Origin of the sequence: Hydrogenophaga flava NBRC 102514 (assembly GCF_001571145.1) — a bacterium.
Taxonomy (GTDB): domain Bacteria; phylum Pseudomonadota; class Gammaproteobacteria; order Burkholderiales; family Burkholderiaceae_C; genus Hydrogenophaga; species Hydrogenophaga flava.
This window is the reverse complement of record NZ_BCTF01000004.1, coordinates 55,955-108,714: the sequence shown is the minus strand read 5'-3', so window position 1 is coordinate 108,714 and position 52,760 is coordinate 55,955. Positions and strand designations below refer to the sequence as shown.

The 52,760-nt window shown below is 67.6% G+C and carries 60 protein-coding genes and 2 tRNA genes (2 of these 62 running past the window's edge); 33 read left to right on the top strand and 29 right to left on the bottom strand.

Annotated features, from left to right (window positions below; translation table 11 throughout):
* Positions 1–556 carry the 3' portion of a glycoside hydrolase family 24 protein gene (locus HFL01S_RS05410; protein ID WP_218008598.1) on the top strand. It extends 197 nt beyond the left edge of the window, so 556 of the gene's 753 nt are visible here — the last part of the coding sequence; the start codon falls outside the window, past its left edge; it ends in the stop codon at positions 554–556.
* Between the two features lie 4 nt (positions 557–560).
* On the opposite strand, the gene HFL01S_RS05405 is transcribed toward HFL01S_RS05410, so the two are convergent.
* Positions 561–647: transfer RNA gene (locus HFL01S_RS05405), tRNA-Leu, on the bottom strand.
* A 41-nt stretch (positions 648–688) separates the two neighbouring features.
* Between HFL01S_RS05405 and cysM the strand changes: the two genes are divergently transcribed.
* From cysM to HFL01S_RS05385, 4 genes are all read left to right on the top strand, one after another.
* A complete protein-coding gene (gene cysM, locus HFL01S_RS05400; protein ID WP_066255753.1) occupies positions 689–1,591 on the top strand; it encodes a cysteine synthase CysM in 903 nt (300 codons plus the stop codon).
* Positions 1,592–1,605: 14 nt separating this feature from the next.
* Complete coding sequence (locus tag HFL01S_RS05395; protein ID WP_066255750.1) at positions 1,606–2,133, top strand: NUDIX domain-containing protein; 528 nt, start codon at positions 1,606–1,608, stop codon at positions 2,131–2,133.
* A 79-nt stretch (positions 2,134–2,212) separates the two neighbouring features.
* Positions 2,213–2,440, top strand: coding sequence for a sulfurtransferase TusA family protein (locus HFL01S_RS05390; protein WP_066255748.1), 228 nt, complete (start codon positions 2,213–2,215; stop codon positions 2,438–2,440).
* A 48-nt stretch (positions 2,441–2,488) separates the two neighbouring features.
* Positions 2,489–3,541, top strand: a complete 1,053-nt coding sequence (locus tag HFL01S_RS05385; protein WP_066255746.1) for an NAD(P)-dependent oxidoreductase — start codon at positions 2,489–2,491, stop codon at positions 3,539–3,541.
* Between the two features lie 18 nt (positions 3,542–3,559).
* Here HFL01S_RS05385 and HFL01S_RS05380 read toward each other — a convergent pair whose 3' ends face one another.
* From HFL01S_RS05380 to HFL01S_RS05365, 4 genes are all read right to left on the bottom strand, one after another.
* Positions 3,560–6,472: a valine--tRNA ligase gene (locus HFL01S_RS05380; protein ID WP_066255743.1), complete on the bottom strand. Its 2,913-nt coding sequence runs from the start codon at positions 6,470–6,472 to the stop codon at positions 3,560–3,562.
* 73 nt (positions 6,473–6,545) lie between these two features.
* Positions 6,546–6,734, bottom strand: a complete 189-nt coding sequence (locus HFL01S_RS05375; RefSeq protein WP_066255740.1) for a DUF2783 domain-containing protein — start codon at positions 6,732–6,734, stop codon at positions 6,546–6,548.
* Positions 6,735–6,752: 18 nt separating this feature from the next.
* A complete protein-coding gene (locus HFL01S_RS05370; RefSeq protein WP_066255739.1) occupies positions 6,753–8,471 on the bottom strand; it encodes an FAD-dependent monooxygenase in 1,719 nt (572 codons plus the stop codon).
* 355 nt (positions 8,472–8,826) lie between these two features.
* The gene (locus tag HFL01S_RS05365; protein ID WP_066255735.1) at positions 8,827–9,432 is read right to left on the bottom strand and encodes a VOC family protein; all 606 of its coding nucleotides are present in this window, start codon (positions 9,430–9,432) and stop codon (positions 8,827–8,829) included.
* 290 nt (positions 9,433–9,722) lie between these two features.
* On the opposite strand from HFL01S_RS05365, the gene HFL01S_RS05360 reads away from it, so the two are divergent.
* From HFL01S_RS05360 to HFL01S_RS05350, 3 genes are all read left to right on the top strand, one after another.
* On the top strand, positions 9,723–10,145 hold the full coding sequence (locus HFL01S_RS05360) for a rubrerythrin family protein (RefSeq protein WP_066158576.1): 423 nt from the start codon (positions 9,723–9,725) through the stop codon (positions 10,143–10,145).
* Between the two features lie 102 nt (positions 10,146–10,247).
* Complete coding sequence (locus HFL01S_RS05355) at positions 10,248–11,597, top strand: (Fe-S)-binding protein (RefSeq protein ID WP_066255732.1); 1,350 nt, start codon at positions 10,248–10,250, stop codon at positions 11,595–11,597.
* Positions 11,598–11,607: 10 nt separating this feature from the next.
* Positions 11,608–12,198, top strand: coding sequence for a DUF3501 family protein (locus HFL01S_RS05350; protein ID WP_066255730.1), 591 nt, complete (start codon positions 11,608–11,610; stop codon positions 12,196–12,198).
* A 3-nt stretch (positions 12,199–12,201) separates the two neighbouring features.
* Here the strand turns inward: HFL01S_RS05350 and HFL01S_RS05345 are convergent, their stop codons facing one another.
* Positions 12,202–12,894, bottom strand: coding sequence for a pseudouridine synthase (locus HFL01S_RS05345; RefSeq protein WP_066255727.1), 693 nt, complete (start codon positions 12,892–12,894; stop codon positions 12,202–12,204).
* A 79-nt stretch (positions 12,895–12,973) separates the two neighbouring features.
* Between HFL01S_RS05345 and HFL01S_RS05340 the strand changes: the two genes are divergently transcribed.
* The 4 genes from HFL01S_RS05340 to queF are packed head-to-tail and all read left to right on the top strand — an operon-like array spanning position 12,974 to position 16,299.
* The gene (locus HFL01S_RS05340) at positions 12,974–13,774 is read left to right on the top strand and encodes a CsgG/HfaB family protein (protein WP_066255725.1); all 801 of its coding nucleotides are present in this window, start codon (positions 12,974–12,976) and stop codon (positions 13,772–13,774) included.
* A gap of 6 nt (positions 13,775–13,780) precedes the next feature.
* The gene (gene yaaA / locus HFL01S_RS05335) at positions 13,781–14,557 is read left to right on the top strand and encodes a peroxide stress protein YaaA (RefSeq protein ID WP_066255723.1); all 777 of its coding nucleotides are present in this window, start codon (positions 13,781–13,783) and stop codon (positions 14,555–14,557) included.
* Positions 14,558–14,578: 21 nt separating this feature from the next.
* Positions 14,579–15,460, top strand: coding sequence for a 2OG-Fe(II) oxygenase (locus tag HFL01S_RS05330; RefSeq protein WP_066255720.1), 882 nt, complete (start codon positions 14,579–14,581; stop codon positions 15,458–15,460).
* Complete coding sequence (gene queF, locus HFL01S_RS05325; protein WP_066255719.1) at positions 15,457–16,299, top strand: NADPH-dependent 7-cyano-7-deazaguanine reductase QueF; 843 nt, start codon at positions 15,457–15,459, stop codon at positions 16,297–16,299. The genes HFL01S_RS05330 and queF overlap by 4 nt, the downstream gene beginning before the upstream one ends.
* Here the strand turns inward: queF and HFL01S_RS05320 are convergent, their stop codons facing one another.
* From HFL01S_RS05320 to HFL01S_RS05300, 5 genes are read right to left on the bottom strand one after another with little or no spacing between them, the layout of a single operon-like run.
* Entirely contained in the window at positions 16,300–17,079 is a 780-nt protein-coding gene (locus HFL01S_RS05320; protein WP_066255718.1) for an anti-sigma factor, read from the bottom strand.
* A gap of 8 nt (positions 17,080–17,087) precedes the next feature.
* Entirely contained in the window at positions 17,088–17,657 is a 570-nt protein-coding gene (locus tag HFL01S_RS05315) for a sigma-70 family RNA polymerase sigma factor (RefSeq protein ID WP_066255717.1), read from the bottom strand.
* 13 nt (positions 17,658–17,670) lie between these two features.
* A complete protein-coding gene (locus HFL01S_RS05310) occupies positions 17,671–18,339 on the bottom strand; it encodes a cupredoxin domain-containing protein (protein ID WP_066255714.1) in 669 nt (222 codons plus the stop codon).
* Between the two features lie 13 nt (positions 18,340–18,352).
* Positions 18,353–18,835 (bottom strand): group I truncated hemoglobin, encoded by a 483-nt coding sequence (locus HFL01S_RS05305; RefSeq protein ID WP_066255711.1) that lies wholly within the window; start codon positions 18,833–18,835, stop codon positions 18,353–18,355.
* A gap of 21 nt (positions 18,836–18,856) precedes the next feature.
* A complete protein-coding gene (locus HFL01S_RS05300) occupies positions 18,857–19,810 on the bottom strand; it encodes a DUF3034 family protein (protein ID WP_066255709.1) in 954 nt (317 codons plus the stop codon).
* A 214-nt stretch (positions 19,811–20,024) separates the two neighbouring features.
* Here HFL01S_RS05300 and HFL01S_RS05295 point away from each other — a divergent pair, with 214 nt between their 5' ends.
* From HFL01S_RS05295 to HFL01S_RS05285, 3 genes are read left to right on the top strand one after another with little or no spacing between them, the layout of a single operon-like run.
* The gene (locus tag HFL01S_RS05295; RefSeq protein ID WP_066255707.1) at positions 20,025–20,624 is read left to right on the top strand and encodes a ferritin-like domain-containing protein; all 600 of its coding nucleotides are present in this window, start codon (positions 20,025–20,027) and stop codon (positions 20,622–20,624) included.
* A complete protein-coding gene (locus HFL01S_RS05290; RefSeq protein WP_169802311.1) occupies positions 20,624–21,016 on the top strand; it encodes a c-type cytochrome in 393 nt (130 codons plus the stop codon). Before HFL01S_RS05295 ends, HFL01S_RS05290 begins: the two co-directional genes overlap by 1 nt.
* Before the next feature lie 42 nt (positions 21,017–21,058).
* Positions 21,059–21,610 (top strand): DUF3455 domain-containing protein, encoded by a 552-nt coding sequence (locus HFL01S_RS05285; RefSeq protein ID WP_066255704.1) that lies wholly within the window; start codon positions 21,059–21,061, stop codon positions 21,608–21,610.
* Positions 21,611–21,617: 7 nt separating this feature from the next.
* On the opposite strand, the gene HFL01S_RS05280 is transcribed toward HFL01S_RS05285, so the two are convergent.
* Complete coding sequence (locus tag HFL01S_RS05280; protein WP_066255701.1) at positions 21,618–22,679, bottom strand: histone deacetylase family protein; 1,062 nt, start codon at positions 22,677–22,679, stop codon at positions 21,618–21,620.
* A 104-nt stretch (positions 22,680–22,783) separates the two neighbouring features.
* On the opposite strand from HFL01S_RS05280, the gene HFL01S_RS05275 reads away from it, so the two are divergent.
* The 4 genes from HFL01S_RS05275 to HFL01S_RS25510 all read left to right on the top strand — a co-directional run bounded on the left by HFL01S_RS05275 (position 22,784) and on the right by HFL01S_RS25510 (position 26,015).
* Positions 22,784–23,296, top strand: coding sequence for a TspO/MBR family protein (locus HFL01S_RS05275; protein ID WP_066255698.1), 513 nt, complete (start codon positions 22,784–22,786; stop codon positions 23,294–23,296).
* Between the two features lie 54 nt (positions 23,297–23,350).
* Complete coding sequence (locus HFL01S_RS05270; protein ID WP_066255696.1) at positions 23,351–24,565, top strand: 6-phosphofructokinase; 1,215 nt, start codon at positions 23,351–23,353, stop codon at positions 24,563–24,565.
* 137 nt (positions 24,566–24,702) lie between these two features.
* Positions 24,703–25,359: a YitT family protein gene (locus tag HFL01S_RS05265; RefSeq protein WP_084383103.1), complete on the top strand. Its 657-nt coding sequence runs from the start codon at positions 24,703–24,705 to the stop codon at positions 25,357–25,359.
* 80 nt (positions 25,360–25,439) lie between these two features.
* Positions 25,440–26,015, top strand: a complete 576-nt coding sequence (locus HFL01S_RS25510) for a thermonuclease family protein (RefSeq protein ID WP_174525225.1) — start codon at positions 25,440–25,442, stop codon at positions 26,013–26,015.
* On the opposite strand, the gene HFL01S_RS05255 is transcribed toward HFL01S_RS25510, so the two are convergent.
* The 3 genes from HFL01S_RS05255 to gpmA form a co-directional block, all read right to left on the bottom strand.
* Positions 26,000–26,755 (bottom strand): HesA/MoeB/ThiF family protein, encoded by a 756-nt coding sequence (locus HFL01S_RS05255; protein WP_066255690.1) that lies wholly within the window; start codon positions 26,753–26,755, stop codon positions 26,000–26,002. The two genes, HFL01S_RS25510 and HFL01S_RS05255, sit on opposite strands and share 16 nt — an antisense overlap.
* A gap of 34 nt (positions 26,756–26,789) precedes the next feature.
* Complete coding sequence (locus HFL01S_RS05250) at positions 26,790–28,265, bottom strand: S41 family peptidase (RefSeq protein ID WP_157538768.1); 1,476 nt, start codon at positions 28,263–28,265, stop codon at positions 26,790–26,792.
* Between the two features lie 117 nt (positions 28,266–28,382).
* A complete protein-coding gene (gene gpmA, locus HFL01S_RS05245; protein WP_066255685.1) occupies positions 28,383–29,126 on the bottom strand; it encodes a 2,3-diphosphoglycerate-dependent phosphoglycerate mutase in 744 nt (247 codons plus the stop codon).
* Between the two features lie 111 nt (positions 29,127–29,237).
* Between gpmA and HFL01S_RS05240 the strand changes: the two genes are divergently transcribed.
* The 4 genes from HFL01S_RS05240 (at position 29,238) to HFL01S_RS05225 (ending at position 31,504) form a co-directional block, all read left to right on the top strand.
* A complete protein-coding gene (locus HFL01S_RS05240) occupies positions 29,238–29,648 on the top strand; it encodes a rhodanese-like domain-containing protein (protein ID WP_066255682.1) in 411 nt (136 codons plus the stop codon).
* A gap of 13 nt (positions 29,649–29,661) precedes the next feature.
* Entirely contained in the window at positions 29,662–29,919 is a 258-nt protein-coding gene (gene grxC, locus HFL01S_RS05235) for a glutaredoxin 3 (protein ID WP_066255680.1), read from the top strand.
* 97 nt (positions 29,920–30,016) lie between these two features.
* Positions 30,017–30,460 carry a protein-export chaperone SecB gene (gene secB, locus HFL01S_RS05230; RefSeq protein WP_066255677.1) on the top strand — a complete coding sequence of 148 codons (444 nt, stop codon included), beginning with the start codon at positions 30,017–30,019 and terminating at the stop codon, positions 30,458–30,460.
* A 21-nt stretch (positions 30,461–30,481) separates the two neighbouring features.
* Positions 30,482–31,504 carry an NAD(P)H-dependent glycerol-3-phosphate dehydrogenase gene (locus HFL01S_RS05225; RefSeq protein WP_066255674.1) on the top strand — a complete coding sequence of 341 codons (1,023 nt, stop codon included), beginning with the start codon at positions 30,482–30,484 and terminating at the stop codon, positions 31,502–31,504.
* On the opposite strand, the gene panC is transcribed toward HFL01S_RS05225, so the two are convergent.
* Genes panC through panB form a run of 3 tightly spaced genes read right to left on the bottom strand, consistent with a single transcriptional unit; the run spans position 31,501 to position 34,111 of the window.
* On the bottom strand, positions 31,501–32,367 hold the full coding sequence (panC, locus tag HFL01S_RS05220) for a pantoate--beta-alanine ligase (protein ID WP_066255671.1): 867 nt from the start codon (positions 32,365–32,367) through the stop codon (positions 31,501–31,503). The two genes, HFL01S_RS05225 and panC, sit on opposite strands and share 4 nt — an antisense overlap.
* 47 nt (positions 32,368–32,414) lie before the next feature.
* Complete coding sequence (locus HFL01S_RS05215; RefSeq protein ID WP_066255668.1) at positions 32,415–33,224, bottom strand: hypothetical protein; 810 nt, start codon at positions 33,222–33,224, stop codon at positions 32,415–32,417.
* Entirely contained in the window at positions 33,221–34,111 is an 891-nt protein-coding gene (panB, locus tag HFL01S_RS05210; RefSeq protein ID WP_066255666.1) for a 3-methyl-2-oxobutanoate hydroxymethyltransferase, read from the bottom strand. The genes HFL01S_RS05215 and panB overlap by 4 nt, the downstream gene beginning before the upstream one ends.
* Before the next feature lie 81 nt (positions 34,112–34,192).
* Here panB and nadC point away from each other — a divergent pair, with 81 nt between their 5' ends.
* Positions 34,193–35,056, top strand: coding sequence for a carboxylating nicotinate-nucleotide diphosphorylase (gene nadC, locus HFL01S_RS05205; protein ID WP_066255663.1), 864 nt, complete (start codon positions 34,193–34,195; stop codon positions 35,054–35,056).
* A gap of 8 nt (positions 35,057–35,064) precedes the next feature.
* Positions 35,065–36,168, top strand: coding sequence for a quinolinate synthase NadA (gene nadA / locus HFL01S_RS05200; RefSeq protein ID WP_066256009.1), 1,104 nt, complete (start codon positions 35,065–35,067; stop codon positions 36,166–36,168).
* A 73-nt stretch (positions 36,169–36,241) separates the two neighbouring features.
* Here the strand turns inward: nadA and rpoZ are convergent, their stop codons facing one another.
* From rpoZ to HFL01S_RS05185, 3 genes are read right to left on the bottom strand one after another with little or no spacing between them, the layout of a single operon-like run.
* A complete protein-coding gene (gene rpoZ, locus HFL01S_RS05195) occupies positions 36,242–36,445 on the bottom strand; it encodes a DNA-directed RNA polymerase subunit omega (protein ID WP_066158523.1) in 204 nt (67 codons plus the stop codon).
* A gap of 29 nt (positions 36,446–36,474) precedes the next feature.
* On the bottom strand, positions 36,475–37,095 hold the full coding sequence (gmk, locus tag HFL01S_RS05190) for a guanylate kinase (RefSeq protein WP_066158521.1): 621 nt from the start codon (positions 37,093–37,095) through the stop codon (positions 36,475–36,477).
* Positions 37,096–37,099: 4 nt separating this feature from the next.
* Entirely contained in the window at positions 37,100–38,017 is a 918-nt protein-coding gene (locus HFL01S_RS05185) for a YicC/YloC family endoribonuclease (RefSeq protein ID WP_066255661.1), read from the bottom strand.
* A gap of 61 nt (positions 38,018–38,078) precedes the next feature.
* Here HFL01S_RS05185 and HFL01S_RS05180 point away from each other — a divergent pair, with 61 nt between their 5' ends.
* From HFL01S_RS05180 to hemW, 5 genes are read left to right on the top strand one after another with little or no spacing between them, the layout of a single operon-like run.
* Positions 38,079–39,086: a serine/threonine protein kinase gene (locus tag HFL01S_RS05180; protein ID WP_066255659.1), complete on the top strand. Its 1,008-nt coding sequence runs from the start codon at positions 38,079–38,081 to the stop codon at positions 39,084–39,086.
* Entirely contained in the window at positions 39,083–39,982 is a 900-nt protein-coding gene (locus tag HFL01S_RS05175) for a PP2C family protein-serine/threonine phosphatase (RefSeq protein ID WP_066255655.1), read from the top strand. The genes HFL01S_RS05180 and HFL01S_RS05175 overlap by 4 nt, the downstream gene beginning before the upstream one ends.
* Positions 39,983–39,991: 9 nt before the next feature.
* Positions 39,992–40,720 (top strand): ribonuclease PH, encoded by a 729-nt coding sequence (rph, locus tag HFL01S_RS05170; protein WP_066255652.1) that lies wholly within the window; start codon positions 39,992–39,994, stop codon positions 40,718–40,720.
* Positions 40,717–41,325 carry an RdgB/HAM1 family non-canonical purine NTP pyrophosphatase gene (gene rdgB, locus HFL01S_RS05165; protein ID WP_066255650.1) on the top strand — a complete coding sequence of 203 codons (609 nt, stop codon included), beginning with the start codon at positions 40,717–40,719 and terminating at the stop codon, positions 41,323–41,325. Before rph ends, rdgB begins: the two co-directional genes overlap by 4 nt.
* Entirely contained in the window at positions 41,322–42,542 is a 1,221-nt protein-coding gene (gene hemW / locus HFL01S_RS05160) for a radical SAM family heme chaperone HemW (protein WP_066255647.1), read from the top strand. The genes rdgB and hemW overlap by 4 nt, the downstream gene beginning before the upstream one ends.
* Before the next feature lie 11 nt (positions 42,543–42,553).
* Here hemW and HFL01S_RS05155 read toward each other — a convergent pair whose 3' ends face one another.
* The 5 genes from HFL01S_RS05155 to HFL01S_RS05135 form a co-directional block, all read right to left on the bottom strand.
* Positions 42,554–45,169 carry a sensor histidine kinase gene (locus HFL01S_RS05155; protein WP_084383101.1) on the bottom strand — a complete coding sequence of 872 codons (2,616 nt, stop codon included), beginning with the start codon at positions 45,167–45,169 and terminating at the stop codon, positions 42,554–42,556.
* A gap of 29 nt (positions 45,170–45,198) precedes the next feature.
* The gene (locus HFL01S_RS05150; protein ID WP_066255642.1) at positions 45,199–45,582 is read right to left on the bottom strand and encodes a response regulator transcription factor; all 384 of its coding nucleotides are present in this window, start codon (positions 45,580–45,582) and stop codon (positions 45,199–45,201) included.
* The gene (locus HFL01S_RS05145; RefSeq protein WP_066255641.1) at positions 45,579–46,727 is read right to left on the bottom strand and encodes an ATP-binding protein; all 1,149 of its coding nucleotides are present in this window, start codon (positions 46,725–46,727) and stop codon (positions 45,579–45,581) included. The genes HFL01S_RS05150 and HFL01S_RS05145 overlap by 4 nt, the downstream gene beginning before the upstream one ends.
* 53 nt (positions 46,728–46,780) lie before the next feature.
* Positions 46,781–48,397, bottom strand: a complete 1,617-nt coding sequence (locus tag HFL01S_RS05140; protein WP_066255639.1) for a glycosyltransferase family 39 protein — start codon at positions 48,395–48,397, stop codon at positions 46,781–46,783.
* A gap of 159 nt (positions 48,398–48,556) precedes the next feature.
* On the bottom strand, positions 48,557–49,450 hold the full coding sequence (locus HFL01S_RS05135; protein ID WP_066255636.1) for a LysR family transcriptional regulator: 894 nt from the start codon (positions 49,448–49,450) through the stop codon (positions 48,557–48,559).
* 123 nt (positions 49,451–49,573) lie between these two features.
* On the opposite strand from HFL01S_RS05135, the gene HFL01S_RS05130 reads away from it, so the two are divergent.
* The 3 genes from HFL01S_RS05130 to HFL01S_RS05120 are packed head-to-tail and all read left to right on the top strand — an operon-like array spanning position 49,574 to position 51,416.
* Positions 49,574–50,440, top strand: coding sequence for an MBL fold metallo-hydrolase (locus HFL01S_RS05130; RefSeq protein ID WP_066255633.1), 867 nt, complete (start codon positions 49,574–49,576; stop codon positions 50,438–50,440).
* 11 nt (positions 50,441–50,451) lie between these two features.
* Entirely contained in the window at positions 50,452–51,087 is a 636-nt protein-coding gene (locus HFL01S_RS05125) for a DsbA family protein (RefSeq protein ID WP_066255632.1), read from the top strand.
* A gap of 41 nt (positions 51,088–51,128) precedes the next feature.
* Positions 51,129–51,416, top strand: a complete 288-nt coding sequence (locus HFL01S_RS05120; protein ID WP_066256006.1) for a hypothetical protein — start codon at positions 51,129–51,131, stop codon at positions 51,414–51,416.
* A gap of 80 nt (positions 51,417–51,496) precedes the next feature.
* On the opposite strand, the gene HFL01S_RS05115 is transcribed toward HFL01S_RS05120, so the two are convergent.
* From HFL01S_RS05115 to HFL01S_RS05105, 3 genes are all read right to left on the bottom strand, one after another.
* A tRNA-Ser gene (locus HFL01S_RS05115) sits at positions 51,497–51,584 on the bottom strand.
* Positions 51,585–51,616: 32 nt separating this feature from the next.
* Positions 51,617–52,294, bottom strand: a complete 678-nt coding sequence (gene ureG, locus HFL01S_RS05110; protein ID WP_066255629.1) for an urease accessory protein UreG — start codon at positions 52,292–52,294, stop codon at positions 51,617–51,619.
* A gap of 11 nt (positions 52,295–52,305) precedes the next feature.
* Positions 52,306–52,760, bottom strand: partial view of an urease accessory protein UreF gene (locus HFL01S_RS05105; protein ID WP_157538767.1) — the 3' portion only. It continues 313 nt past the right edge of the window; 455 of the gene's 768 nt are visible here — the last part of the coding sequence; the start codon falls outside the window, past its right edge — the gene reads right to left on this strand; it ends in the stop codon at positions 52,306–52,308.

Genomic DNA, 52,760 nt, shown 5'->3' with positions numbered 1-52,760 from the left:
GGCCGGCGGCGACCCCTACCTGCGGGCGCTGATGCGCACCATCTCAGCCAGCGAGTCCAATGTCATGCGCCCCTACAACGTGCTGTACGGCGGCGACTACGTGGGCTCCCTGGAGCGGCATCCCAACCGCTGCGAGTCGATCGGCCAGGGGCCGAACCGGGGCAACTGCTCCACCGCGGCGGGCCGCTACCAGCTGCTCTACAGCACCTGGCTGGAGCTGGCCGCGCGCTACCACCCGGAGCGCACCGAGGATGCGCTGGACGCCACCGGCCTGAGCTTTGCGCCCGTGTACCAGGATGTGGTCGTGCACGCCTGGCTGCAGGAGGGGCGCTGGGGCAATGTCTCGGCCCAGTTGCGCCAGGGCCGCATCCAGCCGGTGTTGCGCCGGCTCTCGGGTACATGGACCAGCCTGGGCTATGGCATCGAGAACAACAGCATGTCCCGCGAGCTGCCTCGGGTGTACCGGCAGATGCTGGAAGAGGAGCTGGCCAGCGCCGAGGCGCCTGCTGAGAGCGCCAAAACAAAAGGCCGCCCGGCAAGTGCGGGGCGGCCCTGAAAGCTGGTGCCCGGGGTCGGACTCGAACCGACACACCATCTCTGGCGGGGGATTTTGAATCCCCTGCGTCTACCGATTTCGCCACCCGGGCGGGTGTCATGGAAAGCCTGAAATTATGGCACAGTGGGGTGCATGAACTACCCGACCATTGAAGACGCCATCGGCCGCACGCCGCTGGTCGCGCTGCAACGCATCGGCTCGGAGATGCTCCGCGCGCGGGGCAACGTGATCCTGGGCAAGCTCGAAGGCAACAACCCGGCCGGTTCGGTGAAGGACCGGCCCGCACTGTCGATGATCAAGCGCGCCGAGGAGCGCGGCGATATCAAGCCCGGCGACACGCTGATCGAGGCGACCTCGGGCAACACCGGCATCGCACTGGCCATGGCCGCGGCCATCAAGGGCTACCGCATGGTGCTGATCATGCCTGAGGACCTGTCCATCGAGCGCGCCCAGACCATGAAGGCCTTTGGTGCCGAGCTCATCCTCACGCCCAAGAGCGGCGGCATGGAGTACGCGCGCGACCTGGCCGACAAGATGGAGAAGGACGGCAAGGGCCGCGTGCTCGACCAGTTCGCCAACGCCGACAACCCGCGCATCCACTACGAGACCACCGGACCCGAACTGTGGGAGCAGACCGGCGGGCGCATCACGCACTTTGTCAGCGCCATGGGCACCACCGGGACCATCACCGGCGTCTCTCGCTTCCTGAAGGAAAAGAACCCGGCCGTCCGCATCATTGGCGCCCAGCCCAGCGAGGGCTCGCGCATCCCGGGCATCCGCAAGTGGCCGCAGGAGTACCTGCCCAAGATCTACGACCCGTCGGGCGTGGATGAACTTGTGCTGGTGGGGCAGTCGGACGCCGAGGAGATGTGCCGCCGCCTGGCGCGCGAAGAGGGTATCTTTGCGGGCATTTCGGCCGCCGGTGCGTGCTGGGTGGCGCAGCAGATCGCGGCGCAGGTCGAGAACGCCACCATCGCCTTCATCGTCTGCGACCGCGGCGACCGTTACCTCTCGACCGGCGTGTTCCCGGCCTGAGGCCGTTGCCCGCCATGACCGCCGAGTACCGGTTCTGTCCCTGCTGCGCCGCGCCGCTGGCGCTGACCGCGGCGCAGGAAGACGGCGGACTGAAGCACCGCCTGCGCTGCACGGCCTGCGACTTCACCCACTGGAACAACCCGACACCCGTGCTGGCCGCCATCGTGCAGGTGGGTGACAAGGTCCTGCTGGCTCGCAACGCCGCCTGGCAGCACCGCATGTTCGCGCTGATCACCGGCTTCATGGAGGTGGGCGAAACGCCGGAAGAGGGCATCCGGCGCGAGATCGCCGAAGAAACCGGGCTGACCGTGACGGCCTTGAAGCTGATCGGCGTGCACGATTTCCAGCGCATGAACCAGGTCATCATCACCTACCACGCGCTCGCTGAAGGCGAGATCGTGCTGTCCCCGGAGCTGGCCGAATACAAGCTGCTCGCGCCGGAACAGGTCCGGTGCTGGCCGGCCGGAACTGGCTTTGCCTTGGCCGACTGGCTGCGCTCGATAGGCATCGAGCCCCAGTTCATGGAGGTCCCGGCGGCGTGACTTTTCTTCGTACAAATTGATACATTTTTTGATTTCTGTCACCCTTCCTGTTTAAAATTCGCTCTCCGAGGATTCCTTCATGAACGCCACCAAAGAACTTGACGCCCGCGGCCTGAACTGCCCGCTGCCCATCCTGAAGGCCAAGAAGGCCTTGGCGGACATGACCAGTGGCCAGACGCTGAAGGTGATCGCCACCGACGCCGGATCGGTCCGCGACTTCCAGGCCTTTGCCAAGCAGACGGGCAACGAACTCGTGGAGCAGCAGACCGAAGGCTCCGACTTCATCACGGTGCTCAAACGCCGCTGATCTGGGCCACCATGGTTGCGGCACCCCGCAATCGACGGCCCGACGACCATGGAAGTCCTGCTCCTCGATCCCCTTGTTCCTGAAGCCCTGTCCTGGCTGCAGGAACGCCACGCCGTGACGCTGGCCCCGGAGCTGGCAGACGACCCCATGGCGCTGCGCAAGCAGGTCTACAAGACCAAGGCACTGGTGCTGCCCTCGCATGTGGTCGTCTCGCGCGAGTTTCTCGATTTCGCGCCCCTCATGAAGGTGGTGGCGCGCATGCAGATCTCCACCGAAAACACCGACCTGGAGGCCTGCGCGCAGCGCAACATCCGGGTGATCCAGGCGCGCAGCGCCACGGTGCGCTCGAACGCGGAGTACCTGCTCTATGGCCTGCTCATGCTCTACCGGCGTGGCATGGTCAGTGCCCTCCTGGGGCGCAAGCTGGCGCAGGTGCGCATGGGCCGGGAGCTCTATGGCAGCACCGTGGGTCTGCTGGGCCTGGCCCCCGTGGCCCACACCCTGGCACCCATGCTCAAGGGACTGGGCGTGCGTCTGCTCGGTTACGACCCGGCGGTGCACCAGGCCGCACCGATCTGGAACAAGCTGGGCATCGAATACATCCCGGTCAACGAGTTGCTGGCGCGCAGCGACGCCGTGTCGCTGCAGATGGTCTACGCCTCCCGGTTCAAGGGCTGGATCAACGAACGCCTGCTCAACCACTGCAAGCCCGGTCAGCTGTGGGTGGGGTTGAGCCGCAGTTCGCTGTTCGAGCCCGAGGCGCTGGCGCTGGCGCTGACGGATGGCCGGATCGACGCCTGCCTGCTGGACGGGGCGCACCCCCAGTTCGCCGGGCCCGGCACCCCGCTGCACAACATCCCCAACCTGCACCTCACACCCCGGCTGGGGTCGCACACCCGCGAAGCCAAGCTGCGCGCCAGCTGGTACGTGGCGCACCGCATCCACGAAACCCTGTCGCCAGCGGTGGGGCGGGGCCAGGCCCAGGTCAGCGACTTCTCCGTGCTCGACAGCCTGGACAGCTCGCAGGACCCGGAGTGGCCGCCGGTCGACTCGGGCTCCCAGTGGGCCGAGATCTCCCGGGGCGAGGAGCGACCGGGCTGAGACCCGGTCGCTGGTGCGTCAGAGCCGCGCCAGCTGCTCGCGCACCTTGGTCAGCGTGGCGCTGAAGTCGGCCACGCGCTTCTTCTCCTGCTCGATCACGGCCGGCGGTGCCTTGGCCACGAAGGCCTCGTTGCCCAGCTTGGCGTTCGCCTTGGCGATTTCGCCCTCCAGGCGCGCGACTTCCTTGGTCAGACGGGCCTTCTCGGCGGCCACGTCGATTTCCATGAACAGGCACAGGCGGGCCTCGCCGACCACGGCCACCGGTGCGGCCTGCGCGGCGGCGGCCCAGCTCGCCTCGTCGTCGAACACCTTGACCTCGGCCAGCTTGGCCAGACCCTGCAGAACCGCCGCGTTGGCGCGCATGAACTCGGCATCGCCGACCACGAACATCGGCAGGCGGGTGGCGGGCGACACGTTGAGCTCGCCGCGCAGCGTGCGGCAGGCATCCACCAGGCTCTTGAGCTTGGCGACCTGGGCTTCGGCCGCTTCGTCGATGCGCTCGGGCTGGCTCACCGGGTAGGCCGCCACGCTCACCGAGGCGCCCTCACGACCGGCCACGGGTGCGACCTTCTGCCACAGCTCTTCGGTGATGAACGGGATGATCGGGTGCGCCAGGCGCAGGATGGTCTCCAGCGTGCGGATCAGGGTGCGGCGGGTGGCGCGTTGCTGCGCTTCGTTGCCTGTCTGGATCTGCACCTTGGCGATTTCCAGGTACCAGTCGCAGAACTCGTTCCAGACGAAGTCGTAGATCGCGTTGGCCACGTTGTCCAGGCGGTACTCGGCAAAGCCCTGTGCGACCTCGGCCTCGACGCGCTGCAGGCGCGAGACGATCCAGCGGTCGGCGTGGCTGAAGCTCATGTAGCCGTGCGCCTTGCCGCCCACGTCGCAGTCGGCCTTGGTGTGCTCCATCAGGCCGCAGTCGTGGCCTTCGCAGTTCATCAGCACGAAGCGGGTGGCGTTCCAGAGCTTGTTGCAGAAGTTGCGGTAGCCCTCGCAGCGTTTGCTGTCGAAGTTGATGCTGCGGCCCAGCGAGGCCAGGGCGGCGAAGGTGAAGCGCAGCGCGTCGGCGCCATAGGCCGGGATGCCTTCGGGGAATTCCTTCTCGGTCTGCTTGCGCACCTTGGGCGCCGTCTCGGGCTTGCGCAGGCCGGTCGTGCGCTTGTCCAGCAGCGGGGCGAGCGAGATGCCGTCGATCAGGTCCACCGGGTCGAGCACGTTGCCTTCGGACTTGCTCATCTTCTGGCCCTGCGCGTCGCGCACCAGACCGTGGATGTAGACGTCCTTGAACGGCACGCGGCCGGTGAAGTGGGTCGTCATCATGATCATCCGGGCCACCCAGAAGAAGATGATGTCGTAGCCCGTCACCAGCACGCTGCTGGGCAGGTAGAGGTTGTAGTCGTCGATGGCGGCGTCGGTCTGGTTCGGCCAGCCCATGGTGCTGAACGGCACGAGGGCCGACGAGTACCAGGTGTCGAGCACGTCTTCGTCGCGCGTGAGCACCTTGCCCGCGCCGGCCTGGGCCTGGGCTTCTTCAAGGTTGCGCGCCACATAGACCTGGCCCTGCTCGTCGTACCAGGCCGGGATCTGGTGGCCCCACCAGAGCTGGCGCGAGATGCACCAGTCCTGGATGTTGTTCATCCACTGGTTGTAGGTGTTGACCCAGTTCTCGGGCACGAACTTCACCTGGCCCGAGGCCACGGCGTCGATGGCTTTCTGCGCGATGCTCTTGCCGGTCGGGTCCTGGTCGCTGACCTTGCTCATGGCCACGAACCACTGGTCGGTCAGCATGGGTTCGACCACCTGGCCGGTGCGGGCACAGCGCGGCACCATCAGCTTGTGCTTCTTCACCTCGACCAGCAGGCCCTCGGCCTCCAGCTGCGCGACGATCTGCTTGCGCGCAACGAAGCGGTCCAGGCCCACGTAGGCGGCGGGAATGTCCGCCGCTTCGTCGGCCGACACCTTGGCTTCCAGGCTGAAGATGGTCAGCATCGGCAGGCCGTGGCGCTGGCCGACCTGGTAGTCGTTCGGGTCGTGTGCGGGCGTGACCTTCACCACACCGGTGCCGAAGGCCTTGTCCACATAGGCGTCGGCAATCACCGGCACGAGGCGGCCGGTGATGGGCAGCTTCACCTGCTTGCCAATCAGATGCGTGTAGCGCTCGTCCTCCGGGTGCACCATCACGGCGGTGTCGCCCAGCATGGTTTCCGGCCGGGTGGTGGCCACCACCAGCGACTCATCGGAGCCGTCGATGGGGTAGCGGATGTGCCATAGCGAGCCGTCTTCCTCTTCGCTTTCCACCTCCAGGTCGGACACGGCCGACATCAGCACCGGGTCCCAGTTGACCAGGCGCTTGCCGCGGTAGATCAGGCCCTGCTGGTAGAGCTTGACGAAGGTCTCGGTCACCACGGTGGACAGCTTCTCGTCCATGGTGAAGTACTCGCGGCTCCAGTCCACGCTGTCGCCCATGCGGCGCATCTGCGTAGTGATGGTGTTGCCCGACTGCTCCTTCCACTCCCAGACCTTGGCGACGAAGTTCTTGCGGCCCAGGTCGTGGCGGCTGATCTTCTGTTCCTGCAGCTGGCGCTCCACCACGATCTGCGTGGCGATGCCGGCGTGGTCGGTGCCCGGAATCCACGCGGTGTTGAAGCCACTCATGCGGTGGTAGCGCGTGAGCGAGTCCATGATGGTCTGGTTGAACGCGTGGCCCATGTGCAGCGTGCCCGTCACGTTGGGCGGCGGCAGCTGGATGGCGAAGTTCTTGCCCGCGGCGGCGGCTTCGGCACTGGGCGCCGAGGTGCCGCGGAAGCCCGCCACGCCGTAGCCGCGCTGCTCCCATTCGGGGCCCCAGTGGGCTTCGAGCGCGGCGGGCTCGAAGGACTTGGACAGGCTGTTCAGACCGGGTTGCTGCAGGGTGTCGGGAGCGTCGGGCATGGGGTGGGGGCGCAGAAAGTGCAACGGCGCCCCGCAGGGCGCCGTCGGGTGGGTGTTCGGGAAGCCCCCGATTTTATTCGAGGGTGTCTCTTGCGGCGGCGACGCAGTCGGCCAGCACCTGGGCATTGCCGACCTGGTTGGCCAGCAGCAGGATCAGGCGCGCATTGAGCAGCTCGGACTGCTCGCGCGAGAGGCCCTGGTGGGCGTCGAGCAGGCGCTCGTAGAAGCCGTCTGCGTCCTGGAAGTTCGGGGCGGTGTTCATGCGGATCTCCAAGGGGTTTCAGCGCAGGCCGAGTGAGCGTTCGAGGGCGGCGACCAGGCGACCATCGATGCGCTCGCCGCTGGCGGCGAGGTAGCCGTCGGGCCGGACCAGCGCCCAGCCCGTGCCGGCCAGCTGGCAGGCGGCGCGCAGATGCCGTTCGGGGTCGCGCACCTGCTCCACCGCCTGGGCACGTTCGCGGCCGACCGGGACCTGCACCGCGCGCATCGGCGCGCCGGCCGTCAGCGTCTTGAGGCGCTGCAGGTCGGCGCGGCCGAGCGGGCCGAAGGCCAGCAGCAGCAGGTCGCCGCCGGCCCAGTTCAGCAGGTCGTTGACGCAGCCCGCCGAACCGTTGGCCCAGCGCAGCGCGACGTTCTGCACCGACTGCCCGGCCGCGCAACCCTCGGCGTAGGTGCAGGCGCGCGAGCGCGAATACGGGTTGGCGACCGCCATGCGGCCGGTGTTCATCAGCGTGCGGGCGAATGGGTGTTTCTTCGCCAGGCCGATGGCGGCGTTCCGGAACAGGCGCTCCACACCGTCGGCCGGGCGCAGGAAGCGCGCGGTGCGGTTGGTCACCAGCACGTTCTGCTGCGCGGCCTCCAGGCGTTCATCTCCGTAGCTCTCCAGCAGCGCGGGGTGGGCGCGGCCGCGCCACACCGCGGCGAGCTTCCAGGCCAGGTTGTCGGCATCGGCCACACCGGTGTTGCCGCCGCGTGCGCCAAAGGGGCTGACCACCTTGGCCGAGTCGCCCATGAAAAACACCCGGCCTTCGCGCATGCGGTGCACGCACTCGCTGCGGTAGGCGTAGGGACCGACCCAGACGATCTCGACCTCGGTGTCGGGCCCGAACTGGCGCGCCAGCCGCTCCCGCACCACGTCCTCGCGGCTCACGTATTCGGGGTCGGCGTTGGGTGCCATCTGGTAGTCGATGCGCCAGACGTCGTCGGCCATCAGGTGCTGCCAGACGGCGCGGTTCTCGTTGAATGGCGCCTCGACCCAGGTGTGGCGCTCGACGGGCGGGCGTTTGGTGAAGCGCACGTCGGCGATGCACCAGCGGTCGTCGCCGCGTTTGCTGGTGAACGGCACCTGCAGCCACTGGCGCAGCGGACTGTGCGAACCGGTGGCGTCGATGACGTGATCGGCTTCGACGGTGTACGTGCCGGCGGGCGTTTCGACGGTGAGGGTGGCGAAGTCGGCGTTCTGTTCGAAGGCGGTCAGGCGGTTTTGCCAGCGCAGCTCGACGTGACCGAGTTCGGCGATGCGCTCGACCAGAAAGCCCTCGATGTAGAACTGCTGGATGTTGATGAAGGGCGGCTGCTGCGAGAGGTTGTAGCCGCCCTGCTGCTTGAGGTCGAAGCTGTAGACCTCGTCCTCGCCGGCGAAGGTGCGGCCGACGCTCCACTGGATGCCTTTGGCGGCGATGCGGTCGTACAGCCCCAGGCGCTGGAAGATTTCGAGCGATTTCTGGGTGTAGCAGATGCCGCGGGAGGAGGCGCCCTTGACGCCGACGGTGTTGTCTTCGTCGAGCAGGATGGCGGGCACGCCCAGGTTTGCTAGGGAGCAGGCGAGGGTGAGGCCGGTGATGCCACCGCCGACGATGACCATGGGGTGTCGTCTGGTCTGGCTGTCGTTGAGTTCGGGTGGGGGAACGAAGGGGTACTCGGGCAGTTGGTAACCACTGCCTTGGGTGAACTCGTAGCTGTTGGTGTGGGCGGCTTGCTTGTATGCCGTTGGTGTCACGGGTGTCTCCTGTCTGTGTTCTGTTTTTCTCTCATCGACCTCGCGGGCCCGGAAGTGCCGGGTGCACTGTTCCGCTCATGTCCCCCGGCCCGGCTGCGCCGGGCCTCCTCCTTTACTTCGCTACACAGTACACCCGGCACTTCCAGGCAGAAGGACTGTGTGCGCGAACTGTTGGCGCTCCATTTAGTGTGGTGAGGGCTGGGGTGACCGGCGCAGCGAGGTAAAGGAGGAGCCAGCGGCGCAGCCGCTGGCGGGGGACACGAGCGGAGCCGCTGGCGGGGGACACGAGCGGAGCCGGTCACCCCAGCCCTCGCCACACGGAGCACCGCCAAAGCCAAAGCCATCTGAGCGCAGGTCAGGACGAAGCGGGCACAAACTCCGGCCGGTCATTCGCCTGCGGCTTCAATGGCGCAGCGACCCCACCAGCCGCCCGCTCCTTGCGCCACTGCTCCTTGCGCGCATTCCATTCCGCCAGCCGTGCATGCGCCGTCTTGCTCTCCTCCAGCATCTGGAACTCGTCCGCCAGCTGCGCCGTCAGCTCCAGCCGGATGCCGTTCGGGTCGAAGAAATAGATGCTCTTGAAGATGTGGTGATCCGTCACCCCCAGCACCTCGATCCCGTGCGCCTGCAGCCGCGCCTTCGTGTTCTCCAACTCCTGCACCGTGTTCACCCGGAAGCTGATGTGGTTCACCCACTTCGGCGTGTTCGGCGACGGCTCGGCCGCCACGTCGTCGCCCAGGTCGAAGAAGGCGATGAACGAACCGTCCTGCAGGCGGAAGAAAAAGTGCGTGTACGGGCAGTACTCGCCTGTGCTGGGCACGTAGTCGCTCTGGATGATGTGATACAGCGGCAGGCCCAGGATGTCCTCGTAGAAATGCCGCGTCTCTTCGGCATCGCGTGCCCGGTAGGCGTAGTGGTGCAGCTGCTGCACCGGAGCGGGCGGGGGCAGGGTGGCGTTCATGGAGTCTCCTGTTCTATCGTGAAGTTCCGCAATGTTGAATGCATTTAACAAAACGAAATCTTATCGGGCATCCGACACCGGGTCAGTGTGAGGGTTTTCCTGAGGGGTGTCGACCCAGTTGAGAGTGGTTATCAATGGCTCCCTCTGAATAGCTTTGAACAATTCGTCACATAGCCTGCGGCAATTTGACGGACGGAAGGGGGCGGCGTACGGTCTGCCTGTCACAGACCTCCCCGCCGCCTGGCGGGCGGGCTGGGCGCTTCCTCAACCCACGAGACAAGGAGATACCCATGGCCGCATTGAAAGGCTCGAAAACCGAGCAGTGCCTGAAGGACGCCTTCGCCGGCGAATCCCAGGCCAACCGCCGCTACCTGTACTTCGCAAACAAGGCCGACGTGGAAGGCCAGAACGATGTGGCGGCCCTGTTCCGCTCCACCGCCGAAGGCGAAACCGGTCACGCGCACGGTCACCTGGAGTTCCTGGAGCAGTCAGGCGACCCGGCCACCGGTCTGCCCATCGGCAGCACCCGCCAGAACCTGGCCTCCGCTGTGGCCGGCGAAACCCACGAGTACACCGACATGTACCCGGGCATGGCCAAGACCGCGCGCGAAGAAGGCTTTGACGAGATCGCCGACTGGTTCGAGACCCTGGCCAAGGCCGAGCGTTCGCACGCCAACCGCTACCAGAAGGCTCTGAACGAGCTGGTGGACTGATCCCTTGCGCGCCGCACCCGCGGCGCGTTTTTGAAAGCGTTCTGCCTGGCCGAGCGCTTTCAAAAACCCACGAGCCAACCCGCACAGACGAGGACAAGAGACATGGCCACCGAAGGCAACCTGCAGGCGCCGACGCGCCATCCGCTGGACTGGAAGAACCCCGACTTCTATGACGAGGAGAAGTGCTTCCACGAGCTGGAGCGCATCTTCGACATCTGCCACGGCTGCCGGCGCTGTGTGAGCCTGTGCGGCTCGTTCCCGACCCTGTTCGACCTGGTGGACGAGAGCAGCACCATGGAAGTCGATGGGGTCGCCAAGCAGGACTACTGGAAGGTGGTGGACCAGTGCTACATGTGCGACCTCTGCTACATGACCAAGTGCCCGTACACGCCGCCGCACGAGTGGAACCTGGACTTCCCGCACACCATGCTGCGCGCCAAGGCCATCAAGTTCAAAAAGGGTGAGGTCAAGACCAGCGAGAAGCTGCTGGCCTCCACCGACGTGCACGGCCAGTTCGCCGGCATTCCCATCGTGGTGCAAGTGGTCAACGCGGTGAATAAGACCAAGGCCGCGCGCGGCGTGATGGAAAGCGCCATGGGCGTGGACAAGGACGCCTGGCTGCCCGATCTGGCGACCCAACGCTTCCGCTGGGCCGCGCCCGGCGCCAAGGCCAGCAAGGTGGTCGACGGCGAGAAGACGCCCGGCAAGGTCGCCATCTTCTCCACCTGCTACATCAACTACAACGAGCCTGGCATCGGCCTGGACCTGCTCAAGATCCTCGACCACAACGACATCCCGTACACCATCGTCGAGAAGGAAAAATGCTGCGGCATGCCCAAGCTGGAACTGGGCGATCTGGACTCGGTGCAGGCCAGCAGGGAAGCCAACATCCCGATGCTGGCGAAGTACGCGCGCGACGGCTTTGCCATCCTCGCCGCCGTGCCCAGCTGCGCGCTGATGTTCAAGCAGGAGATCCCGCTCATGTTCCCCGACGACGCCGACACGCAGCTCGTCAAGGAACACATGTGGGACCCGTTCGAGTACCTCATGGCGCGCAAGCGCGACGGCCTGCTCAAGACCGAGTTCCCCCAGAAGCTCGGCAACATCAGCTACCAGATCCCCTGCCACGGCCGGGTGCAGAACATCGGCCGCAAGACCGAAGAGATGCTCAAGATGATCCCGGAGACCACGGTCAACACCATCGAGCGCTGCTCGGGCCATGCCGGCACCTTCGGCGTCAAGAAAGGCACGCACCAGCAGGCGATGAAGATCGGCAAGCCGGTGTTCAAGGCCATGGCCACCATGAAGGACGGCAGCAAGCCCGACTACATCAGCTCCGACTGCCCGCTGGGCGGCCACCACATCGCGCAGGGTTTTGAAGTGAACGGCCACGGGGCGCCTGAGCTGCAACACCCGCTGTCGCTCGTGGCCCGCGCCTATGGCCTGAAGTGAGGACCACACCATGCAACTGACCGGACACATCACCCCCGACAACCTGATGAGCCTGGAGGCCTACAGCAAGTGGCGCAAGGTTCACAAGCCCGAGGTCATCGCGCACCGCAAGCTGCGCAGCGTGCAGCTCGGCGAACACTTGAACCTGCAGTTCGAAAGCGAGACCACCATCCGCTACCAGATCCAGGAGATGCTGCGCATCGAGAAGATCTTCGAGGAAGAGGGCATCCAGCAGGAGATCGAGGCCTACGCACCGCTGGTGCCCGACGGCAGCAACTGGAAGGCGACGATGATGATCGAGTACATCGACGTCAACGAGCGCAAGCGCGAACTCGCGCGCCTGATCGGCGTGGAAGACCGCATGTTCGTCGAGGTCGAAGGCTACGAACGTGTCTACGCCATCGCCGATGAAGACCTGGACCGCGAGAACGAGCAGAAGACCAGCGCGGTGCACTTCGTGCGCTTCGAGTTCACGCCTGCCATGCGCGCTGCGATCCAGGCCGGCGCGGCCGTCAAGCTCGGCTGCGACCACACGAACTACCCCGCGCACCTGCAGATTCCGGCCGAGACGCTGGCGAGTTTGGCGGGGGATCTGAAGTAAGTCTCAGGCGCGGGGCCAGCTCGACCAGTCCGGATCGCGCGGGGCCTCCAGTGACAGCGCTTCGCCGCTGACCGGGTGATGCAGCGCCAGGTGGCTCGCATGCAGCCACAGCCGCTGCACCCCGAGAAACGCCGCCACCGCCCGGTTCAACGGCCCCTTTCCGTGCGTCGCGTCGCCGATGATCGGGTGGGCGATGTGCTTCATGTGGCGCCGCAGCTGGTGGCGGCGGCCGGTGAGTGGTTGCAGTTCCACCAGGGCGCAGCGGGTGGTCGCAAAGCTGCCTTGCGGAATCGGCAGCTCGTAGCGCTCCAACGTCCTGAACCGGGTTTGCGCTTCCTGCACCTCTTCACGTTCGACGCGCATGTCGTCGGGCATGCGCTTGAGCGGATAGTCGATCAGGCCGGCGTCGGCGGGCCAGCCGCGCACGATGGCGTGGTAGGTCTTGGTGATGCCCTCGCCGGATTCGAAGGCTCTGCCGAGCTGGCTGGCCGTGGCCGCGTCCAGTGCGAACAGCAGCACGCCACTGGTGCCTTTGTCGAGCCGGTGCGCCGGCCAGACCTGCCGGCCGATCTGGTCGCGCAGCAGCTGCACCGCAAAGCGGGTCTCGCCCGCGTCCAGCCCGGTGCGGTGCACCAGCAGGCCGGGCGGTTTGTCGATGGCGATCAGGTGGTCGTCGCGGTGCAGGATGCGCAGCATGGGGCCGATTGTCCGGCGACAGATGGCCCTGGATGCCACGGGTACACTCGGTTTTCCCTGTTTTTCCCCCTGGAATACCATGCTCCGACGCGTCCCGACCCTCGCTGCGCTGGCCTTTTCTTTGCTGCTGGCCGCCTGCGGCAAGCAGGGCGTGGAGCTGGGTGAGGGCGGCTCCGTCGTCAAGGGTTCGGCTGGCCCGGACGGCGCCAGCAACGCCGCCACCGAGCTCAAGACCTGCGCGGCGCCGGTGGCGGTGGTTGCGCTGATGGAGAACCCCAACGGGTATGTCGGCATTGGCCGCGGCGGCCTGCCTGATTCCCCCCTGCCGCTGGTGCGCGTGATGATGCAGCAGAGTGGGTGCTTCCGCATCGTCGACCGGCACTCGGGCCTGAACGCCACCGTCAAGGAGCAGGACCTCAAGGAGTCCGGCGTGCTGCGCCAGGACGACACCACGGTCAAGAAGGGCCGCGGCATCGTGGCGCAGTACACCCTGGTGCCCAGCCTGACGTTTTCCGAGCAGGACGCGGGCCGCCAGATCGGCGGCATCCTGGCGCAGATTCCGGGCCTGAACGTGATCGCCGGTGCGGCCGAGAACGTCAAGCTCAAGGAAGCTCAAGTTGTGCTGCTGCTGACCGACAACGAAACCACGGAGCAACTTTCTGCCGCCACCGGCGCCGCACGCAGCACCGATCTGGGCATCGGTGGCCTGGCCATCGGCAAGGCCGGCGGCGCAGGCGGTCTGGGCTGGAGCAACACCAACGAGGCCAAGGTGATAGCAGCGGCCTTCCTGGACGCGCACAACCACCTGGTCGATGAGGTGCAGCGCCTGGTCGAGAAGCCGCTGCCCGAACCTGTGCCCACCAAGAAGAAGGCTGGCTGAGCCACCATGCTGTTTGTCATTTCCCCTGCCAAGGCGCTCGACTACGAGACGCCGGCCCACATCAAGACCTTCACGCAACCGCTGTTCGTGGAACAGGCGAGCGCGCTGATCGCCGTGCTGCGCGAGAAGTCGCCGCAGCAGGTGGCCGATCTGATGGACCTGTCGGACCAGCTCGCGGGCCTGAACGCCGCGCGCTACCAGGCCTGGTCGCCCAAATTCACCGCCAAGAACTCCAAGCAGGCCGTGCTGGCCTTCGACGGCGACGTGTATGGCGGACTGGATGCGAAGACGCTGAACGAAGGCGAGCTGGACTGGCTGCAGCAGCACCTGTGCATCCTCAGCGGCCTGTACGGCGTGCTGCGCCCGCTGGACCGCATGCAGCCCTACCGGCTGGAGATGGGCACGCGGCTCAAGACCGACAAGGGCGGCAACCTCTACCGCTTCTGGGGCAGCCAGATCGCCGACTACCTCAATGGCCGCGCCCGCGCCGACAAGAGCCCGGTGCTGGTCAACCTGGCCAGCGAGGAATATTTCAAGGCGGTCGACCTCAAGGCGCTGCAGCCGCGTGTGGTGAACTGCGTGTTCGAAGAGAAAAAGGGCGCCCAATACAAGATCGTGAGCTTCTTCGCCAAGCGCGCGCGCGGCCTGATGGTGCGCTACGCGCTGCAGCACCGGGCGGCCACGCCCGAGCAGCTCAAGGGCTTCGACCTGGAGGGCTACCGCTTCGCGCCAGACGCCAGCGGGCCCGACCGTTTCGTGTTCCGGCGCGACCAGGGCGCCTGACCGCCACCCGAGGAGACGACCATGACCCAGACCGTCACCCCCGAACTGCGCCAGTGGATCATCGAGCAGTCCACCGCCGGCTGCATGCCCGAGGCCGTGCTCGACGCCATGGTCAAGGCCGGCTGGCAGGCGGATGTGGCCGAGGCCGCGCTGGAGCAGACCCTGCGCGACCACCTGCAGAAGCTCGGTGCCGGCCGCGCCGCCGCGCCCGCGCCCACGCAGGCCCCGGCGCGCGAGATGGCCACGGTGCGCGTGCCCGATGTCGCACTCAGCGGTTCGCCGCGCCGGCTGGACGCGGGCGACCGCATGGTCGACGTGATCATCTCGGTGACGCAGCCGCGGGTGGTGGTGCTCGGCGGCCTGCTCAGCCATGAGGAGTGCGACGGCCTGATCGAGGCCTCCCGGCCGCGCCTGGCGCGTTCGCTCACCGTGCAGACCGCCACCGGCGGCGAGGAGCTCAACCCCGACCGCACCAGCAACGGCATGTTTTTCAACCGCGGCGAAAGCGAGCTGGTCAAGCGCATCGAGGCGCGTATTGCGCGGCTGGTGAACTGGCCGGTGGAAAACGGCGAGGGCATCCAGGTGCTCAACTACAAGGTGGGTGCGGAATACAAGCCGCACTACGACTACTTCGACCCGGCCGAGCCGGGCACGCCGACCATCCTCAAGCGCGGCGGCCAGCGCGTGGGCACGGTGGTGATGTATCTCAACGAACCGGCGCGCGGCGGCGGCACGACCTTCCCGGACATCGGTCTGGAGGTGGCGCCGGTGCGCGGCAATGCGGTGTTTTTTTCCTACAACCGGCCGCACCCTGGCACTATGACCCTGCACGGCGGCGCGCCGGTGCTCGAAGGTGAAAAATGGGTGGCGACCAAATGGATGCGCGAACGGGTATTCGAATGACGCCAGACCAATCTCCCCTGGGCAAGACCACCGACTACGTCGACCGGTACGACCCGTCCCTGCTGTTTCCGCTGCCGCGCGAGCCCAAGCGCGCCGAAATCGGCATCACCGGCAGCGTGCCCTTCCTGGGCGCCGACCTCTGGACCGCCTTCGAGCTGAGCTGGCTGAACACGAAGGGCAAGCCGCAGGTGGCGATCGCCCACATCACCATCCCCTGCGAGAGCACGCACATCGTCGAGAGCAAGTCGTTCAAGCTCTATCTCAACAGCTTCAACAACACCCGCCTGGACAGCGCCGACGCGGTGCGCGACCGCATCCGCGACGACGTCAGCCGCGCGATCTGGGGCGGGGAAAAGGTGAGGTCGGGGGCCGGTGTGCGGCTGCTGCTGCCGCCCTTGTTCGAGTGCGAGCCGGTCAAGGAGCTGGAAGGCGTGTCGATCGACCGGCTCGATGTCGAGTGCGACACCTACCAGCCGACGCCGGATTTCCTTTCCGCCGCGCTGGACGAAAAGCCGGTGGACGAGGTGCTGGTGAGCGACCTGCTGCGCAGCAACTGCCCGGTGACCGGCCAGCCCGACTGGGGCAGCGTGCAGATCCGCTACAGCGGGCCGCAGATCGACCAGGCCGGGCTGCTGCAGTACATCGTGAGCTTCCGCAACCACAACGAATTCCACGAACAGTGCGTCGAGCGCATCTACATGGACATCATGGCGCGCTGCAAGCCGGCCAAGCTGATGGTCTATGCGCGCTACTCGCGCCGCGGCGGGCTGGACATCAACCCCTGGCGCAGCAGCCACCCCCAGCTGCCGCCCGCCAACACGCGCACCGCGCGGCAGTGATCAGAGCATCTTCTGGATCAGCGCGCCCTTGAACAGCACCGGTCCGGTGGGGCCGGTCTCGCTGGGCACGCCGCCCTTGGGTTCCAGGCTGATGGCCAGCGCCGGCACTTCGCGCACATCACCTTCGCCTGCTGCGAGCTGCAGCAGCTTCTCCTGGCTCAGCACGCCCAGCGAACGCGGCTTGCTGCCCGGCGGCAGGGCCCAGAGCTGCAGCGACTTGTCGGCCGCTTCCTGGTAGCCACCCACGCGCTGCAGCGTCAGCTTGCGGTTCTTCGGGTCGAAGGTCACCAGCATCGAGGCGCTGGCCTGCTCGTCGTTGAGCACGGCCACGTATTCGATCTGCGGCTGGTTGCTCAGCTTCGCCTGCAGTTCGTCGATCTGTGCCCCGAGCCGGTCGCGCAGGCCCACGGTGGTGACCACGGCCAGCACGGTGGCCAGCGCGCCGGCACCGGCCGCACCGCGCCAGAGCGCCAGGCTGCGCCACCAGCCGGTGGGGGGCGGCGGCGCTGGTGCCGCGCGGGCCGCGGCCATGGCGGCCTGCTCGCGCTCGGCCTCGATCAGGTTGTGGATGCGCGTCCAGACCACGGGCGAGGGCGTCACCGCGGGCTCCAGCTCGGTCATGCTGGCGACGCGACTCTGCCAGACCAGGGCCGCCGCGCGCACCGGCGCACGCTCGCGCGCCAGGGTTTCGAAGCGGCGCCGCGCGCCGCCGCGCAGGGTGCCGATGGCGTAGGCCGCAGCCAGTCGGTCCAGCAGCTCGGGGTGTCGGTGGATGTCCATGGCGTTCCTCAGGCAAACCTTGCCATGCACACACGCAGCTGGTCCAGCCCGCGGCGGATCCAGGTCTTGACAGTGCCCAGCGGCAGCTTGAGCTGTTCGGCCAGCTCGCCGTGGCTCAGGTCGCGCAGGTAGGCCAGGCTCACCACCTCGCGCTGCTTGTTCTCCAGCCGCGTGAGGCACTGGTGCAGCGCCCAGGCCTGCTGGCTGGCCAGGCTGGTGTGCATCGGATCGGGCGTGTCGCCTTCGAGCCGGTCGGCCATGCCGTCGTCGTCGATGTCGTCGCTCAGGTGCTCGCGCTCGGCCTTGCGCCGGCGCAGCAGGTCCAGCGCGCGGCTGCGCACGATCAGGCCCATCCAGGCCATCGGCGGGCTCAGCGAGGCGCGGTAGTCGGGCGCGCTGCGCCAGACCTGCAGGAAGGTCTCCTGCAGCGCGTCCTCGGCCCACTCGTGGCGCTCCAGCACCCGCAGCGCCAGGCCGTAGAGCTTGCCGCTGGTGAGGTCGTAGAGCGACTTGAGCGCGGTCTCGTCGCGTTGCGCCACGCGGTCGAGCAGCGCCATCAGGGTCTGGTCGGTGTCCATGCGGTGGGCGGCCTCAGTAGGTGCTGCCGGAGTCGAACTGCACCCGGCGCGCCTTGCGCGGCTGCACCAGGGTGGGCACGTTCACCGTGGTGACCGGCTGCACCTGCAGCGCGACGCTGGCCTGGTCGACCAGCTGGTCCGGGTGCCAGACCCGCAGCTGCATCGCGCCCTCGGGCACCTGGGGCAGGGTGGCGGTGCCGTCGGCGGATGTCTTGGCGGCCCAGGGCGTGGACGCCACGTAGACGAAGCCGCGCATCGAGCCGTGCAGGTGGCAGCCCAGCTGGATCGGCCCGGCCTTCTCCATCGTCACCTCGCTGCTGGGCGGGGTCTGCCCCTGCGTGCGCCCCGCCAGGCGGAACTCGAAGGCGGTGGTGCCCGTGGCCAGCAGGCTGGGTGTGCCGCCCTTGACGTGGTGGTCCCAGCGGTCGAGGTTGGAGAAGCGGATCTTCGAGCCGACCGGCACCACGCTGAGCATGGGGTCGAACTGCATCTTCTCCTGCGTCACGGTCTGGCTGACCGGCTGCGCCGCCGGCACCGGCTGGCCGGCGGCCGGCTCCAGCACCACCACCGCGTCGGGCAGCGGCTTGCCGTCGCGGGCGAGCACGGTGACCTGCACGGTGGCGGCCTGTGCCGCATGAAGGCCGGCCAGCAGGCAGGCGGCCAGAAGGGGGGCGTGGCGCATGGGGTCTCCTGGTTTATCGGACGTTGATCACGTCGCGGTGCATCGGGGCCAGCAGCGCGAGCAGCTGATTCTGCCGGGCAAACGGAATCCCGCGGGCGTCCATGCTCATTTGCAGCACCTCGACCAGCGCGTTGAAGTCGGCGCGGGTCACGTCCATGTTGCTGTGGGCCTCTTTCATGTCGGGGCCGTTGTAGACGCAGGGACCACCGGCGAGCTGGCAGATCTGGTCGGTCAGCTGTTTGGCGAGGTTGGCGCCGTTGGCTTCCTTGAAGGCTTCGGCCAGGCGCGCGTCGGCCTTGAGGCGGTTGACGAAATCGTTCATCAGGGTGCGCAGGCCGGTCTGGCCGCCCAGGGCGTCGTACAGGCCAGGGGCCGGGGCCACCGGGTAGGCCGATGCGGGCGAGGGCGCCATGGGCTTGTCCATGGACTGGGCGCCCGCCGGGGAGCCGATGAGGGTCAGCAGAGAGAGGGCGGAGAGGGTGATGAGCTGTTTCATGGTGGTGGTTTGTGTGTGGGTTCAGAACGCGAACTGGGCCGAGAGGTAGGTGCCGGTCTGCTTCTTGCCTTTCGTGGTGGCCGGCACGACGGTGCCCAGATCCACATAGGCCAGGGTGAGCGAGACGTTCTTGCTGGGCGCCCAGGCGATGAAGATGTCTTTCCAGTCGCCGGCGCGCAGGCCGTCGCCCAGACCGGCCGCGGCACCGGCCTTGTTCAGCTTGTCGGGCATGGCGCGGTACTCGAAGCCGACCGCCAGGTTGTTGCGCAGCAGGTAGGCCACCGAGAGTTCGGGCATCAGCTCGTAGCCGTTGTCGGCGCCGCCGAGCGTGGCGCCGTGGCCCAGCAGGCCGCCCTGGTTGGCCTTGGTGGCGCGCAGCGTGCCGTTGACCAGCAGGCCCTGGGCCAGGAACAGCTTGGTGGCGCTGACATAGAGGTCGGTGCCCGAGCGCTTGGCGCCCAGCGCGGACAGCGTGCTGTCCAGCCCGGTGGAGCCCAGGCGCTTGGCCATCACGCCGACCGCGATCTGCGGCATCAGCGTGTCGCTGTCGAGGATGGCGTCGCCCGCCACGCGGAACTTGGCCCCGACGATGTCCTGCTTCAGGTTCAGGCCCGGCAGGCCCAGCAGGGTGCCGGTGATGCCGGTGTCGAAGTCCTGCCGCGCCACGGACAGCTCCACCCGGTCGTTGATGCCGACCGCGGCGCCGAAGGCGTTGAGCTTGTAGTCCTGTGTGCGCGCATGGCTGAGGTGGGCCGAAAAGCCTGTCTGGCCTTCGGTGGCCTGGCTGCCGATCACCGCCCAGGGCGAGAGGCCACCGCCGGCCGCGCCGTCGATGGTGCTCACGCCGCCGGTCAGCAGCAGCTTGCCGGTGTCGGCTTGGGCGGGTGCGTGGGCCAGCAGGGCAGCGGTGGCGCCCAGGGCGAGCAGGTGGCGGGCGGGGTGCCGGCGCAGTGGGGAGTGGAGGGTGTGGGGCATGGTGGGTTGTGTGGGTTGGGGAAGGGTGCCGGTTGCTGAGCAGACCCGACCCACTCTTTACGCGGTCAGCGGGCCAACGGATTCAGGCGCTGCATGTCCACAAAAAATTTGTGGGTTTCTGAATCCGTCGTGGGAACGGCCTGCGTATCAGAACCGTCGGTGCTGATTTCTCGACCGGCGCTGTTTCCCTCACCCACCACACAAGGACCCCACCATGTCGAACATCATCCTTCCCGCTTCCGAATTCGTCGGCCCACCCGCCTCGCGCCGCAGCTTCATGCGCCGCGGCGGCGCGCTCTCGGCTGTGGCCGTGGCGCTGCTGGCCGGCAAGGACACGCTCGCCCAGGGCATGTCCGCCGATGTGTCCAAGGACGTGTCCATCCTCAACGTGGCGCTCGGCCTGGAGCACGAAGCCATCAACGCCTACCAGCTGGGCGCCGGCAGCGGTCTGCTGCAGAAGGGGGTGCTGGATGTGGCCGTGAGCTTCCAGGGCCACCACAAGGCGCACCGCGACGCGCTGATCGCCACCATCCAGAAGCTGGGCGGCACGCCGGTGGCCGAGAAGAAGCTGGACGACTACGCCAAGGCGCTCAAGGCCGACACGCTGCGCAACCAGGCCGACGTGCTGGACCTGGCCGCGCGGCTGGAGCTGGGCGCCACCAACGCCTACCTGGGCGTGATCCCCTCGCTGGGCAGCAAGGACCTGGCCAAGGTGGCCGCGCGCCTGGCGGCCGACGAGACCATGCACTTCACCGTGCTCACCAACGCCCTGGGCCGTCCGCTGCCCGGTGGCGCCCTGAGCTTCGGCGCCTGATGGCCATGTCGTTGCGCCGCGCCGCACTCGCGCTGGGACTGCTGGCCGCCGCGTGGCCGGCGGCCCAGGCCCAGTCGGGCGACGTGGCGCGTGGCCGAGGACTGTTCGAGTCGCGCTGCGGCGGCTGCCACAGCCTGGACGACGACCGCGTCGGTCCCGCGCTGGGCAATGTGGTCGGCCGTGCAGCGGGCAAGAAGGCGGACTTCGCCTACTCCGCCGCATTGGCCGCCGCCACCCACGTCTGGACGCCCGAGAAGCTGCAGGCCTGGCTGACCGATCCCGAGGCCCTGGTGCCCGGCCAGGCCATGGGCTACCGGCTGTCCGAGGCGGCCGACCGGCGCGACGTCGTCGCTTTCCTGCAATCCCTCGCCACGGGCCAGCCGGCCCGCTGAGTTCCGTTCATCCACCTATATAGATAACACAGGAGCTGTTCCATGTTCTCCCGCTTCACCACCACCGCACTGGGCGGCGCCGCCGTCCTCGCTCTCTCCGCCTGCGCCAGCGGGCCCACCATGGCCCCGTTCTCGCAGGCCGATCTGCCGGCCGCGGTGCAGGTGCCCGCCGGCCACCGCGTGGCCTTCGAGACCGCTGCCGCGGGCGACATCACCTACCAGTGCCAGGCCAAGAAGGACATGGCCGGCCAGTACGAGTGGGTGTTCATGAGCCCCGACGCCGGCCTCAAGGGCCGCAAGGGCGAGCGCCTGGGCAAGTACTACGGCCCGCCGGCCACCTGGGACTTCAACGACGGTTCCAAGGTGAGCGGTGCGCAGCTGGCGGTGGCCCCCAACGGCAGCGGCAACATCCCGCTGCAGCTGGTCAAGGCCAACCCGGCCATGGGCAGCGGCATGGCCCAGGGCGTGAGCCACATCCAGCGCGTGGCCACCAAGGGCGGCGTGGCCCCGGCTGCGCCCTGTGACGCGGCCACCATGGGCAGCAAGCGTGTGGTCACTTACACGGCCGACTACATCTTCTGGAAGCCGGCGTGAGCCGGCGTCAGATCGAGCGGCAGTAGGCTTCGAGCAGGTTGACCGCGTTCACGCCGACCTCGTCCACCGCGTAGCCGCCTTCGAAGGTGAACACGGTGGGCAGGCTGGCGGCGGCCAGCAGGCGGCCGACGGTGTCGTAGTCGCTGCTCTCCAGCGTGAAGCCGGAGATCGGGTCGCCCTTGAAGGTGTCCATGCCCATGGGCACCACCAGGGCGTCGGCGCCGAAGTCCTCCACCACCTCTATGGCGCGGTCCAGCGCGGCGCACCAGGCGGCAAAACCGGTGCCGCGCGGTAGCGGCAGGTTGAGGTTGAAGCCTTCGCCCGCACCGGCGCCGCGCTCGCTGGCGTGGCCCAGGAAGAACGGGTATTCGGTCATGGGGTCGCCGTGGATCGAGACCGTCATCACATCGGCGCGCTCGTAGAAGATGGTCTGCGTGCCGTTGCCGTGGTGGTAGTCGATGTCCAGCACGGCCACCTTGGCGTGGCCCAGGTCGCGCAGCGCCTGCGCGGCGATGGCGCCGTTGTTCAGGAAGCAGTAGCCGCCGAAGAAGTCCGGCCCGGCGTGGTGGCCCGGCGGGCGGGTCAGCGCAAACGCCGCGCGGGCGCCGCCGTGCACTTCGCGCGCCGCCGCCAGCGCGCAGGCCGCTCCGGCCCGCGCGGCGGTCCAGGTGCCGGCCATCAGCGGCGAGCCCGAATCGAAGGAGAACAGGCCCAGCCGCGCCGCGAAATTCTGCGGCAGCACATCGGTGCGGAAGGCGTGTTTGTTGCCCAGGGGCCAGACCGAGGGCAGGGCGTCGCGCTGCGCGTTCGCCGGGTCCATCGCCACCCATTCGTCCCAGGCGCCGGCCAGGAACTGCGTGTAGCGCGGGTCGTGCACGCGCGCGATGGCTGCGTCCAGCTCGGCGTCGCTCACCTCGGGCAGGAACAACCCACCCTGCGAGCGCCGCTGCAGCTCGGCGAGCACGTAGTCCAGCCGCGCGGGCACCTCGTGGCAGGGCACCATGCGGCCACGGAACATCTCTTCGCGCCCCTGGTGCAGGGCGTGGTGGGGGTTGTGGAAGGTCTTCATGCGGGTCAGTGTCGCACGGGGTGGGCCGGGCGTCGACCGTGCGCGGCGCGGGCCGGAACCCCGCCGCACCCATGGGGGCGACAAACCCCACTACGATCCGGTGCATGACGATCCAGCACACCCCGCGCAACCGCCGCCAGCAACTCATGGGCCTCGCCGGCTGGATCGCCCTGTGTTACCTCACCGCAGCGGCCGGCGCCATGGCCTCCGCCAACGCCAGGGACTTCTACGCCGGCCTGGTGCAACCGGACTGGGCGCCGCCTGGCTGGCTGTTCGGCCCGGTGTGGACGGTTCTGTTCACCCTGATGGCCATCGCGGCCTGGCTGGTCTGGCGCGCGCCGGTCGAACCGTCGGACCGGCGCCGGGCGCTCGGCCTGTTCGTGGTCCAGCTCGTGGCCAACGCGCTGTGGAGCTGGCTGTTCTTCGCATGGCAGAAAGGCGGCTGGGCCTTTGCGGAGGTGATCGTGTTCTGGCTGCTGATCGCGGCCACCTGCGCTGCCTTCTGGCGCATCCGCCCGCTGGCAGGCCTGTTGTTGCTGCCCTACCTCGCCTGGGTGGCCTTCGCCGCGTACCTGAACTGGGTGCTGTGGCAGGCCAACCCCGCCATCCTGGGCTGAACCGATTCGGCCCCGTCTGCCTGTTCATCGCTTCTCTTGTTGAAGGAACCCACCATGTCGTCCGGAAAAATCCTCGTCGCCCAGGGCGGCGGCCCCACCGCCGTGATCAACCAGTCCCTCGTGGGCGTGGCGCTGGAGGCGCGACGCTTCCAGAACGTGCAGCGCATCTACGGCGCCCGCCACGGCGTGCGCGGCATCGTGGACGAGAACTTCGTCGACCTCACGCAAGAGACCAGCCACAACCTCGAAGCCGTGGCGCGCACGCCGGCCTCGGCCCTGGGCTCCACGCGCGACAAGCCCGACCTGAAGTACTGCCAGGAAATCTTCAAGGTGCTCAAGGCGCATGAGATCGAGCACTTCTTCTACATCGGCGGCAACGACTCGTCGGACACGGTTCGCATCGTGAGCGAAGAGGCGCGCAAGGCCGGCTACCCGCTCCGATCCATCCACATCCCCAAGACCATCGACAACGACCTGGTGGGCAACAACCACACGCCGGGCTTTCCGTCGGCGGCGCGCTTCGTGGCCCAGGCCTTCGCGGGCGCGAACCTGGACAACGCGGCCCTGCCGGGCGTGTACGTGGGCGTGGTGATGGGCCGGCACGCCGGCTTCCTCACGGCCGCGTCCGCCCTGGGCAAGAAGTTTCCGGACGACGGCCCGCACCTGATCTATGTGCCCGAGCGCGTGTTCGAGATCCCGAAGTTCCTGGCCGATGTGAAGGCCGTGTACGAGCGGTATGGCCGCTGCGTGATCGCGGTCAGCGAAGGCATCCACGACGCCTCGGGCCAGCCCATCATCACCCAGCTGGCGAAAGACGTGGAGAAGGACGCGCACGGCAACGTGCAGCTGTCCGGCACCGGCGCGCTGGCCGACCTGCTGTGCGAGGAGATCAAGGCCAAGCTGGGCATCAAGCGCGTGCGCGGCGACACCTTCGGCTACCTGCAGCGCAGCTTCATCGGCTGCGTGAGCGACGTGGACCAGCGCGAGGCGCGCGAGGTGGGCGAGAAGGCGGTGCAGTTCGCCATGTGGGGCAGCGTGGACGGTTCGGTGGCGATCAAGCGCACCGGCTTCTATTCGGCCGACTACGAGCTGCTGCCGCTGGAGGCCGTGGCCGGCAAGACGCGCACCATGGAAGACGAGTTCATCTCGGCCAGCGGCACCGATGTGACCGACGCCTTCCGGCTCTACCTGCGCCCGCTGCTGGGTTCGGACATGCCCGACGCCTTCCGCCTGCGCTACAACCCGGTGGCCAAGGTGCTCAGACCCTGAGCGGCGCGGCAGCGGCGTCACTTCGTGCGCCGCTGACCTGCGTCAATCCACCACCGGCCGACCGCGGCGACACTGTCGGACCTTGTTGTCCGGCTCCCCGCCCGGCCCGTTGTCTGCCCGTTGACCGCTGACCCCCCATGTCGTCCCCGTCCCACGCCCTGTCCCAGACCACCGAACCGCCTCCGCGCGCGCCGGCCGCGCCCAGCCGCCACCGGCCGCACGAAGATGTGCAGGCCCTGCTCACTGGCACCCTGTTTGTCGGCCTGGGTGTGGTGTTGTTCGGCCACGTTGGCCTGCTCAGCGGCGGCACCGCCGGGCTGGCTTTCCTGCTGCACTACGCGACCGGGGTGAGCTTCAGCGTCTGGTTCTTCCTCATCAACCTGCCGTTCTACTGGCTGGCCTGGCGCCGCATGGGCGCGCCGTTCGCGCTCAAGACCTTTGCGGCGGTGGGCCTGCTCTCGCTCTGGGCCTATCTGATTCCGCGCTGGATCTCGATCGGCGCGCTGGCGCCGGGCTTTGCCGCGGTAGCGGGCGGGCTGCTGGTGGGCGCGGGCATGCTGATGCTGTTCCGCCACCGGGCCAGCCTGGGCGGTTTCAACGTGCTGGTGCTGTACCTGCAGGAGCGCTTCGGCTGGCGCGCCGGCCACATCCAGATGGGACTGGACTGCGCCATCGTGCTCACCGCGTTCGCGCTGCGCGAGCCGGTGCAGATCGCCTGGTCGGTGCTGGGGGCGGTGGTACTCAACATGACGCTGGCGATCAACCACCGGCCGGGCCGGTACATGGCTGTTTGATGAAAACCCCCCTGCGCCGCTTTGCGGCTTCCCCCCGGAGGGGGGACGCACCCTGTGGCCCGGCGAAGCCGGTTCCACGGGTGCCCTGGTCTCTCTTCGCTCCGCTGCTTTTTGTGTTCGGCGCTTCGCTTGCGCTCGCACAGTCGCCTGCTTCCACGTCGTCCGCTGCTTCGGGTTTTCGTCCCCGGTTCAACGAGGCCTATGAGGCGCGGGTGACGCGGGTGCCGGATGGGGACACCTTGTGGGTCAAGCCGCTGGCGGGTGGGACGTACCGCAAGCTGCGGCTGGAGGGGGTGGATGCGCCGGAGAGCTGCCAGGACGGTGGATCGGCCGCGCGCGAGGCACTGGCCGGGCGACTGCTGGAGCAGACGGTGACCGTGACCGAGCGGCGGCGCGACGACTACGGGCGTGCGCTGGTGCGGCTGAAGCACCGGGGCGACGATGTGGCGGGCTGGCTGGTGCGCGAGGGCTGGGCTTGGTCGTACCGCTGGCGGCACAGCGACGGGCCGTTCGCCATTGAAGAGGTCTTGGCCCGCAAGGGCCGCAAAGGCATCTTCGCGTCGGCGGGGGCCGAGAACCCGCGGGACTTCCGCAAGCGCCACGGGTCCTGCCCGATGCCGCCGCGGGCGGGCGCGAAGGATCAGCCTGCGCGCTGAGCGCAGACCGCGCAGTGCGGCTGGCGCGGCAGGGCGATGGTGTTGAAGGCCAGGTCGCGGCCATCGATCATCAGCAGCTGCCCGGTCAGGCGCGAGCCGAGGCCACTCAGGATCTTGAGTGCTTCGGCCGCCTGCATGGTGCCGACAATGCCGACCAGGGGGGCGAACACGCCCATGGTGGCGCAGCGGGTCTCTTCCACACCCGCGTCTTCAGGGAACACGCAGGCGTAGCACGGCGAAGCGGCCACGCGCGTGTCGTACACCGCCAGCTGCCCGTCCATGCGGATCGCGGCACCCGAGACCAGCGGCACGCCGTGGCGCACGCAGGCGCGGTTGACCATGTGGCGGGTGGCGAAGTTGTCGCAGCAGTCGATCACCACATCGACACCGGGCAGCAACTGGTCCAGCAGGGCGTCGTCGGCGCGCTGCACCACGGCAGTGACCTGCGGGTCCGGGTTGATGGCGGCGATCGCGTGGCGCACCGACTCGGCCTTGGGCGTGCCCATGCGTTCGAGGTTGTGGGCGATCTGGCGCTGCAGGTTGGTGGCGTCCACCTCGTCGTGGTCGATCACCGTGATGCGCCCGACGCCGGCGCTGCCCAGGTAGAGCGCCACCGGCGACCCCAGGCCGCCGGCACCGATCACCAGGGCGTGCGACGCCAGCAGCTTTTCCTGGCCCTCAATGCCCAACTCTTCGAGCAGGATGTGGCGCGAGTAGCGCAGGAGCTGCTGGTCGTCCAAGATCGCGCCGCCGACCCGTTCACCGGGCCGGTGATCAGTTTTCTTTCTTCTCTTCCGGACGCTCGGTCAGGGTCTTGCTGACCAGCACCGGACGGCCCTTGAGCTTGTTGAGCGCCTGCTGCAGCTGGAAGTCCTTGTCGCTGCCGAATTCCGGCACCAGGCGCTGGCCCGGATTCTTCTTGGACTCTTCTTCCAGCCGTTTGCGGGCTTCCTCGCGCTCCTGGTCGCGCTGCTGCTCAGCCGCACGCTGGGCGTCGGTCATCCGCTCGCCGGCCTTGGCCTCTTCGCCATTGGTCAGGTGCTTGGTCAGGTCGGCCTCGCGGGTGCGCAGAGCTGCGAACAGGTTGCCTTCGGGCGTCTCGTCGACCATCACGTCGGGCACGATGCCCTTGGCCTGGATCGACTTGCCGGCTGGTGTGTAGTAGCGCGCGGTGGTGAGTTTCAGGCCCGTGTCGGGGCCCAGCGGGCGCACGGTCTGCACCGAGCCCTTGCCGAAGGTCTGGCTGCCGAGGATGGTGCCGCGCTTGTGGTCCTGCAGCGCGCCGGCCACGATCTCGCTGGCCGACGCCGAACCCTCGTTGACCAGCACCACCAGCGGCACGGTCTTGAGCGCGCCGTTGGTCGCCTTGGTCAGGCGGGCGATCGGATCCGGGCCGCCGCGGCGCAGGTAGTGCTGCGGGTTGGCGGTGTAGGTGAATTTGCTGTCGGCCAGCTGGCCGTTGGTCGAGACCACGGTCACGTTCTCGGGCAGGAAGGCCGCCGACAGCGCCACAGCAGCGTCCAGCAGGCCGCCCGGGTCGTTGCGCAGGTCCAGCACTAGGCCCTTGAGCGGGCCGGCCTTGTACAGCTCCTCGACCTTGCGGGCGAAGTCGTCGACGGTGCGGTCCTGGAACTGCGAGACACGCACCCAGGCGTAGCCGGGCTCGACCAGCTTGCTCTTGACGCTCTGGGTCTTGATCTCTTCGCGGGTGATCGTGACCGGGAAGCTGCGGTTCTCGTCCTTGCGGAAGATGGTCAGCAGCACCTTGGTGCGCGGCTCGCCGCGCATGAGCTTGACGGCGTCGTTGATGGACAGGCCTTTGACGGCGGTGTCGTCGATCTTGGTGATCAGGTCGCCGGACTTGAGGCCGGCGCGGAAGGCGGGCGAGTCCTCGATGGGGGACACGACCTTGACCACCCCGTCTTCCATGGTGATTTCGATGCCCACGCCGACAAACCGGCCGCTGGTGCCTTCGCGGAATTCCTTGAAGGACTTCTTGTCGAAGTACTGGGAGTGCGGGTCCAGGCTGGAGACCATGCCCGAAATCGCCTCGGAGATCAACTTCTTCTCGTCGACCGGTTCGACGTAGTCCGTCTTGACCATGCCGAACACAGCGGCGAGCTGCTGCAGCTCTTCCAGCGGCAGGGGGGCGAGCGAGCCGCGCGCCACCGCCTGAAGCTGCACCGTGGTCAGCGCACCGGCCACGGCACCTGCGGCCACCCAGCCGACGATCTTCAGCTTCTGATTCACTTGCTTGCCCATCCATTCACCCCGAAAAAAGCGCTGGCCCGGGCGGTTGCGCCGCGGGCCTGCAAACCAATATACACCTAGGAGTCAAGCCTTGTGATTCGGTTCCGTCCGGGCGGTTCAGCGTTTGCCCTGAGCGGCCACGGCGGCAGCGGCCTTGGCAGCCGCCTCGGCGTCGCCCAGGTAGTAGCTCTTGATGGGCTTGAGGTCGGCGTCCAGTTCGTAGACCAGCGGAATGCCGTTGGGGATGTTCACGCCCACGATGTCGGCGTCGCCGATGTTGTCCAGGTATTTGACCAGGGCGCGGATCGAGTTGCCGTGGGCCGCGATCACGATGCGCTGGCCGGCCTTGATGGCGGGCGCCAGGGAGTCGTTCCAGCAGGGCAGCACGCGGGCCACGGTGTCTTTCAGGCATTCCGTCAGCGGCACGGCGTCGGCCGGCAGCTTGGCGTAGCGCAGGTCCTGGCGCTGGCCGCGCGGATCGTCGGCCTCCAGGGCCGGCGGCGGCGTGTCGTAGCTGCGGCGCCAGATCAGCACCTGCTCGTCGCCGTACTGCTTGGCCATGTCGGCCTTGTTCAGACCTTGCAGACCGCCGTAGTGGCGCTCGTTCAGGCGCCAGTCCTTGACCACCGGCAGCCAGCTGCGGTCCATCTCGTCCAGGCAGTAGTTCAGCGTGTGGATGGCGCGCTTGAGCACCGAGGTGTAGGCGACGTCGAACTCGTAGCCCTCGGCCTTGAGCAGCTTGCCGGCCGACATGGCCTGGGAGACGCCGGTGGGGGTCAGCTCCACGTCGGTCCAGCCGGTGAAGCGGTTTTCGAGGTTCCAGGTGGATTCGCCGTGGCGGATCAGGACGAGCTTGTACATGGGCGTGAAGGCGTTGGGGGCAGGAGAAAAAGGGGCATGGGGGCTGGCCGGACCGCTCCGGACAGCCCCACATTCTAAAATCCTGGGCTTGTCTGACCTGAAAGGTGCCTCGTGAGTTTTTTTCTCGACAACTGGATGCTGTTTGCCATCGCCCTGGCCTCGGGCGGGATGTTGATGTTTCCCGCCCTCACTTCGGGCGGCGGTGCGGCGGGCCTGACCCCCGCCGAAGTGGTGCAGCTGATCAACCGTGAGAAAGCCGCGGTGGTGGATGTGTGCGGGCCGGACGAGTTCGCGGCCGGGCATGTGACCGGCGCGAAGAACGTGCCGCTGCCCGAGCTGGAGACCAAGCTGGCCGGCGTGGTGAAGAACAAGAATCTGCCGCTGGTGCTGGTCTGTGCGTCCGGCATGCGCTCCAAGCGCGCGGTGTCGATCGCCAAGAAGCTGGGTTACGAGAACGCCCATTCGCTGACCGGTGGCATGGGCGCCTGGCGCACCGCCAACCTGCCGGTCGAAAAGGCCTGAAACGGAGCGCACCATGGCCCACGTGAAGATCTATTCCAGCGACTACTGCCCGTACTGCAGCCGGGCCAAGGCCCTGCTGGCGCAGCGCGGCGTCACCGACTACGAGGAGATCGTGGTGGACGGCCGGCCCGAGGTGCGCGCGCAGATGACACAGATCACGGGACGCACCAGCGTGCCGCAGATCTTCATCGGGCAGACGCACGTGGGCGGTTGCGACGACCTCCACGCGCTGGACCGCCAGGGCGGCCTGGAGCCGCTGCTGCGTGGCTGAGAGCGTTGCCGCACTGCTGAGATAATCCGCCCTCGGGCCCGCTGCGGGAGACTTTCCGGGCGGGCCCTGTTCATTCCTGAATCATCCGAAAGCTCTTATGGCCGACCAAGATCCCGTTTTCCAGATCCAGCGCGTCTACCTCAAGGAGGCGTCCCTGGAGCAGCCCAATTCCCCGGCCATCCTGCTGGAACAGGAGCAGCCCTCGGTCGACATCCAGCTGGGCGTGGAAGCCACTCCGGCTGCAGACGGCGTGTACGAAGTGGCCGTGACCGCCACCGTGCAGACCAAGATCAAGGACAAGACCGTGTTCCTGGTCGAGGTCAAGCAGGCCGGCATCTTCGAGATCCGCCACCTGCCGGAAGACCAGATGGGCCCGATCATGGGCATCGCCTGCCCACAGATCGTCTACCCCTACCTGCGCGGCAACGTGGCCGACCTGATCCAGCGTGCTGGCTTCCCGCCCGTGCATCTGGCCGAAATCAACTTCCAGGCCATGTACGAGCAGCAGCAGGCCCAGGCTGCGGGCGCTGTCACACAATAAGCCCGGGTTGAATCGCTGGCGATGAACATCGTCGTTCTCGGTGCCGGTGCCTGGGGCACGGCGCTGGCCATTGCGGCTGCCCGTCTGCCGGGCACTCCCCACCAGGTGACCCTGTGGGCGCGCGACGCGGCGCAGGTGGCGGCCATGCGGGCCGAGGGTGAAAACGCCCGCTATCTCCCGGGTGTGGCCCTGCCGCCAGCGCTGCGTCTGGCGGGCGATGCCGAGCCCTGGCCGACAGCAGCGCTGACCGTGGCCGATCTGGTGGTGGTCGCCACCCCGATGGCCGGTCTGCGCGGCATGCTGGAGAGGCTGGCGGACCATGGGTCACCGGTGGCTTGGCTCTGCAAGGGCTTCGAGGCGCCTCGTGAGGGTGGCGGTTCGCCGGGCCTGCTTGGTCACGAGATCCAGGCCGCCGTGGCGCCCAGGCTGAAGGCCGGGGTGCTCAGCGGTCCCAGTTTTGCGCAGGAAGTGGCGCGCGGCCAGCCGACCGCCCTGGTGGCGGCCAGCGCCCATGCCGAGGTTCGGGACGCCCTGGTGAGCGCGTTCCACGGTCCATCGCTGCGCATCTATGCCAACGACGACGCGGTCGGGGTCGAGGTGGGTGGCGCGGTCAAAAACGTGCTGGCGATTGCCACCGGGCTGTGCGACGGCCTGGCGCTCGGACTCAACGCCCGGGCAGCACTGGTCACGCGCGGGCTGGCGGAAATGACCCGCCTGGGTCTGGCGCTGGGCGCGCGCGCCGACACCTTCATGGGGCTCTCGGGTCTCGGGGATCTGGTGCTGACCGCGACCGGTGATCTCTCACGCAACCGCAAGGTCGGCCAACTGCTGGCGCAGGGGCTGAGCCTGCATCAGGCGATGGATTCGCTGGGGCACGTGGCCGAGGGCGTCTACAGCGCCCGGACCGTGGTGCAGCGCGCCCGCCTGCTGGGCGTCGACATGCCGATCAGCGAAGGCGTGGTGGCCTTGCTCGACGGGCGCCTGCAGCCCGCCCAGGCGGTCGCTGCCCTGATGGGGCGCGACCCCAAGGACGAAACCCTCTAGATTTCGAAGTTGTCGATGAGGCGGGTGCGCCCCAGGCGGGCGGCGCCCAGCACCACCATCGACTGCGGCGCCAGCGTATCTTCCGCGCGTGGGGGCTGCAGGTCGGCGCGGCGCCGCACGGTCAGGTAGTCGGGCTGCCAGCCGCGCAGGGCGAGCGCACGCATGGCCTGCGCTTCCAGCGCCTCGCGCTTCTCGGGCAGCGAGCCGGCAGCGGCCAGCGCGTCGCGTGCCAGCGCGCGCAGCGACATGGACAGCTGCACCGCCTCGGCGCGCTCGGCTTCGCTCAGGTAGCCGTTGCGCGAGCTGAGTGCCAGGCCGTCGGCCGCCCGCTGCGTCTCACCGGCCAGGACCTGGATCGGCATGCAGAACTGCTGCACCATGCGGCGGATCACCATCTGCTGCTGGTAGTCCTTCTTGCCGAACAGGGCGTAGCGTGGGCCTTTGGCTTCAGAGAAAACGCACTGGAACAGCTTCATCACCACGGTGCAGACGCCGATGAAGAAGCCGGGCCGGAAATGGCCTTCCAGAATGTCCGCCAGATCCGCGGGCGGCTGGATCTTGTAGCCCTGTGGCTCCGGGTACAGCTCCTTCTCGGGCGGCGCAAAGACGATGTCGCAGCCGGCCTGTTCCAGCCGGGCACAGTCGGCCTGCAGGGTGCGCGGGTAGGTGTCGAAGTCCTCGTGCGGTGCGAATTGCAGCCGGTTGACGAAGATGCTGGAGACCGTCACGTCGCCCAGCGGCTGGGCCTGGCGGACCAGGTCGAGGTGGCCGTCGTGCAGGTTGCCCATCGTGGGCACGAAGGCAGGGGACTGGTAGGGCGCCAGCGCGTCGCGCAGGTCGGCAATGGTGTGGACGAGCTTCATGCAGGGTAGGGCAAGGTGAATCGGTCGCTGGGGATTATCGCTACCGATCAAAGGGCGGCGGAACCGTGGTGGAGTACCTCACCGACGGAATGGGCGCCAGGTACCGCGGTCTGCAGGCCCCAGCCGACAGCGGCGAGGAACAGTGCGGTGAGTACGAAGGGCAGGGCGGTGCGGCGCAGCGCTGTAAAGACCCAGTGACGCCGCTTGATGCCACGCAAGCGTTTGTAGAGCGATGCGGACAGCGCACCATCTAGAAGCAGTTCAGCGAACAGGGTCGGGGCGCTGTAGATCACGTAGAAGGAGGACAGCGCCAGACCCATCACCAGCACGATCACCAGCACCGGAACCACCAGCTCGTCGGCGTCGGACGCATCGCCGATCGAACCCAACCCGTCGGCCAGACCGCTGCCGACATCGCTGGACACTGACCCGGATTTCCCCGGCGACAGAACCTGCAGTGGCACGGGTGTATCGAAGTTTGCGCTCACGCCGCCTCCGCTGAAGTTTCCTCCTCCGCCCGATGTCCAGGAGCCTGTGCTGCGCCCTGTTGGCATGGGCAGGTCCAGGCCAGGGTCAGGAAAGTCGGTCCAGTCGTCTGTCTTGGTGCGCAGCCACAGCCAGAGCAGCAGAAAAAACGCGGCGTAGGCGATTGTCAGCGCCAGCGGGTAGCGCAGCGCCATGCTGGTCACACCTGCCTGCAGCGTCAGAAACGAGGACAGCAGGCCGGCGCCACCCGTGATTGCCACCAGCAAGGTCATCTGCACGCGTGGCCAGGAATCCGACTGCAGCTCACGTTGCAGCTCGGTGACCGCTTCGTCCCGAGTGAGCAGCGGGCGCTGTGACCTGACCACCTTCACCAGGCGTGCAGCTGGTCGTCCGGGAAGCTGCCGTCCTTCACGGCGGCGACGTAGGCGGCCATGGCATCGCGCACGCTGGAGGCACCGTCCATGAAGTTGCGAACGAATTTGGGATTCTTGCCCAAGTTGATGCCCAGCATGTCGTGCATCACCAGCACCTGGCCGGCCGTGCCTCTGCCGGCGCCGATGCCGATGGTGTGACAGGTGGGCAGTGCGGTCGTGATCTCGGCGGAGAGCACTGCTGGCACCATCTCCAGCACCAGCATGGTGGCGCCGGCGTCCTGCAGCTCCAGCGAGTGGGTGCGCAGGGTGCGCGCTGCGGCCTCATCGCGGCCCTGTACGCGGTAGCCGCCGAGCGAGTGAACGGTCTGGGGTGTCAGACCCAGGTGGGCGCAGACCGGGACGCCGCGCTCGACCAGGAACCGGACGGTGTCGGCGGTCCAGCCGCCGCCTTCGAGCTTGATCATGTGGGCGCCCGCGTGCAGCAGCTGGGCCGCGCTGCGCATGGCCTGTTCCTTCGACTCGTGGTAGCTGCCAAACGGCAGGTCGCCGATGACCCAGGCGGTGCCCTGCACCCGGCGCAGGCCACGCACCACGCTTTCGGTGTGATAGACCATGGTCTCCAGTGTGACGCCGGCGGTGCTCGACAGCCCCTGGCAGACCATGCCGAGCGAATCGCCGATCAGGATGCATTCCACACCGGCGGCGTCAGCCACCGCCGCGAAGGTGGCGTCGTAGGCGGTGAGCATGGTGATTTTTTCGCCGCGGTCGCGCATTTCTTGCAGCCGGGGCAGGCTGACCGGCTTGCGCTGCGGCAGCGGAGAGGCCGAGGGCAGGGTGCCGCAGGGGGCGCCCGTGGCGGGTGCTTGGGAGGCGGTCTGGCTCATGGTGATGTCCCCTCGGCGGGTGGTCGATTTGGGGCGGACTATAGTCCATCCCGACCATTGGTTCCCGTTATGCTCCGCCCCATGAAACACCTCTCTGAATTCGATGCCTCGGACCTGGCCGAACTGGCGCGCGCCGACGTCGCGCGCGCGCTGGCCGAGGACGTCGGCGCGGGTGACCTGACCGCCGCGCTGGTTGATGCCCGCCGTCCGGCCCGGGCCCGCATCCTGGCCCGTGAAGCCGCGGTGATCTGCGGCCGTCCCTGGGTGGAAGCGGCGGTGCTGGCCTGCGATCCGTCGGCACGACTGACCTGGCATGTGGACGAGGGCGAACGCTGTGCCGCGGAGCAGGTGGTGCTTCATATCGAGGGCAATGCCCAGTCCCTGCTGACCGCCGAACGCACGGCGCTCAATTTCCTGCAACTGCTCTCGGCAGTGGCGACCAAGACGGCGGTGTTCGTCGACGCCGTAAAGGGCACGCGCGCGGCCATCGTCGACACCCGAAAGACCATCCCCGGCCTGCGCCTGGCGCAGAAGTACGCGGTGAAGACCGGTGGTGGCGTGAACCACCGCATCGGCCTGTACGACGCGGTGCTGATCAAGGAAAACCACATCGCTGCGGCGGGTGGCGTGGCCGCGGTGCTGCAGCGGGTGCAGGAGACGGCTCCTCAGGCGCGCTTTGTCGAGATCGAGGTCGAGACGCTGGCGCAACTGGACGAGGCCCTGGCCTGCGGCGCGACCATGGTCCTGCTGGACAACATGGACATCCCGACCCTGCAGGAGGCGGTGCGCCGCAACGCCGGCCGGGCCATCCTCGAAATTTCCGGTGGCGTGAACCTGGACACGGTGCGCGCCCTTGCGGAAACCGGCGTGGACCGCATCTCCATCGGTGCGCTGACCAAGGACGTCAAGGCCACCGACTTCTCCATGCGCTTCGAAACCCTGTGAGCACCACCATGACCGCCAACGCCATCATCGACGTCGAGTATGAACAGCCGGCCTGTCCGACGAAACACGCCTGGGCAAGGGTGCCGGTCGAGCCTGCGCCTGGCCAGCGCGCCGAACTCAAGGAGCGCATCCGCCGCCTGCTCAAGGAGCGCAATGCGGTCATGGTCTCCCACTACTACGTGCACCCCGACCTGCAGGATCTGGCCGTCGAAACCGGTGGGATCGTCAGCGACTCGCTGGAGATGGCGCGCTTCGGCCGTGACCATGCGGCGCAGACGCTGGTGGTGTCGGGCGTGCGCTTCATGGGCGAGACGGCCAAGATCCTCTCACCCGAGAAGACCGTGCTGATGCCCGACTTGGACGCCAACTGCTCGCTCGACCTGGGCTGCCCGATCGACGAGTTCAGCGCCTTCTGCGACCAGCACCCGGACCGCACGGTGGTGGTTTACGCCAACACCAGCGCGGCCGTGAAAGCCCGTTCGGACTGGCTGGTCACTTCCAGCTGCGCGCTGGACATCGTGCGCGCCCTCAAAGACAAGGGCCACAAGATCCTGTGGGCGCCCGACAAGCACCTGGGTGGTTACATCCAGCGCGAGACCGGCGCCGACATGCTGATGTGGACCGGTTCCTGCATCGTGCACGACGAGTTCAAGGCGTTTGAGCTGGAAGCGCTCAAAAAAGAACACCCCGGGGCCAAGGTGCTGGTGCACCCGGAAAGCCCGGCCGAGGTGGTGAAGCTCGCCGATGCCGTGGGTTCGACCTCCGCGATCCTCAAGGCGGCGCGGGATATGGACGCGCGCGAGTTCATCGTTGCCACCGACAACGGCATGATGCACATGCTGCGCCAGCAGAACCCGGGCAAGGTTTTCATCGAGGCGCCCACCGCCGGCAACAGCGCCACCTGTAAAAGCTGCGCGCACTGCCCCTGGATGGCCATGAACGGCCTGGCGGGCGTGGCCCGCGTGCTGGAGACGGGTGGGAACCAGATCCACGTCGACCCGGCGCTGATCCCGCGGGCGCGCTTGCCCATCGACCGCATGCTGGCCTTCACGGCCGCGCACAAGGCTGGTCAGGACGCAGGGGCGCTGGTGCCCAACATCGGGGCAGCCTGATCGGGCGACCGGTCATGCCAAAGAAAAAGCCCGCTGGACAGCGGGCTTTTTCTTTGGGGCATACCTGGGTTGATCAGGTCGGCACCTTCTTGAGCATCTCCAGACCGACCTTGCCTTCGGCGATCTCGCGCAGGGCGGTCACGCCCGGCTTGTTCTTGCTTTCGATCTTAGGGGCGTGGCCTTGGCTGAGCATGCGGGCACGGTAGGTGGCCGCCAGCACCAGCTGAAAGCGGTTGGGGATCTTTTCCAGACAGTCTTCGACGGTGATGCGTGCCATATGCGGGCCTCGGTAGGAAAGCGGGGGTATCAGGAGATGTTGAGCGCCTGGAAGGTGTCGCTGCGGGCGATGCGCTGGGCGGTGAACCGCAGGCGCTGCGCGTGGACGATGGCCTTGAGGTCGAACAAGGCGCGCTCAAACAACTCATTAATTATAACGAAATCGAATTCCTTGGCGTGCGCCATCTCCTGGGCGGCATTCTTGAGGCGCACCTCGATCACGTCGGCGCTGTCCTCGGCGCGCCGCTCCAGCCTGGAGCGCAGTTCCTCCCAGCTGGGCGGCAGGATGAAGATGAGCACTGCGTTCGGAAAAATGCGCTTGACCTGGATGGCCCCCTGAAAGTCGATCTCCAGCACCACATCAGCGCCCTGGGCCATGCGCTGCTCGATCGCATGTTTGGAAGTGCCGTAGCGATTGCCATGCACGTGCGCCCATTCCAGGAACGCATCCTGCGCCACCATCTGGTCGAAGGTCTCTCGGCTGACGAAGTAGTACTCGCGACCATGCACCTCCTGGCCACGCGGCGCCCGGGTGGTGTGCGAAATGGACGGCGAGACGCGCTGGTCCAGCTCCATCAAGGCCTTGACCAGGCTGGATTTTCCGGCCCCGCTGGGGGCCGCCACGACAAACAGGTTTCCCGGGTATTGCATCAGTTCATTCCAGGTTCTGGACCTGTTCACGCATCTGTTCGATCAGCACCTTCATGTCCACCGAAATGCGGGTGAGTTCGAGGCTGGAGGACTTGGAGCCGAGGGTGTTGGCTTCGCGGTGCAGTTCCTGGATCAGGAAATCCAGGCGTTTGCCCACGTCGCCGCCCTTCTTGATGAGCCGCTCGATCTCCACCAGGTGGGAGTCCAGCCGGGTCAGTTCTTCGGCCACGTCGATGCGTATGGCGAAGGCGGTGGCCTCGGCCAGGGCACGTTCCTGCACCGCGTCGGTGGACAGGGTCGGCGTGCCGGCCGCGTTGCCCGCGCCCAGCGCCTCGTTCCAGCGGTCGATGAAGCGCTGGCGCTGCTGGGCCACCAGTTCCGGGATCAGCGGCTGGGCCTCGCGGGCGAGCTGGCGCAACTGCTTCAGGCGGTCCAGCAGCATATCGGCCAGCCGTTTGCCTTCGCGTTCGCGCGCACCCACAAAGCTGTCCACCACGGTCTGTGCCAAGGTGAGCAGGTGGTCGTGCAGCCCGCTGGGCAGTGCCTGCTGGCGGGAAGTCAGCTGGATGAGCTCGGCGACCGACAGAGGGGCGGCTTTGGAATGCCAGGCGATGATGCTGTCCTGCAGACCGACCAGACGCTGCAGTTCGGCGGGTGAGGGCGTGCGCAGCCCACCTTCCGTGCGACCTTCGATCCACGCGCGGACCTCGACCTTGCCGCGCTTGAGGCGCGCGCCGAGCAAGTCCCGCAGCGCGGGCTCGGTGCCACGCAGCTCATCGGACATCTTGAAGGTCAGGTCCAGGAAGCGGCTGTTGACCGATCGAATCTCCATGCCCAGCACGGGCAGGGGGTCGCGGCCGGCCTCATCCGCAGGCCCGCTGTACTGGGCCGTGGCATAGCCGGTCATGCTGTAAACTGCCATGAGACTGGGTCCGATCCGGTTGAATGGTCCACAACGAGGCGTTCCGGACTCCTCCCGAATTATGTCAAAGGTCAAACCAGCTTCCTTGCCACCGGACACGGTGATCGGTGGTTACCGGATCGTTCGCAAGCTGGCGGCGGGCGGTTTTGGCGTCGTTTACCTGGCGGTCGACACCGAAGGTCAGCAGGTGGCGGTCAAGGAATACCTGCCGTCGTCGCTCGCCACCCGGGCGCCGGGCGAACTGTTGCCGCAAGTCCAGCCCGAAAAGCTGTCCCTGTACCGCCTGGGCCTCAAGAGTTTCTTTGAGGAGGGGCGCGCGCTGGCGCAGATTTCCCACCAGTCTGTGGTGAGCGTGCTCAACTTCTTCCGCGAAAACGAGACCGTGTACATGGTCATGAACTACCTGGAGGGCTCGTCCCTGCAGGAGTTCATCATCACCGCACGCGAGCTGAAAAAGCAGAAGGTGTTCCGCGAGTCGACCATCCGCTCGCTGTACGACGAGGTGCTGCGCGGTCTGCGCATCGTGCACCAGCACAAGATGCTGCACCTCGACATCAAGCCGGCCAACATCTTCATCACCGACGACAACCGGGCTGTGCTGATCGACTTTGGCGCTGCGCGCGAGGTGCTGAGCAAAGAGGGTAATTTCATCCGCCCGATGTACACGCCCGGCTTCGCTGCACCCGAGATGTATCGCCGTGATTCGAGCATGGGGCCGTGGACCGACATCTATGCCATCGGCGCCTGCATCTACGCCAGCATGCAGGGCTATCCGCCCAACGACGCGCCGCAGCGGCTGGAGAAGGACCGCCTGTCCCTGGCGCTCTCCCGTCTGCGCGGTGTGTACTCCGACAACCTGATCGAGGTGGTCGAATGGTGCATGTCGCTCGATCCACTCTCACGCCCCCAGTCGGTGTTTGCCTTGCAGAAAGAGCTCAGCCGTGAGACCGAGCGCAGCTATACCAAGCTGACGGTGGCCGAGAAGATGCGCCTTCAGTTCGACAACATCGTGTCGGACAACAAGAAGTCGACCCGCAAGACCACCGCTGGCGGAACCAAGTTCAAATGAAGTTTTCGGTCTACCAGATCAGCCGACAGGGTGGTCGGGAGCGCAACGAAGACCGGATGGGCTACGCCTACACGCGGGAGTCCGGCCTCTTTGTGCTGGCCGATGGCATGGGCGGGCACCCGGAGGGCGCGATGGCCGCTCAGCTGGCACTGCAGACGCTGTCGGCTTACTTCCAGAAGGCCGCCAACCCGACGGTTCGGGAAGTGCCAGAGTTTCTCTCCAGCGCACTGATGGCGGCGCACCACCAGATCATCCGCTACGCCGCTGAAAAAGGCATGCTGGACACGCCGCGCACCACGCTGGTGGCTGCGGTCATGGAGCGCGGCTCCATGCACTGGGTGCACTGCGGCGACTCGCGGCTGTACCTGCTGCGCAATGGCGAGCTGCTCACGCGCACCCGCGACCACTCCTACATGGAGCAGCAGGCGCATCTGGGGCGTGCCACTTCGCACATCAACCGCAACATCCTGTTCACGTGTCTGGGGTCGCCGGCCAAGCCGGTGTTCGATTTGTCCGGACCTGTGCAGCTGCAGCAGGGCGACCGCGTGCTGCTGTGTTCCGACGGACTCTGGGGCACGGTCAAGGACTTCGAGATCGCCTCCGAAATGGCATCGCAGCCGCTGGAGCAGGCGGTGCCCGAGCTGGTCGAGATGGCGCTCAAGCGCGGCGGTCCGCGCTGCGACAACGTGACGGTGCTGGCGATGGAGTGGGAGACGCCGGACGAGTACCAGACCACGCGCATTTCGACCGAAGAGATCGAAGAGGGCGTCTTTGCGTCCACCATCCAGTCCGGTGTGCCCGATCCCACGATCGAGGACATGGACGACGAGGCGATCGAACGTTCGATCGCCGAGATCAACGAAGCGATCCGGCGCACCGCTGAACGCAATTCCTGAGGTTTTCCCATGAGCATTTCCAGCCGGCCCGGTCAGCGGGCCAACGATTCGTTGCGCCCGGTGCGCATCACCCGCGGCTACACCATGCACGCCGAAGGGTCGGTGCTGATCGAGTTCGGCCACACCAAGGTGCTGTGCACCGCGTCGGTGGAGGAAAAGGTGCCGCCGCACAAGAAGGGCAGCGGCGAGGGCTGGGTGACGGCCGAGTACGGCATGCTGCCGCGCGCCACCCACACCCGCAGCAGCCGCGAGGCCGCCAAAGGCAAGCAGAGCGGGCGCACGCAGGAGATCCAGCGCCTGATCGGCCGTTCGCTGCGCGCGGTGTTCGATCTTAAGGCCCTGGGCGAGCGCACGATTTCGCTGGACTGTGACGTCCTGCAGGCCGACGGTGGCACGCGCACCGCCAGCATCACCGGCGCCTTTGTGGCGGCGCAGGACGCGGTGAACAAGCTGATCGCCGAGGGCAAGCTGAGCGCTTCGCCGATCAAGGACCATGTGGCCGCGATCTCGGTCGGCATCCTGGACGGCCAGCCGCTGCTGGACCTGGAGTACGTCGAAGACTCCGCCTGCGACACCGACATGAACGTGGTGATGACCGGTGCTGGCCACTATGTCGAAGTGCAGGGCACGGCCGAGGGCGCGGCCTTCACCCGCAAGGAAATGGACGCGCTGCTGGCGCTGGCCGACAAGGGCATTGGCGAGCTGATCTTGGCGCAGAAGAAGTCGCTCGGCGAATGAAACTGGTTCTTGCATCGAACAACAAGGGCAAGCTGGCCGAGCTGCAGGCCCTGTTCGCCCCGCTGGGTGTGGAACTGGTGCACCAGGCCGACCTGGGCATTCCCGAGGCACCCGAGCCTCACAGGACCTTCATCGAGAACGCGCTGGCCAAGGCGCGCCACGCATCGCAGGTGAGCGGCCTGCCGGCGCTGGCTGACGACGCCGGCCTGTGCGTCGAGGCCTTCGGTGGTTTGCCTGGTGTGGACACGGCGTTCTACGCCACGCAATTCGGCTACGAGAAGGGCGACGACAACAACGTGCGCGCGCTGCTGGAGCAGATGCAGGGCATTACCGACCGCCGCGCGGCGCTGGTGAGCACATTGGTGGCGCTGCGCAGCGCCGACGATCCGGAACCGCTGGTGGCCACGGGCCGCGCGGCGGGGCTGATCACGCAGGAACGCATCGGTGACCAGGGCTTCGGCTTCGATCCCGTGCTGCTGCTGCCGCCGTTCGGCAAGACCTTTGCCCAGCTGCCGGCCGAGGTGAAGAACGCCAACAGCCACCGCGGCAAGGCGGCGCAGCAGATGCTTGACCTCATGCGCACCCGCTGGTTCGCGCAGTCATGAGCGAATCGGCACACTGGAGCGACATACGCCACTGGATGCGCCCCGGCACGCTGCAGCTGCAGGGGCTGCCGCCGCTGTCGCTCTACATCCACCTGCCCTGGTGCCTGAAGAAGTGCCCGTACTGCGATTTCAATTCGCATGAGTGGAGTGCGACCTCGGCACCGGGCCAGGCGCTGCCCGAGCAGCCGTACCTGGACGCGCTGCGGGCCGACCTGCAGGCGGCGCTGCCGCTGATCTGGGGACGCCCCATCCACACCGTGTTCATCGGCGGCGGCACGCCCAGCCTGTTCTCGCCCGAGGCGATCGACCGCCTGCTGGGCGACGTGCGGGCGCTGACGCGGCTGGACGCCGATGCCGAGATCACGCTCGAGGCCAACCCCGGTACGTTTGAGAAGGACCGCTTCCGGGCCTTCCGCCAGGCCGGCGTCACGCGCCTGTCCATCGGTGTGCAGAGCTTCCACGACGCGCACCTGAAGGCGCTGGGCCGGGTGCACGACCGGGCGCAGGCGCTGGCGGCGGTGGAGGAGGCGGCTGGCGCGTTCGACACCTTCAACCTGGACATCATGTACGCGCTGCCCGGCCAGACCCTGGCGCAGTGCGAGATCGACATACGCACCGCGCTCGGTTTCAACCCGCCGCACATCTCGATCTACCACCTGACCATCGAGCCCAACACGGTGTTCGCCAAGTTCCCGCCGGTGGTGCCCGAGGACGACGACGCCTACGCGATGCTCGACCGCATCACCGAGCTGACCGGTGAGGCCGGGCTGGAGCGCTACGAGGTCTCGGCCTATGCGCGGCGCGGTCACCGCAGCCGGCACAACCAGAACTACTGGCAGTTCGGCGACTACCTGGGCATCGGCGCGGGCGCACACAGCAAGCTGAGTTTTGCACACCGCGTGGTGCGCCAGGTGCGGGCGCGCGAGCCGCGGCTGTACATGGACAAGGCCATAGCAGGCGATGCGGTGGTGGGCGTGGAGGAAGTCGCTCGGCGCGACCTGCCGTTCGAGTACATGCTCAACGCGCTGCGACTGCGCGAGGGCTTCAGCCTGACCGACTTCAGCGCCCGCACCGGCCTGCCGCTGTCCGCCATCGATGGCGCGCTGCGCGAAGGGCTTGCCAAGGGCTGGCTGGCGCAGGACGGTGTGTGGGTGGCACCCACCACGCGCGGCTTCGATTTCCTGAGCGACCTGCAGTCGCTGTTCCTGCCCGGCTGACTCCGGTTGGGTCAGGCTGTGGCGGGTTCGTCGGCTGGAACGATCGACGGGGCGCGCCGCAGCCGCATGCGGGCCGTGGTGCCCGCGCCCGGTTCGCTGGCCAGCTCGATGGTCCCGCCATGGATCTCGACAATTTCCTTGACCAGGTTCAGTCCCAGCCCGGTGCCCGGGATGTTGCCGGAGGTGTCGGCGCGGTAGAAGCGCTCGAAGGCGCGGGCCAGTTGTGCGGGGGTCATGCCGATGCCCTGGTCGCGCACCTCGATCACCACGGCTTCTTCGCCCTCGCGCCCGCTCAGCTGGACCTTCAGCGACACCTCGCCACCGGCGGGCGAGTACTTGAACGCGTTGCTCAGCAGGTTCGTCAGCGCCTGTTCGATCTTGCTGGCATCGGCCATCACCTGCACCTCCGGGAGCGGGTCCACCGTGATCTGCCGGCCCAGCTCCTGGTGCGCGATGCCGTCCAGGGCGGCGTTCACGATGGTGGACAGCGGCGTGGAGACGATGCGGAAGTCCTTGCCCTGACGCGCCTCGATGCGCGAGAGGTCCAGCAGCTCCTGGATCAGGTTGTTCAGCAGCGTGCCCTGCCGGTGCACGGTCTGCAGCAGGTCCTTCTGCTTTTCTTCGCTGTACCGGCGGTGGATCATCAGTTCGGTGAACCCCAGGATGCTGGCCAGCGGTGTGCGCAGCTCGTGCGCCGCCGTGGCGAGGAACTCGCTCTTCATGCGGTCGACCTCGAACTGGTGGGTCACGTCCCGGAAGTACACGAAGGTCTCGCCGCTGCCGCCGAGGTGTCGCCGGACCTCGCGCTCCAGCACCTTGCGGGACGGACGCGCCAGCACCAGGGTGTGCCGTGAGCCGTTGCCTGCATCGCTGGCCACCGGCCCGTAGCGCTCGGTGTCTTCGCACAGCTGCCGCATCCAATCGTCGAAGCTGGACAGGGGCATCCAGGAAGACACCTCGCCCACCATGGCGCGCAACGCGGGGTTGCTGGTGATGAGCTCGCCCCGGGCATCGAACACCGCGAAGCCGTCGGGGCTGAGGTCGAAGGTGGCGTTCAGCCGCGCGGTGCGCTCGATCAGCCGCTGCTTGACCTCGACCTGGGCGGTGACGTCCTCGATCACGTTGATGTAGTGCGTGATCTCGCCTTTGCCGTCTCGCACGGGAGACACCGAGAGCTTGTTGTGGAACACGCTGCCGTCCTTGCGGTAGTTGCGCAGCGTGACCTTCACCTCGGCGCCGTTCTGCACCGTTCGTGCGAGCAGGGCGAGATCGTCCGGGTCGGTCAGTGGCCCTTCCAGCAGGCTGGCATCCCGTCCGAGCACCTCGTGGGGTGTGTATCCGGTGATGCGGGTGTACGCCGGGTTGATGTGCACGATGGGCTGCGGGTAGCGGCGGGCGTCGCTGACCGAGATGCCGTTGGGGGTGCAGTCGAGCACGCGACCGTACAGCGTCAGGTACTCCTCGGCCAGCTTCATGTCGGTGAGGTCGCGCACGATACAGGTGTAGCGGATCTCCGGGTCACCCGAGATTTCGCCCAGCAGCACCTCCACCGGGAATGAGGTGCCGCCGTGGCGCACGGCCTCCATCTCGACCCGGCCGATGCGGCTCTGCGTGCTGTGGATGAGCATGCCGTCGGTCATGGTCTGGCGCAGCCGGTCGGCGTCCATGCCCGGCAGCACCTCGGCCAGCGGACGCCCGATCAGGTCCTTCTCGTCCGATCCGAACATGCGCTCGGCGGCCGGGTTCGCGCCGACGATCTGCCCGTCGGATCCGATGCCGACGATGGCATCGGCGGCGGTGTCCAGCACCGCCTTCATGCGCGTGAGGCGCTGGCGGGTTTCGGCCATCCGGCGGGCCAGCTCCTGCGAGGACCAGTTCAGCGCGCGGCCGAGTTCGCGCACCTCCTGGCTGCCCCAGCGCAGCTGCAAGGTGTCGCCGGGCGACTCGGCCATGGTGCTGGCGTAGGCCGCCAGGGCGCGGATGGGCTGGACCGTGCGCCGCAGGAACAGGGCGAAAGCGGCCAGTGCCAGCAGCCCGAGGATGAGGATACCGGTCGAGGTGATTACCCAGTTCTTGCGCGCGGCGGCCATGCGGGCCGCGAAGCTGAACTCCACCTCGACCCAGCCTTCGCGGACGAACTGGGGATAGTCCACCGCCTGACCCTCGCCGCCGCGGTTGGCGGTCAGCAGGCTGGCCACCGCGTGCAGGCGCTCCCCGGACAGCGCATGACCACGGGCCGGTACCGGCAGGGCCAGACCACTTTGGGGCCGGATAGACACGATGTCGCCGCCCGCGCGCTGCTCCACCCGCATGGCCTCGTACCCGCCGGGGCGCATCACACGGACCGCCTGCATGCCGGGCAGGGCCACCACCTCCTGCAAGGCCTCGTCCAGGGCGCCGAAATCGTTGTCCGCCAGCGGCACGCTGGCGGCGTGTGCTGCCATCCTGGCCAGCGCCTGCGCCCACTGGATGCTCTCCCGTTCGGTCTGCTGCTGGACGCTGGAGAGCGACAGCGGCACGGTGATGGCCATGGCGGTCAGGCACAGGCCGATGGCGATGGTCATCAGCTGCGTGCGCAGCGAGCGCATGGCCACCCAATGGCGGAACAGTTCGGGTATCGATTTCATCGGAAATCCGACGACCACCGTTGCGGGAGTCAGACCGTGCGGCCCAGCATGTCGTCCACCAGGTCGAGCAGCTTGAGCGGGCTGAACGCCTTGGTCAGGTAGGCATCGCTGCCGGCCTTGCGGCCCTGTTCCTGGTCTTCCGCCTGGGCGCGCGCGGTCAGCAGGATGACCTTGGTCTGGCCTGCCAGCACCGGGTCGCTCTTGACCTTGGCACACACCTGGTAGCCGTCGAGCTCGCCGGGCATCATCACATCCAGCAGCATGAGGTCGGGCCGGATGTCCTGCGCCAGACGCCAGCCGTCGCCGCCGTTGTCGGCCTCATGGACTTCGGCGTCGTCCAGGTGCTGCAGCGTGAGCCGGATCAGTTTGCGGATGTCGGGCTGGTCGTCGACGATGAGGATGCGGGCGGTCATGCGGGGCTCCTTCGGCGGGTGCGGGCCATGAGTTTCGACAGGTCTTCGGCGTAGATCTGGGCCTGCAGCATGTCGAGGTGGTGTGTGTTGCGCATCGGTGCGCCGGTGGGCAGTTCCAACATCACCTGCAGCCCGTCGGCGCTGTCCTGCTCGATGCGAAGCCGGCCGCCGTGCAGCTGCAGGATGCGCTGGGTCAGGGGCAGGCCGATGAGCAGGGCGTCGGTGTCGCCGCCTCCGGTGCCCTTCGGGTCGACCACGGGACGGAAGATGGCCGCGGCGTGTCGCGACAGCGCGGCGGCCGAGAGCACGCCCAGGTGGTGGATGTTCATCAGCAGGTGGTTGCCGGACGGCCGGAAGCCGATGCAGATGGCCACCGACTCCCTGCTCTGAACCCCCTGGCGGGCCTGGGTCACCGCGTTGTGCAGGCATTCGTACAGCGCCCGGCGCATCAGCCGCCGGCTGCCGTACACCGGCGGCAGGTCGTTGCGGTCGCCTTCGATCACAAAGGACACGCCCTGCGGGTCGGTCAGCGGCGCGAGCTCCTGCGCAGTGCTGCGCACCAGCTCGGGCAGCAGCATCCGGTCTTCCCCGATGAGTACGTCTTCTCCGAACACGTTGACCAGGTCCGCCATGCGCTCCAGCCGCTCCTGCAGGTCGCGGACCGACTGCGCCAGCACCGGGTTCGATGAGGGTTCGAGCAGGCCCGTGACCTTCTGGATGGGGGGCAGCAGCTCTGCCTTGAGCAGCTCCATGATCTGCTGCAGCGACAGGCGCTGGTCGACCTCCGCCGCTGCGACGGGAGAAGCGTCGAGCGCATCCACCTCGGCCACCGCCACCGACACCGGCACCAGACCGGCCACGGGGCGGGGGGCGCTGCGGCAGACCAGCCGCGCGATGCCGTCGTCCGACAGGGCCTCCACCCGCAGTTCCAGGCTGGGTGGTGTGCGTCCGGCCGCCACGTCGCGCACCAGCGCTTTGACCTGCGGGTCGCTGCCCAACAGCAGGTGGGGGCGGCAGCGCATGGCCTTGGCCGCCTGGTTGGTGAACACCACGTGGCCATCGGCGCCGAACAGCAGCAGCGGACTCGCCACGAAGTCCAGCAGGACCAGCAGCGGGTTGTTGGCGGCGGAGGCAGGGGTGTTCATGGCAAGTCCGACGGGTCCGGGAAAGGCTGTTCCCGGAGACTTCGTCACACTTGCTATCGGCCTGCAGGAGGCAAAGTTGAGCGGTAGCGCTGGCAGAACGCCGTGGGCCGGAAGTCGTGCAGGAACAGGGCACCACCCTCCAGCGGAACGGTTTGCAGGGGAGGGGACAGGCTGTTGAGCGCGTCCAGGAACGCCTGGTTGTTCGCGACGATCTGGTTGGTGGCCAGCACCCAGGTCCGGCCCGAGGCGGGGTCCTGGCAGATGCGCCGCACCGTGGAGCGGATGTTGTGGATCTCGTTGATGGTGGGCTGGTAGACGAACCGGGGCAGGTCGGCCAGCCCCGTGCGGGGGGCGTAGAAGCTGTAGGCGGGGTAGGTCCAGCTGCTGAGCATGGCGTGGTCACCGGGCTGGCGGTGGTCGGCGATGAACTGCAAGGCGCCCCGGATGTCCTGGTAGTTGTGGGGGTGCCGGACGACGTGCAGGCTCAGACGCAGGGGCATCCACAAGACGCCAGCGGCCAGGCCCGCCGCCAGCCAGGGGGCTGCCCGCCGAAGGGGCAGCTCGTGCAGCTGCTGCACCAGGGCCGCCAGAGCGAGGAACACGAACGGCACCAGAAACAGGATCAGGCGGGCGCGGAACGGGTACTGGTGGAGCGCGGAGGCTCCCAGCACCGCCATCAGCGTGACGGCGCCCATGGCGGCGGCCCGCACCCGCTGGAACGCCAGCGCCACGCTGCCGAGCACAGTGAGGGCGAGCAGCGCGTGCACCGGGCCGCTGAACCAGCCGGGCAGAACCTCGCGGAACGCCGTGCCCATCTGCAGGAAGCCCAGGTACACCAGACCCAGTGCCGCTTCCCGGAACCAGTGGAGGTCGGCCAGCGAGGTGGGTGGAATGGGGGCGAAGCTGGTGGCCCAGAAGCCGGCGAGGTAGGCGTTGTGCGGCACCGACCGCAGGGCCACCAGGTAGTCGGCCACGAAGCTGGCCAGCCAGACCAGGCCCACGGCGTTCACCGCGAGCCAGGCCGCACGTTCCCGGCGCCGCGCCATCTCCAGCCAGAGGGCGAGCCCACTGCCGGCGAGCACGAAGTCGATGGCGTGCGAACACCAGATGCCGATCGCGCCGGCCAGCGCGAGCCAGAACGCGTCCTCGCGGCAACGGTCGGGCCTGAGGCGCAGCGTCAGCCACAGGATGAGCAGGGTGCCGAGCACGTCGCCCTGGTACTGCTTGAACTCGGTGCTGTAGTACACCAGCACCGGCGAAGCCGCCACCAGCCCCACCAGGGTGGCGCGGGCCACGGAGGAAGAGAAGCTCAGCCGCGCCACGGCCAGCGCCAGCGGCAGTGTCGCCAGGCCAAAGAGCAGGGACACCAGGCGCAGCGTCCATTCGTGGGTGCCCAGGAGGATGGTGACCAGCTTCACCAGCACCAGATACCCTACCGGGGCCGCCTGGTTGTTGGCCAGCGGTTCAAAGACCAGTTGCGCGAAGCCGTGGTCCACAAAGGCCGTGGCCAGCAGGGTTTCGTCGTGCCAGAAGGAGCGGTTGAAGACGAACTGCTGCAGGCGCAAGGCGGTGCCCGCCGCAACGATCAGCCAGAGCCACAGGGTGTTGGAACGCAGCAGGTCCCGCACGGCGGGCAAGCGGTGTGTGGTCGCTGGTGCGGTGGTGGCCATGGATCTCCCCCCGATTCGCCTGGTGTCGGGGCCGATGCCCGCCGCGCCGGTGGCGGCGGCATGCTCCGCTGAGGCGGCACTATACGCACGCGAACTTAAGAGATCCTTGATTTTCTTAAGGAATATCTGAATTCGGGGCGATGGGCCGTGCCTCGGAATTCACGACCAGCTCGGGGTGGCAAACCGCTCCACCAGAAAGTCCAGCAGCGCGCGCACCGCGGGCGACAGATGCTTGCGCGAAGGGTAGAGCGCGTGGATGGCCATGTCCGGCGGCTGCCAGTCGGGCAGCACCCGCTGCAGGCGGCCATCGACCAGGTGCGGGTTGGCCAGGTAGGTCGGTTGCAGCGCCACGCCACCGCCCGCGAGCGCTGCTTGCAGCAAGGCGGTGGCTTCGTTGGCGCTGAGCTGGCTGCGCACCTGGATCTGGCACCGCTCATCGCCGCGGCGCAGGACCCAGGTGCTCTTGCCGAAGTTGGCAAAGCTCAGGCAGCGGTGGTGTTCCAGGTCGGCCGGGGCCTGGGGCACGCCGTGCTCGGCCAGGTAGTCCGGCGACGCCACCAGCACCGAGGCGCAGGGCGCCAGCACCCGGCCGATCAGGCTGGGGTCGGGCTCGGCGCTGATGCGGATGGCCAGGTCGATGCGCGCCTCGACCAGGTTGAGCGCACCCTCGCTGGCGTTGAGATCGATCTTGAGCTGGGGGTGGCGTTTGAGGAAATCGGCCAGCGCCGCCGCCAACTGCGCGTAGGCGAACGAGATGCTGCAGGTCACCCGCAATTGCCCGCGAAGGGCAGTGCCGTGTCGGCTGGTCTCCTGCTCCACATCCTCCATCAGCGCCAGCATCTGCTGGCTGCGGCGCAGGCAGCTTTCGCCCGCGTCGGTGAGCGTGACGCTGCGCGTGGTGCGCTGCAGAAGCCGGGCGCCCAGCCACTGCTCCAGCGCGCCGACGTAGCGCGTGACCATGGCGCGCGACATCTCCAGCTGGTCGGCGGTGGCGCTGAAGCTGCCGCTTTCGGCGACGGTCACAAACACCCGCATGGCGGTCAGTCGGTCCATGATTTGATCGTTTTGAGAAACAGATATGGGCAAATTATGCGGTTTATCTGATCGTTTATTGAAACTACAGTCCGCTTCAGCACTGAAAAGCGCCACCGTCCCACACCCTCTCAGGAGCCTTCCATGATCCGCACCACCCTCGTCGCCGCCTCGCTGGCCATCGCCTTCACCACCGCCCAGGCGGCACAACCGCTGACCGTCAAGGTCTACAACGCCGGCGGCAGCAGCTTCAACGTCAACTCGACCCTGGTCTATGGCGAGAAGGAGGCCATGGTGATCGACGCCGGCTTCACCCGCGCCGACGCGCTGCGCATCGCCGTCAACGTGCTGGACAGCGGCAAGCAGCTCACCACCATCTATGTGAGCCAGGCCGACCCGGACTACTACTTCGGCGTCGAAACCCTGAAAGAGATCTTTCCCCAGGCCGACGTCGTGACCACGCCCGCCGTGCTGGAAAAGCTGAGCGCCAAGATGGCCGGCAAGCTGTCGTTCTGGGGTCCGAAGATGGGCGCCAACGCGCCGCGCAAGCCGGTGACGCCGCGCGCGCTGGAAGGCAACAGCCTGACGCTGGAAGGCCAGGTCATCGAGATCCGCGGCACGCAAGGCCTGCTGGCCCACCGCCCCTACGCCTGGATTCCGTCGATCCAGGCGGTGGTGGGCAACATCGGTGTGTTCGGTGGCATGCACGTCTGGACCGCCGACACACAAAGCGCCGCCGAGCGCGCCGCCTGGGTGGCCCAGCTGGATGAGATGGCCGCGCTCAAGCCCGTGCTGGTGGTGCCCGGTCACATGAAGGCTGGCACGGCGGTGGACGCCAGCGCCATCGGCTTCACCAGGGACTACCTGCAGACCTTCGAGAAGAACCTGGTCGCGAGCAAGGGCAGCGCCGAACTGATCGACGCCATGAAGAAGGCCTATCCGCAGCTGACCGACGGCGCCTTGTCGCTGGACATCGGCGCCAAGGTCAACAAGGGCGAGATGAAGTGGTGAGGATCTGAACCATGCGCACCACCGTCACCTACCTGTTCGACCCGCTGTGCGGCTGGTGCTACGGCGCCTCGCCGGTGATCGGGGCGCTGGCGCAACACCCCGACATCCAGCTGGCACTGGCACCGACCGGCCTGTTTGCTGGCAGCGGACAGCGCATGGACGCGTCCTTCGCCGCGTTCGCCTGGGCCAATGACCAGCGCATCGCCAGTCTGACCGGGCAGCGCTTCACCGAGGCCTACCGCCAGAACGTGCTGGGGCGGCACGGCGGCGCATTCGATTCGTCGGCCATGACACTGGCGCTCACAGCGGTCGCCGAGTCCGAGCCGGTGCGCGAGCTGGAGGTGCTCAGGGTGCTGCAGGAAGCCCGCTACGTGGACGGCCTGGACACCGGCAGCGCCCAGGTGGTGGAAGCGGTGTTGCGCCGGATGGGGCTGGAAGGTGTCGCCGACCAGGTGGCCGAGCCGGATCTCGCGCTGCGGGAGCGCAACGCGTCGCGGCTTCAGCAGGCCCGGCGGCTGATGCGGTCTCTGGGTGCGCAAGGGGTTCCGGGGCTGGTGGTGCACGGCGCCACGGGCCAGCGCCTGCTGGGCGGCAACGCGTTGTATGGCGACGTCGAACAGCTGCTGCGGCAGATCCAGGCGGATTGACGGGCGCCAGACCGCACAATGCCCCTTGAAAGGATTCCATGATGAACACCCTTCAGGACGTTCTGCTGCACTTGCGCGCCGGTCGCTGGACCGAGGCACACAACCTCGTCCAGTACGACAGCTCGCCCCTGGGCGCCTGGCTGCACGGCATCGTGCACATCGTGGAGGGGGATCTGGAGGACGCCGAGTACTGGTACGGCCAGGCCGGGCGCCATTTCCGCAGCCGCGGCACGCTGGACGAGGAACTGGCGCGCTTCGAGGCGGCGCTGTTGCAGAGCGGGGCGGCGCCCGCTGCAGCGCCGAGCAAAGCCGGTGCTGTGGTGCGGTGACCCGTGCCACCGCCAGCGGTGGGTGGGGTGGTGGGTAGAAAGCAGAAACGGGCCGCGAGGGCCCGTTTTGCTTGGTGTCTTGGCGGAGACGGTGAGATTCGAACTCACGGACCCTTGCGGGTCGGCGGTTTTCAAGACCGCTGGATTAAACCACTCTCCCACGTCTCCTGGGGTGGGCGGCATTGTAGCCGCCGGCGTGTTCAGGTCGGGGTGCCTGCCGGGGTGGCTGGGGCCAGCATGCCGCGCTGCTCGATGAAGCGCACCACGTCCTGTACGCCGTCCAGGGTCTTGAGGTTGGTCATCACCCAGGGCTTGCGCGCGGTGTCCGGCCGCATGCGCGCGGTGTCCTGCTTCATCACCTCCAGGTCGGCGCCGACGTGCGGGGCCAGGTCGGTCTTGTTGATGACGAACAGGTCGCTTTTGGTGATGCCGGGGCCGCCCTTGCGCGGGATCTTCTCGCCCGCGGCCACGTCGATCACGTAGATCGTCAGGTCGCTCAGTTCGGGGCTGAAGGTGGCGGCGAGGTTGTCGCCGCCAGACTCCACGAACACGATGTCGGCGTTCGGGAACTCGCCCAGCATGCGGTCGATGGCTTCGAGGTTGATCGAGCAGTCCTCGCGGATGGCGGTGTGGGGGCAGCCGCCGGTTTCCACGCCCATGATGCGTTCGGCCGGCAGCGCGCCACTGACGGTGAGCAGGCGCTGGTCTTCCTTCGTGTAGATGTCGTTGGTGATGGCGACCAGGTCGTAGCGCTCGCGCATGGTCTTGCACAGCATTTCAAGCAGCGTGGTCTTGCCGGAGCCGACCGGGCCGCCGATGCCCACGCGCAGCGGGGGCAGGGTCTTGGTGCGGTGGGGGATGTGGTGCAGGGCGGTCATCGTTTGCGTCTTCAGGATCGGAACAGGCGGGAGTACTGGGTTTCGTGGCGCGCGCTGAGGATGGCGAGCAGGGGCGTGAAGGCTTGGCGGTCCTCGTCGCCCAGCGCCATCGCGTGGGCCACGGCGGCGGGGATGTCGGCCACCAGGCGCGCCAGCATGCGCTGGCCCGCGCTCTGGCCCAGCGGCACCGACTTGATGGCCGCCTGCACCATGTTCTCGGCCCAGCCGAAGGCGAAGCCGGCCAGGCTGTCGGCCAGGGCAGCGCCTGAGGCTGCGGCGGCGCAGGCCATGGCGACCGGGTAGGCGGGCGGCTGCAGGTCGGCGGCCTGCAGGCGTTGCAGCACATCGCCCCCGAGCGCACCGAGCGACTGCGCCCAGGCCTGCAGCGAGCGGCCCATCTGCTCGGTCTGCAGGCGGAACTCCTGCGTCTCGCGGGTGGCCAGCACCCATTCATTGAGCGCGCGGA

Excerpts from the sequence above, each read along its gene's own strand:
- panB (WP_066255666.1), bottom strand. The coding sequence starts at position 34,111 with ATGAGCCAGACCGCCTCCCAAGCACCCGCCACGGGCGCCCCCTGCGGC.
- HFL01S_RS05145 (WP_066255641.1), bottom strand. The coding sequence starts at position 46,727 with ATGAACACCCCTGCCTCCGCCGCCAACAACCCGCTGCTGGTCCTGCTG.
- queF (WP_066255719.1), top strand. The coding sequence starts at position 15,457 with ATGACGCCAGACCAATCTCCCCTGGGCAAGACCACCGACTACGTCGAC.
- HFL01S_RS05130 (WP_066255633.1), top strand. The coding sequence starts at position 49,574 with ATGATCCGCACCACCCTCGTCGCCGCCTCGCTGGCCATCGCCTTCACC.
- HFL01S_RS05290 (WP_169802311.1), top strand. The coding sequence starts at position 20,624 with ATGGCCATGTCGTTGCGCCGCGCCGCACTCGCGCTGGGACTGCTGGCC.
- HFL01S_RS05300 (WP_066255709.1), bottom strand. The coding sequence starts at position 19,810 with ATGCCCCACACCCTCCACTCCCCACTGCGCCGGCACCCCGCCCGCCAC.
- HFL01S_RS05270 (WP_066255696.1), top strand. The coding sequence starts at position 23,351 with ATGTCGTCCGGAAAAATCCTCGTCGCCCAGGGCGGCGGCCCCACCGCC.
- secB (WP_066255677.1), top strand. The coding sequence starts at position 30,017 with ATGGCCGACCAAGATCCCGTTTTCCAGATCCAGCGCGTCTACCTCAAG.
- HFL01S_RS05150 (WP_066255642.1), bottom strand. The coding sequence starts at position 45,582 with ATGACCGCCCGCATCCTCATCGTCGACGACCAGCCCGACATCCGCAAA.
- HFL01S_RS05140 (WP_066255639.1), bottom strand. The coding sequence starts at position 48,397 with ATGGCCACCACCGCACCAGCGACCACACACCGCTTGCCCGCCGTGCGG.
- HFL01S_RS05380 (WP_066255743.1), bottom strand. The coding sequence starts at position 6,472 with ATGCCCGACGCTCCCGACACCCTGCAGCAACCCGGTCTGAACAGCCTG.
- HFL01S_RS05285 (WP_066255704.1), top strand. The coding sequence starts at position 21,059 with ATGTTCTCCCGCTTCACCACCACCGCACTGGGCGGCGCCGCCGTCCTC.
- panC (WP_066255671.1), bottom strand. The coding sequence starts at position 32,367 with ATGAAGCTCGTCCACACCATTGCCGACCTGCGCGACGCGCTGGCGCCC.
- grxC (WP_066255680.1), top strand. The coding sequence starts at position 29,662 with ATGGCCCACGTGAAGATCTATTCCAGCGACTACTGCCCGTACTGCAGC.
- HFL01S_RS05155 (WP_084383101.1), bottom strand. The coding sequence starts at position 45,169 with ATGAAATCGATACCCGAACTGTTCCGCCATTGGGTGGCCATGCGCTCG.
- HFL01S_RS05385 (WP_066255746.1), top strand. The coding sequence starts at position 2,489 with ATGGAAGTCCTGCTCCTCGATCCCCTTGTTCCTGAAGCCCTGTCCTGG.
- HFL01S_RS05375 (WP_066255740.1), bottom strand. The coding sequence starts at position 6,734 with ATGAACACCGCCCCGAACTTCCAGGACGCAGACGGCTTCTACGAGCGC.
- ureG (WP_066255629.1), bottom strand. The coding sequence starts at position 52,294 with ATGACCGCCCTGCACCACATCCCCCACCGCACCAAGACCCTGCCCCCG.
- HFL01S_RS05310 (WP_066255714.1), bottom strand. The coding sequence starts at position 18,339 with ATGCGCCACGCCCCCCTTCTGGCCGCCTGCCTGCTGGCCGGCCTTCAT.
- gpmA (WP_066255685.1), bottom strand. The coding sequence starts at position 29,126 with ATGTACAAGCTCGTCCTGATCCGCCACGGCGAATCCACCTGGAACCTC.
- HFL01S_RS05345 (WP_066255727.1), bottom strand. The coding sequence starts at position 12,894 with ATGCTGCGCATCCTGCACCGCGACGACCACCTGATCGCCATCGACAAA.
- HFL01S_RS05315 (WP_066255717.1), bottom strand. The coding sequence starts at position 17,657 with ATGGACACCGACCAGACCCTGATGGCGCTGCTCGACCGCGTGGCGCAA.
- HFL01S_RS05365 (WP_066255735.1), bottom strand. The coding sequence starts at position 9,432 with ATGAACGCCACCCTGCCCCCGCCCGCTCCGGTGCAGCAGCTGCACCAC.
- HFL01S_RS05120 (WP_066256006.1), top strand. The coding sequence starts at position 51,129 with ATGAACACCCTTCAGGACGTTCTGCTGCACTTGCGCGCCGGTCGCTGG.
- HFL01S_RS05390 (WP_066255748.1), top strand. The coding sequence starts at position 2,213 with ATGAACGCCACCAAAGAACTTGACGCCCGCGGCCTGAACTGCCCGCTG.
- HFL01S_RS05280 (WP_066255701.1), bottom strand. The coding sequence starts at position 22,679 with ATGAAGACCTTCCACAACCCCCACCACGCCCTGCACCAGGGGCGCGAA.
- HFL01S_RS05135 (WP_066255636.1), bottom strand. The coding sequence starts at position 49,450 with ATGGACCGACTGACCGCCATGCGGGTGTTTGTGACCGTCGCCGAAAGC.
- rdgB (WP_066255650.1), top strand. The coding sequence starts at position 40,717 with ATGAAACTGGTTCTTGCATCGAACAACAAGGGCAAGCTGGCCGAGCTG.
- HFL01S_RS05395 (WP_066255750.1), top strand. The coding sequence starts at position 1,606 with ATGACCGCCGAGTACCGGTTCTGTCCCTGCTGCGCCGCGCCGCTGGCG.
- HFL01S_RS05180 (WP_066255659.1), top strand. The coding sequence starts at position 38,079 with ATGTCAAAGGTCAAACCAGCTTCCTTGCCACCGGACACGGTGATCGGT.
- HFL01S_RS05360 (WP_066158576.1), top strand. The coding sequence starts at position 9,723 with ATGGCCGCATTGAAAGGCTCGAAAACCGAGCAGTGCCTGAAGGACGCC.
- nadA (WP_066256009.1), top strand. The coding sequence starts at position 35,065 with ATGACCGCCAACGCCATCATCGACGTCGAGTATGAACAGCCGGCCTGT.
- HFL01S_RS05225 (WP_066255674.1), top strand. The coding sequence starts at position 30,482 with ATGAACATCGTCGTTCTCGGTGCCGGTGCCTGGGGCACGGCGCTGGCC.
- nadC (WP_066255663.1), top strand. The coding sequence starts at position 34,193 with ATGAAACACCTCTCTGAATTCGATGCCTCGGACCTGGCCGAACTGGCG.
- HFL01S_RS05350 (WP_066255730.1), top strand. The coding sequence starts at position 11,608 with ATGCAACTGACCGGACACATCACCCCCGACAACCTGATGAGCCTGGAG.
- hemW (WP_066255647.1), top strand. The coding sequence starts at position 41,322 with ATGAGCGAATCGGCACACTGGAGCGACATACGCCACTGGATGCGCCCC.
- HFL01S_RS05175 (WP_066255655.1), top strand. The coding sequence starts at position 39,083 with ATGAAGTTTTCGGTCTACCAGATCAGCCGACAGGGTGGTCGGGAGCGC.
- HFL01S_RS05295 (WP_066255707.1), top strand. The coding sequence starts at position 20,025 with ATGTCGAACATCATCCTTCCCGCTTCCGAATTCGTCGGCCCACCCGCC.
- rph (WP_066255652.1), top strand. The coding sequence starts at position 39,992 with ATGAGCATTTCCAGCCGGCCCGGTCAGCGGGCCAACGATTCGTTGCGC.
- HFL01S_RS05265 (WP_084383103.1), top strand. The coding sequence starts at position 24,703 with ATGTCGTCCCCGTCCCACGCCCTGTCCCAGACCACCGAACCGCCTCCG.
- gmk (WP_066158521.1), bottom strand. The coding sequence starts at position 37,095 with ATGCAATACCCGGGAAACCTGTTTGTCGTGGCGGCCCCCAGCGGGGCC.
- rpoZ (WP_066158523.1), bottom strand. The coding sequence starts at position 36,445 with ATGGCACGCATCACCGTCGAAGACTGTCTGGAAAAGATCCCCAACCGC.
- cysM (WP_066255753.1), top strand. The coding sequence starts at position 689 with ATGAACTACCCGACCATTGAAGACGCCATCGGCCGCACGCCGCTGGTC.
- HFL01S_RS05330 (WP_066255720.1), top strand. The coding sequence starts at position 14,579 with ATGACCCAGACCGTCACCCCCGAACTGCGCCAGTGGATCATCGAGCAG.
- HFL01S_RS05185 (WP_066255661.1), bottom strand. The coding sequence starts at position 38,017 with ATGGCAGTTTACAGCATGACCGGCTATGCCACGGCCCAGTACAGCGGG.
- HFL01S_RS05125 (WP_066255632.1), top strand. The coding sequence starts at position 50,452 with ATGCGCACCACCGTCACCTACCTGTTCGACCCGCTGTGCGGCTGGTGC.
- HFL01S_RS05305 (WP_066255711.1), bottom strand. The coding sequence starts at position 18,835 with ATGAAACAGCTCATCACCCTCTCCGCCCTCTCTCTGCTGACCCTCATC.
- HFL01S_RS05320 (WP_066255718.1), bottom strand. The coding sequence starts at position 17,079 with ATGGACATCCACCGACACCCCGAGCTGCTGGACCGACTGGCTGCGGCC.
- yaaA (WP_066255723.1), top strand. The coding sequence starts at position 13,781 with ATGCTGTTTGTCATTTCCCCTGCCAAGGCGCTCGACTACGAGACGCCG.
- HFL01S_RS05275 (WP_066255698.1), top strand. The coding sequence starts at position 22,784 with ATGACGATCCAGCACACCCCGCGCAACCGCCGCCAGCAACTCATGGGC.
- HFL01S_RS05340 (WP_066255725.1), top strand. The coding sequence starts at position 12,974 with ATGCTCCGACGCGTCCCGACCCTCGCTGCGCTGGCCTTTTCTTTGCTG.
- HFL01S_RS05355 (WP_066255732.1), top strand. The coding sequence starts at position 10,248 with ATGGCCACCGAAGGCAACCTGCAGGCGCCGACGCGCCATCCGCTGGAC.